The 47126-nt window shown below is 72.4% G+C and carries 42 protein-coding genes, 1 other RNA gene, 2 pseudogenes and 1 riboswitch; of the genes and pseudogenes, 18 read left to right on the top strand and 27 right to left on the bottom strand.

Annotated elements, in window-relative coordinates; all coding sequences use genetic code 11:
- Positions 1 to 114: 114 nt before the first annotated feature.
- An RNA gene (gene rnpB / locus ACFVZW_RS05150) (RNase P RNA component class A) lies at positions 115 to 519 on the bottom strand.
- A 77-nt stretch (positions 520 to 596) separates the two neighbouring features.
- On the opposite strand from rnpB, the gene ACFVZW_RS05145 reads away from it, so the two are divergent.
- Positions 597 to 1361: a MerR family transcriptional regulator gene (locus ACFVZW_RS05145; RefSeq protein ID WP_384516908.1), complete on the top strand. Its 765-nt coding sequence runs from the start codon at positions 597 to 599 to the stop codon at positions 1359 to 1361.
- The gene (locus ACFVZW_RS05140) at positions 1358 to 2221 is read left to right on the top strand and encodes a hypothetical protein (protein ID WP_384516905.1); all 864 of its coding nucleotides are present in this window, start codon (positions 1358 to 1360) and stop codon (positions 2219 to 2221) included. Before ACFVZW_RS05145 ends, ACFVZW_RS05140 begins: the two co-directional genes overlap by 4 nt.
- 1 nt (position 2222) lies before the next feature.
- On the opposite strand, the gene ACFVZW_RS05135 is transcribed toward ACFVZW_RS05140, so the two are convergent.
- Entirely contained in the window at positions 2223 to 3665 is a 1443-nt protein-coding gene (locus tag ACFVZW_RS05135; RefSeq protein WP_384516902.1) for an RNB domain-containing ribonuclease, read from the bottom strand.
- A gap of 96 nt (positions 3666 to 3761) precedes the next feature.
- On the opposite strand from ACFVZW_RS05135, the gene yaaA reads away from it, so the two are divergent.
- Both yaaA and eda read left to right on the top strand, forming a co-directional pair.
- Positions 3762 to 4526, top strand: a complete 765-nt coding sequence (gene yaaA, locus ACFVZW_RS05130; RefSeq protein ID WP_384516900.1) for a peroxide stress protein YaaA — start codon at positions 3762 to 3764, stop codon at positions 4524 to 4526.
- A gap of 115 nt (positions 4527 to 4641) precedes the next feature.
- Entirely contained in the window at positions 4642 to 5274 is a 633-nt protein-coding gene (gene eda, locus ACFVZW_RS05125) for a bifunctional 4-hydroxy-2-oxoglutarate aldolase/2-dehydro-3-deoxy-phosphogluconate aldolase (RefSeq protein ID WP_384516897.1), read from the top strand.
- Between the two features lie 25 nt (positions 5275 to 5299).
- Here the strand turns inward: eda and ACFVZW_RS05120 are convergent, their stop codons facing one another.
- The 5 genes from ACFVZW_RS05120 to ACFVZW_RS05100 form a co-directional block, all read right to left on the bottom strand.
- Positions 5300 to 6127: a GNAT family N-acetyltransferase gene (locus ACFVZW_RS05120; protein WP_384516894.1), complete on the bottom strand. Its 828-nt coding sequence runs from the start codon at positions 6125 to 6127 to the stop codon at positions 5300 to 5302.
- A gap of 75 nt (positions 6128 to 6202) precedes the next feature.
- On the bottom strand, positions 6203 to 7657 hold the full coding sequence (locus ACFVZW_RS05115; RefSeq protein ID WP_384517108.1) for a bifunctional RNase H/acid phosphatase: 1455 nt from the start codon (positions 7655 to 7657) through the stop codon (positions 6203 to 6205).
- 8 nt (positions 7658 to 7665) lie between these two features.
- Positions 7666 to 8409 carry a zinc ribbon domain-containing protein gene (locus tag ACFVZW_RS05110; protein WP_384517105.1) on the bottom strand — a complete coding sequence of 248 codons (744 nt, stop codon included), beginning with the start codon at positions 8407 to 8409 and terminating at the stop codon, positions 7666 to 7668.
- On the bottom strand, positions 8406 to 9224 hold the full coding sequence (locus ACFVZW_RS05105; protein ID WP_384516891.1) for a Nif3-like dinuclear metal center hexameric protein: 819 nt from the start codon (positions 9222 to 9224) through the stop codon (positions 8406 to 8408). The genes ACFVZW_RS05110 and ACFVZW_RS05105 overlap by 4 nt, the downstream gene beginning before the upstream one ends.
- A gap of 153 nt (positions 9225 to 9377) precedes the next feature.
- Entirely contained in the window at positions 9378 to 10415 is a 1038-nt protein-coding gene (locus ACFVZW_RS05100; protein WP_384516888.1) for an ABC transporter substrate-binding protein, read from the bottom strand.
- A gap of 259 nt (positions 10416 to 10674) precedes the next feature.
- Between ACFVZW_RS05100 and ACFVZW_RS05095 the strand changes: the two genes are divergently transcribed.
- Together ACFVZW_RS05095 and ACFVZW_RS05090 are read left to right on the top strand one after the other, a co-directional pair.
- Positions 10675 to 11790 (top strand): hypothetical protein, encoded by a 1116-nt coding sequence (locus ACFVZW_RS05095; RefSeq protein WP_384516885.1) that lies wholly within the window; start codon positions 10675 to 10677, stop codon positions 11788 to 11790.
- 47 nt (positions 11791 to 11837) lie between these two features.
- Positions 11838 to 11963, top strand: a complete 126-nt coding sequence (locus ACFVZW_RS05090) for a hypothetical protein (protein WP_384516882.1) — start codon at positions 11838 to 11840, stop codon at positions 11961 to 11963.
- Positions 11964 to 12270: 307 nt separating this feature from the next.
- On the opposite strand, the gene ACFVZW_RS05085 is transcribed toward ACFVZW_RS05090, so the two are convergent.
- From ACFVZW_RS05085 to ACFVZW_RS05075, 3 genes are read right to left on the bottom strand one after another with little or no spacing between them, the layout of a single operon-like run.
- Positions 12271 to 13212: a 3-oxoacyl-ACP reductase gene (locus tag ACFVZW_RS05085; protein WP_384516879.1), complete on the bottom strand. Its 942-nt coding sequence runs from the start codon at positions 13210 to 13212 to the stop codon at positions 12271 to 12273.
- Positions 13213 to 13226: 14 nt separating this feature from the next.
- Entirely contained in the window at positions 13227 to 14303 is a 1077-nt protein-coding gene (locus tag ACFVZW_RS05080; protein WP_384516876.1) for a Zn-dependent alcohol dehydrogenase, read from the bottom strand.
- 14 nt (positions 14304 to 14317) lie between these two features.
- Positions 14318 to 15181 carry a MaoC/PaaZ C-terminal domain-containing protein gene (locus tag ACFVZW_RS05075; protein ID WP_384516873.1) on the bottom strand — a complete coding sequence of 288 codons (864 nt, stop codon included), beginning with the start codon at positions 15179 to 15181 and terminating at the stop codon, positions 14318 to 14320.
- Between the two features lie 299 nt (positions 15182 to 15480).
- Between ACFVZW_RS05075 and ACFVZW_RS05070 the strand changes: the two are divergent.
- Both ACFVZW_RS05070 and ACFVZW_RS05065 read left to right on the top strand, forming a co-directional pair.
- A pseudogene (locus ACFVZW_RS05070) lies at positions 15481 to 15762 on the top strand (sensor histidine kinase); the annotation flags it as partial.
- On the top strand, positions 15759 to 16364 hold the full coding sequence (locus tag ACFVZW_RS05065; RefSeq protein WP_384516870.1) for a response regulator: 606 nt from the start codon (positions 15759 to 15761) through the stop codon (positions 16362 to 16364). The pseudogene ACFVZW_RS05070 and the gene ACFVZW_RS05065, both read left to right, overlap by 4 nt.
- Before the next feature lie 76 nt (positions 16365 to 16440).
- Here the strand turns inward: ACFVZW_RS05065 and ACFVZW_RS05060 are convergent, their stop codons facing one another.
- The 5 genes and pseudogenes from ACFVZW_RS05060 to ACFVZW_RS05040 form a co-directional block, all read right to left on the bottom strand.
- On the bottom strand, positions 16441 to 17865 hold the full coding sequence (locus ACFVZW_RS05060) for an MFS transporter (protein ID WP_384516867.1): 1425 nt from the start codon (positions 17863 to 17865) through the stop codon (positions 16441 to 16443).
- Positions 17866 to 17914: 49 nt separating this feature from the next.
- Positions 17915 to 19132 (bottom strand): lipid-transfer protein, encoded by a 1218-nt coding sequence (locus ACFVZW_RS05055; protein WP_384516865.1) that lies wholly within the window; start codon positions 19130 to 19132, stop codon positions 17915 to 17917.
- A gap of 13 nt (positions 19133 to 19145) precedes the next feature.
- The gene (locus ACFVZW_RS05050) at positions 19146 to 21308 is read right to left on the bottom strand and encodes an acyl-CoA dehydrogenase (RefSeq protein ID WP_384516862.1); all 2163 of its coding nucleotides are present in this window, start codon (positions 21306 to 21308) and stop codon (positions 19146 to 19148) included.
- A gap of 112 nt (positions 21309 to 21420) precedes the next feature.
- Entirely contained in the window at positions 21421 to 23811 is a 2391-nt protein-coding gene (gene pucD, locus ACFVZW_RS05045) for a xanthine dehydrogenase subunit D (RefSeq protein WP_384516860.1), read from the bottom strand.
- Positions 23812 to 23813: 2 nt separating this feature from the next.
- Positions 23814 to 24115, bottom strand: a pseudogene (locus ACFVZW_RS05040) (2Fe-2S iron-sulfur cluster-binding protein).
- Positions 24116 to 24489: 374 nt separating this feature from the next.
- On the opposite strand from ACFVZW_RS05040, the gene ACFVZW_RS05035 reads away from it, so the two are divergent.
- The 3 genes from ACFVZW_RS05035 (at position 24490) to ACFVZW_RS05025 (ending at position 27486) form a co-directional block, all read left to right on the top strand.
- Entirely contained in the window at positions 24490 to 26151 is a 1662-nt protein-coding gene (locus ACFVZW_RS05035; protein ID WP_384516857.1) for a PucR family transcriptional regulator, read from the top strand.
- Positions 26152 to 26221: 70 nt separating this feature from the next.
- Positions 26222 to 26770 (top strand): cysteine hydrolase family protein, encoded by a 549-nt coding sequence (locus ACFVZW_RS05030; protein WP_384516855.1) that lies wholly within the window; start codon positions 26222 to 26224, stop codon positions 26768 to 26770.
- Positions 26771 to 26850: 80 nt separating this feature from the next.
- On the top strand, positions 26851 to 27486 hold the full coding sequence (locus tag ACFVZW_RS05025; RefSeq protein WP_384516852.1) for a class I SAM-dependent methyltransferase: 636 nt from the start codon (positions 26851 to 26853) through the stop codon (positions 27484 to 27486).
- 41 nt (positions 27487 to 27527) lie between these two features.
- On the opposite strand, the gene ACFVZW_RS05020 is transcribed toward ACFVZW_RS05025, so the two are convergent.
- Positions 27528 to 29105 (bottom strand): hypothetical protein, encoded by a 1578-nt coding sequence (locus tag ACFVZW_RS05020; RefSeq protein WP_384516849.1) that lies wholly within the window; start codon positions 29103 to 29105, stop codon positions 27528 to 27530.
- 385 nt (positions 29106 to 29490) lie between these two features.
- Here ACFVZW_RS05020 and ACFVZW_RS05015 point away from each other — a divergent pair, with 385 nt between their 5' ends.
- The 3 genes from ACFVZW_RS05015 (at position 29491) to ACFVZW_RS05005 (ending at position 32388) form a co-directional block, all read left to right on the top strand.
- Positions 29491 to 30357 carry an N-acetylmuramoyl-L-alanine amidase gene (locus ACFVZW_RS05015; protein ID WP_384516846.1) on the top strand — a complete coding sequence of 289 codons (867 nt, stop codon included), beginning with the start codon at positions 29491 to 29493 and terminating at the stop codon, positions 30355 to 30357.
- Positions 30358 to 30447: 90 nt separating this feature from the next.
- Positions 30448 to 31278 (top strand): DUF5336 domain-containing protein, encoded by an 831-nt coding sequence (locus ACFVZW_RS05010; protein WP_384516843.1) that lies wholly within the window; start codon positions 30448 to 30450, stop codon positions 31276 to 31278.
- A 99-nt stretch (positions 31279 to 31377) separates the two neighbouring features.
- Entirely contained in the window at positions 31378 to 32388 is a 1011-nt protein-coding gene (locus tag ACFVZW_RS05005; protein WP_384516840.1) for an LLM class F420-dependent oxidoreductase, read from the top strand.
- 55 nt (positions 32389 to 32443) lie between these two features.
- Here ACFVZW_RS05005 and ACFVZW_RS05000 read toward each other — a convergent pair whose 3' ends face one another.
- The 6 genes from ACFVZW_RS05000 to ACFVZW_RS04975 all read right to left on the bottom strand — a co-directional run bounded on the left by ACFVZW_RS05000 (position 32444) and on the right by ACFVZW_RS04975 (position 38126).
- The gene (locus ACFVZW_RS05000) at positions 32444 to 32986 is read right to left on the bottom strand and encodes a hypothetical protein (RefSeq protein WP_384516837.1); all 543 of its coding nucleotides are present in this window, start codon (positions 32984 to 32986) and stop codon (positions 32444 to 32446) included.
- A gap of 196 nt (positions 32987 to 33182) precedes the next feature.
- Complete coding sequence (locus tag ACFVZW_RS04995) at positions 33183 to 34394, bottom strand: MFS transporter (protein WP_384516834.1); 1212 nt, start codon at positions 34392 to 34394, stop codon at positions 33183 to 33185.
- 93 nt (positions 34395 to 34487) lie between these two features.
- The gene (locus ACFVZW_RS04990) at positions 34488 to 34613 is read right to left on the bottom strand and encodes a hypothetical protein (protein WP_384516832.1); all 126 of its coding nucleotides are present in this window, start codon (positions 34611 to 34613) and stop codon (positions 34488 to 34490) included.
- A 238-nt stretch (positions 34614 to 34851) separates the two neighbouring features.
- Positions 34852 to 35928: a prenyltransferase gene (locus tag ACFVZW_RS04985; RefSeq protein ID WP_384516829.1), complete on the bottom strand. Its 1077-nt coding sequence runs from the start codon at positions 35926 to 35928 to the stop codon at positions 34852 to 34854.
- Entirely contained in the window at positions 35925 to 36674 is a 750-nt protein-coding gene (locus tag ACFVZW_RS04980; RefSeq protein ID WP_384516826.1) for a class I SAM-dependent methyltransferase, read from the bottom strand. The genes ACFVZW_RS04985 and ACFVZW_RS04980 overlap by 4 nt, the downstream gene beginning before the upstream one ends.
- A gap of 108 nt (positions 36675 to 36782) precedes the next feature.
- Entirely contained in the window at positions 36783 to 38126 is a 1344-nt protein-coding gene (locus tag ACFVZW_RS04975; RefSeq protein ID WP_384516823.1) for a glycosyltransferase family 4 protein, read from the bottom strand.
- Between the two features lie 207 nt (positions 38127 to 38333).
- On the opposite strand from ACFVZW_RS04975, the gene ACFVZW_RS04970 reads away from it, so the two are divergent.
- Positions 38334 to 38999, top strand: a complete 666-nt coding sequence (locus ACFVZW_RS04970) for a TetR family transcriptional regulator (protein WP_384516820.1) — start codon at positions 38334 to 38336, stop codon at positions 38997 to 38999.
- Between the two features lie 8 nt (positions 39000 to 39007).
- Here the strand turns inward: ACFVZW_RS04970 and ACFVZW_RS04965 are convergent, their stop codons facing one another.
- The 4 genes from ACFVZW_RS04965 to ACFVZW_RS04950 form a co-directional block, all read right to left on the bottom strand.
- Positions 39008 to 39544 carry a hypothetical protein gene (locus ACFVZW_RS04965; protein ID WP_384516817.1) on the bottom strand — a complete coding sequence of 179 codons (537 nt, stop codon included), beginning with the start codon at positions 39542 to 39544 and terminating at the stop codon, positions 39008 to 39010.
- A 102-nt stretch (positions 39545 to 39646) separates the two neighbouring features.
- The gene (locus ACFVZW_RS04960) at positions 39647 to 40228 is read right to left on the bottom strand and encodes a hypothetical protein (protein WP_384516815.1); all 582 of its coding nucleotides are present in this window, start codon (positions 40226 to 40228) and stop codon (positions 39647 to 39649) included.
- A gap of 63 nt (positions 40229 to 40291) precedes the next feature.
- A complete protein-coding gene (locus ACFVZW_RS04955) occupies positions 40292 to 40525 on the bottom strand; it encodes a ferredoxin (protein WP_329121100.1) in 234 nt (77 codons plus the stop codon).
- Positions 40525 to 41994, bottom strand: a complete 1470-nt coding sequence (locus ACFVZW_RS04950; protein ID WP_384516812.1) for an aldehyde dehydrogenase — start codon at positions 41992 to 41994, stop codon at positions 40525 to 40527. Before ACFVZW_RS04950 ends, ACFVZW_RS04955 begins: the two co-directional genes overlap by 1 nt.
- A 115-nt stretch (positions 41995 to 42109) precedes the next feature.
- Here ACFVZW_RS04950 and ACFVZW_RS04945 point away from each other — a divergent pair, with 115 nt between their 5' ends.
- A complete protein-coding gene (locus ACFVZW_RS04945; protein WP_384516809.1) occupies positions 42110 to 42625 on the top strand; it encodes a prolyl-tRNA synthetase associated domain-containing protein in 516 nt (171 codons plus the stop codon).
- 158 nt (positions 42626 to 42783) lie between these two features.
- The gene (locus tag ACFVZW_RS04940; protein ID WP_384516806.1) at positions 42784 to 43821 is read left to right on the top strand and encodes an MBL fold metallo-hydrolase; all 1038 of its coding nucleotides are present in this window, start codon (positions 42784 to 42786) and stop codon (positions 43819 to 43821) included.
- A 21-nt stretch (positions 43822 to 43842) separates the two neighbouring features.
- Here ACFVZW_RS04940 and ACFVZW_RS04935 read toward each other — a convergent pair whose 3' ends face one another.
- A complete protein-coding gene (locus ACFVZW_RS04935) occupies positions 43843 to 45450 on the bottom strand; it encodes a protein kinase (protein ID WP_384516803.1) in 1608 nt (535 codons plus the stop codon).
- A gap of 180 nt (positions 45451 to 45630) precedes the next feature.
- A riboswitch (cobalamin riboswitch) is annotated at positions 45631 to 45710 on the top strand.
- Positions 45711 to 45805: 95 nt separating this feature from the next.
- Between ACFVZW_RS04935 and ACFVZW_RS04930 the strand changes: the two genes are divergently transcribed.
- On the top strand, positions 45806 to 47062 hold the full coding sequence (locus ACFVZW_RS04930; protein WP_384516800.1) for a prenyltransferase/squalene oxidase repeat-containing protein: 1257 nt from the start codon (positions 45806 to 45808) through the stop codon (positions 47060 to 47062).
- Positions 47063 to 47126: the final 64 nt, after the last annotated feature.

Raw genomic sequence — 47126 nt, 5'->3', positions numbered from 1 at the left:
TTTCTTCGCCGCGGGTCGGGTTTTGCGCGGTATGTCCCGGGGGGGGGGCCCCCCCCCCTAACCATCCAAACCGGCCCCGTCCCCTGCAATATTGCAGGTCAGGGGCCTGAAGGGCAGACGAGCCGGGCTGTACGCCGGGTTCTGTACCCCGGGACCTCGCGGTCGTCGGGGTGACGGCCATCCATCTAGGACCGGCGTTGCCGCCGGTCTCGTGCGGTCTACCCGCGAACTCGGGCGGGCAGCCCTCGAGCGTTCGCGCAGGGTCGCCCGTCTCCAGGCGGCCCCTCTTGACCTTGCTCCGGGTGGGGTTTACCTAGCCGCCTGAGTCACCTCAGGCGCTGGTGGTCTCTTACACCACCGTTTCACCCTTACCGAGGACCGAGGTCCCCGGCGGTCTGTTTTCTGTGGCACTGTCCCGCGGGTCACCCCGGGTGGCCGTTAGCCACCACCCTGCCCTGTGGAGCCCGGACGTTCCTCGGGAGGATCCGAGGATCCCCACGCGGCCGTCCGCCCGGCTCGTCTGCCGTGCCGACCATGCTACCCGCCGTGTCGGGCGCGCTTGACCTTGTCGCAGCGTCAGGGTTTCTACTGGGCTCATGCGAATCGGCGAGATCGCCGCGCTCGTCGGGGTCACCCCGCGGGCCGTGCGCCACTACCACCATCTCGGGCTGCTGCCCGAGCCCGTACGACGGGCCAACGGCTACCGCGAGTACAGCATCCGGGACGCCGTCCTGCTCGCCCGGATCCGGCGGCTGACCGAGCTCGGCCTCGGACTCGACGAGGTGCGGGACGTGCTCGCCGACGACGAGGGGAGGGAACTGGTGGAGGTGCTGGAGGAGCTGGACGCCGACCTCGGACGGCAGGAGGCGGTGATCCGCGAGCGGCGGGCGCGCCTCGCCGAGCTGCTCGGCGAGGCACGGGCCGGGCGGCTGACCGCCGAGGGGCCGGTGTCGCCGGAGCTGGCCGGCCTCTTCGCGGATCTGGGCGAGGTCCCGGCGTCCCGTATGGCCGCCATGGACCGGGACGTGCTCGCCCTGATCGACGCCACGGCGCCGGAGGAGGAGCGGGCGAAGCTCATGAGCACGATGCGCACCATGGCCGAGGATCCGCGGACCGTCGCGCGCGCCCACGACGTGTACGCCCGGCTCGACGCCCTCGCGGACGCCGCGCCCGACGACCCGCGCGTGGCGGAGGCGGCCCAGGCGCTCGCCGACTGTCTGCCGGACGAGGTGGTGGCGCAGCTCGCCGGGCAGGGCCTGCCGCGGAACCAGCTCACCGAGACCTTGTTCGGTGACTTCTCCCCCGCCCAGACCGCCGCCGTCCACCAGGCCCTGATCCTGGTCCAGGAGCGGGCCCGATGACGGGCCGTCGGCCGAGCGCCGTCGAGCCGGACGCCACCCGAGGGACCGCCGGGAGCCGTGATGTCACCACCCGGCTGCTGCGCGGCGTCGCGTACGCCTCGCTCCCCGCGGAGATCGTGATCCTGATCTGTCTCGTCGCGGGTGTACGGATACCCCCGCCCGCCCTCGTCGCCTCCGAGGCCGTCGCTCTCCTCCTGCTGGTCGCCGGCCTCGTGGCGTACCGACGGCTCCGCCGCCGCGGGTTCTCCGCGCGGGAGACCCTCGGCGAGCTCGTGCCCGTGCCCGTGCTGCGGCTCATCGGCCACGAGCTGCGGCTGCTGGCGAGCCTCGCGCTGTGGGTGGCCCGGCGCCGCAGCGGCGTGCGCCCCGGCGCCCAGGTGTTCCCGCACGCCCGCGACCAGGCCGCCCTCATGTACGGCTTCGCGTTCGTCTGCCTCGTCGAGACGGTCGGGATGTCGTATCTGCTGGCCGACTGGCCCGTCACCCATGCGATCGTGCTGGTCCTGGACGTGTACTCGGGGATCCTGTTCGTCCTCGGGATGCATGCCGCCTCCGTGACCCGGCCGCACGTCCTCACCCCGGACGCGCTCCGCCTGCGGCAGGCCGCGCACGTCGACCTCCACATCCCGCTCGACCTGATCGCCGCCGTACGGCACGAGCTGCGCTTCACTCACGAGAAGACGGAGGGGGAGCTGAATCTCGCCGTCGCCTCGCAGACCTCCGTCACCATCGAGCTGACCGAGCCGGTCGACGCGCCCCGGTTCCTCGGCGGCGCCCGTTCGGTACGGATCGTGCGCTGTCACGCGGACGACGGCCGCGCGCTGTACCGCGCACTGACGAAGGCCGTCGCGGCCGGGTGACTCACTCCGGCACGTGCTCGAAGAGGACCTTGTCCCTGCCCTGCTCCGCCGGGTCCGCCTTCTTCAGCTTCACCCGTACCCGGTTCCCCTGCTTCAGCCCCTGCGTGCTCTTCACCGTGCCCACCACGGCCGGGTCCTTCAGATGCACGACGCCCTTCTTCATCGCCGCGTCCTTCACGTCGATCACGAACCCGTCGAAGACCTGGCCGATCCGGTCCTTCAGGAGCGCCGCCTCGACGACGTCCATGCTCTCCCTGTCGGCGTCCTTGCCACGGCCCCTCGCCATCTCGATCGGCACCGTCGTCAGCGCGTCCTTCACCCACGCGGGTGGTGCCTGGCCGGCGACGGCCGCCAGACACAGCTCGCCCACATAGCGGTCGACCAGGCGGCGCAGGGGCGCGGTGCAGCTGGTGTACTCGTCGGCGATGGCCGAATGGATCAGGGACTCCGGAAGACTGCCGTCCGCGAAGTGGATGTACGCGGACTTCTCGAACAGGCCGGTGGCGTCCAGCAGGAAGGCCGCGTGCCGGGGGTTCGCCGGATCGAGCGAGCGGATGAGCTCCGCGTACGAGACGTGGTGCGGCCAGGCGATCTCCAGCGCCTGTGCGGAGCGGCGCAGTTTCTCGACCCCGTCCGGCGCGGCACCCAGGGTGCGCAGGATCCCCGTACCCGCAGCGATCATCAGATCGGCCGCGGCCATGCCGGTGAGCAGGGAGATCTGCTCGTTCCAGCCGTCGACCCGGCGCGGAGCGCGATAGACGAGGGTGTACGTGGAGCCGGTCTCGACGACCTCCTGCTCGGGGAGGTCGAGGGAGACCCCGCCGCGTTCGACCTCCAGGGCCTCGCGGAGCGTGCCCACGGTCTTGAGCAGGGCGAGCGGTTCCTCCGCCGTGCCCGCGTCGATGAGCTGCTGGGCGCCGGCGTAGTCGAGCCTGAGGTGGCTGCGGACGCGCGCACGGCGTACGTCGACGGCGACCTGGCAGCCGTCGGCGTCCAGGTCGAAGCGCCAGAGCAGGGCGGGCACGGTCTGGCCGGGCAGCAGACTGGCGGCGCCCTCGGAGAGGACCGGCGGGTGCAGCGGAATCTTCTCGTCGGGGAAGTACAGGGTCTCGACGCGCTGGTGGGCCTCCTTGTCGACGGCGCCTCCGGCGGTGACGAACGCGGCGACGTCGGCGATGGCGTAGTGGACGCGGTAGCCGCCGCCCGGCCGCCGGGCGAGGTGCATGGCCTGGTCGAGGTCGCGGGAGTCCGGCGGGTCGATGGTGAAGAGAGGGATGTCGGTGGCGTCGTGATCCGGCAGCCGCGGGGACGCCGCGGCCGCCTCTGCCTCGGCGAGGACGGCCGGCGGGAAGCCCGTCGGAACCTGCATCCGGGTCCTCAGTGCGCGCAGCGCGGCCCGCAGGTCCTCGGCTGCGCCGGTCACGTGAATGTGGCGGCGTGGCATGGACCGAGCGTATGGCGGAGGACCCGGCCCGGCACTTTGTAGGCTGAACGCTCTGGGGCCGCACCCCCAGCCCCGTACGTACGAAGGAGAACCACCGTGCTCGTGCTGTTGCCGCCGTCGGAGGGTAAGGCCGCTTCGGGGCGTGGGGCGCCGCTCAAGCCGGAGTCCCTGTCGCTGCCGGGCCTGGCCGACGCGCGGGCGGCGGTCCTGGACGAGCTGGTCGAGCTGTGCGTCGCCGACGAGGAGGAGGCGCGTGAGGTGCTCGGGCTGAGCGAGGGGCTGCGCGGCGAGATCGCCAAGAACACGGAGCTGCGGACGGCGGGTGCGCGTCCGGCCGGCGAGATCTACACGGGGGTGCTGTACGACGCGCTGGGCCTGGCCACGCTGGACGCGGCGGCGCGGAAGCGGGCGCGGGCCTCGCTCCTGGTGTTCTCGGGGCTGTGGGGCGCGGTGCGCGTGGACGACCGGATTCCGTCGTACCGCTGCTCCATGGGCGTGAAGCTGCCGGGGCTCGGGGCGCTGGGTGCCCACTGGCGGGGTGCGATGGCGACCGTGCTGCCGGAGGCGGCGGGCGACGGGCTCGTGCTGGACCTGCGGTCCTCGGCGTACACCTCGGCGTGGAAGCCGAAGGGCGAGGTGGCGGCGCGGACGGCGACGGTGCGGGTGCTGCACGCGCCGACCCGGAAGGTGGTCAGCCACTTCAACAAGGCGACGAAGGGCCGGATCGTGCGGAGCCTCCTCCAGGCGGGTGCGGCGCCGAAGGATCCGGTGGAGCTGGTGGTGGCGCTGCGGGATCTGAAGTACGTGGTGGAGGAGGGGAAGGCGGGGGTCCTCGACGTCCTGGTGGAGGAGATCCACTAGGAGGGCCCGCCCCTTGGAGTGGGGTGCCCGGGGCATGTGGCGTCGCCGACCATCGAGCGTTGCGCTGTGCGCAACGCTCGTTGCGCGTGTTGTCGCAGGCGGGCAGGATGGGGCCATGACCTCCGCGCTGCCCTCGGTCCTCGACCTCGCCCCCGTCGTCCCGGTCGTCGTCATCGAGGACGCCGCCGACGCCGTCCCCCTCGCCCGCGCCCTCGTCGCGGGCGGGCTGCCCGCGATCGAGGTGACCCTGCGGACCCCGGCGGCGCTGGACGCCATCCGCGCGATCGCCGCCGAGGTCCCCGACGCGGTCGTCGGCGCCGGCACCGTCCTCTCCGCGGCCGGGGTCGCGGACGCCGTCGCGGCGGGCTCGCGCTTCCTGGTGAGCCCCGGCTGGACGGAGGGCCTGCTGGACGCCATGACGTCCTCGGGCGTGCCGTTCCTGCCAGGCGTCTCGACCACGTCGGAGGTCGTGGCGCTCCTGGAGCACGGAGTGCGCGAGATGAAGTTCTTCCCCGCCGAGGCGGCGGGCGGCGTCCCGTATCTGAAGTCGCTCTCCGGCCCGCTCCCCCAGGCCCGGTTCTGCCCGACCGGCGGCGTCTCCCTGGCCTCCGCCCCCGGCTACCTCGCGCTGCCGAACGTCGGCTGCGTCGGTGGTACTTGGATGCTGCCCGCCGACGCCCTCGCGGCCCGCGACTGGGCACGGGTCGAGTCGCTGGCGCGCGAGGCGGCGGAGCTGCGGGCGCGCTGACAGGCGCGCACTCGCCGACCGACCGTCAGGAGAGCGTCAGACCCACGTGGTCGGTCACCGGGCGGTACCCGAGCCGCTGGTACAGCGCGTTGCTGGTGGGATTGGAGAGGTCCGTGAAGAGCAGGACCTGCTCCGCGCCCGCGTCCAGGGCGGCACGACTGACCGCGCCGGTGACGGCTCCCGCGTAGCCGCGACCGCGGAGTTCGGCCGGTGTGTACACCGGTGAGACCCGGGCCTGGCCCGCGACGATCGGCGAGACGCTCGCCATCGACACCGGGCCCTCGCCGGTCTCCCAGAAGTGGAGGCGGCCTTCGGCGACTCGGGGCTCGATGTTCGGGGTGTAGTCGACGTCGGCGTCCTCCCCGATGTCCCGGGCGAAGTCACGCATCCATGACACGGCGAGCGGAATGTCGGCGTCGGCCGCCCGCCGCGGCCCTCCCGGCGGCGCGGGGTCCGGCGGGGTGAGCGTGCCGAGCCGGTAGAGCCGCATCCGGCGGGTGGTCGTCCACGTCCGGCTCTCCCCGCACAGCTCCCGGGCGAACGCCCCGGCCGTCTCCTCCTCGCCGCGCACACAGGTCACCGCGGCCGCGTCCGGCAGTGCGTGGACGAGGGCGCGGGCCGCCTCCACGGGCATCGGTCCGAGCGCCGGCTCGTGGGGCAGCGTGAACAGGAAGGCGCCGGTCACCCGGCCGTCCGGCTCGGTCCACCAGCCGTACCGCGCGGACTCGATGGGCCGCCGACGGGCACCCTCGCTGAGGGTGAGCAGCACGGTGTTCCGCGCGGGATCGGCGGCGAAGTGCTCGCGGGCGGCGGCGCGGAAGGCCGCGGCGTCCTCGGTGATGTGCCAGCTCATGGCGTCGATGGTGCTACGGAACGAGGGGAGGGGCCACGGATTTCCGTGACCCCTCCCCTCTGCTTCCGTCGCGGGTCACCTCAGGTGCGAGGTGTCGTTCAGGAGTCGTACGGAGGCGTTGCCGTCCGCGTAGTACGCCACCGCCGACAGCGAGGCCGCCGAGAGCTCCATCCGGAACAGGGACTCCGGCGGGGCGCCGAGGGCCAGCCGCACCAGGGTCTTGATGGGCGTGACGTGCGTGACGAGCAGGACCGTACGGCCGGCGTACGCGGCGGTCAGCCGGTCCCTGGTCGCGGAGACGCGCCGCGCCACGGTCGCGAAGCTCTCGCCGCCGCCGGTCGGGGCGGCCTTGGGCGAGGCGAGCCAGGCGTCGAGGTCGTCGGCGTACCGCTCCCGTACCTCGGCGAAGGTCAGCCCCTCCCAGGCGCCGAAGTCGGTCTCGCGCAGCCCCTCGTCGATGCGCACGTCGAGGCCGAGGCGCGCGGCGACGGTCTCCGCGGTCCGGCGGCAGCGCTTGAGCGGCGAGCTGACGATCTCCTGGATCGTCCCGCGCGCGGCGAGCGCGGCGGCGACGGCCTCGGCCTGCCGCATCCCGGCGGCGGACAGCTCGGGGTCGGTGCCCCCGCTCCCCGAGAAGCGCTTCTCCGGCGTGAGCGCGGTCTCCCCGTGCCGGAGGAGGACGAACGTGGCGGGAGCCCCCATGTCGGGCGCCCCCCAACCGGGCGCGGCGGCACCGCCGGTGTGCGCCGCGGTGCTGCCGGCACCGGACACGGCAGCCTTGGGCTCGTGGCCGAGGACACCCGCCTCCGCCTCGAAGTCACCGCTCTCCGCGGACTCGCGCTCGGCCGTGGCGGCCGCCGCCAGCGAGGCGCGGGCCTGGGCCGCGATGGTCTCGTCGGCGGCGAAGAGGCCGTCGTCGGTCGGGACACCCGCACCGGAGCCCGTACGCGTACCGGAGGCCGTACCCGCACCCGCTCCCGTGAGCGCCGCCCTCGCGCGGGCCGCGCCGGCCGTCGCGTCGCCGGGAGGGCCCGAGGGCGCCGTCGCCGCGCCGCGCGCGGCGTTGCGCGCCGCCGACGTGTCCAGGGCGGCCGAGGAAGCCGACGGCTCCCACTGCTTGCCGCGCTTGCCCGCGTCCATGGCCTCGTTGGCGAGGCGGTCCGCGTGCTTGTTCTTCTCCCGCGGGATCCACTCGTAGCGGACCTGGCGCGCGGGGAAGACCCGGGCCGCCTCCGCCGCCAGCGGCTTCATGTCCGGGTGCTTGATCTTCCAGCGGCCGGACATCTGCTCGACGACCAGCTTGGAGTCCATCCGGACGTGGACCTTGGCGTCCGGGAACAGCTCACGCGCCGCCTTCAGCCCGGCCACCAGGCCCTTGTACTCGGCGACGTTGTTCGTCGCGACGCCGATGTACTCGGCCCGCTCGGCGAGCGTCTCGCCGGTCACCGGGTCCAGGACGACCGCCCCGTACCCGGCCGGCCCCGGGTTGCCCCGGGAGCCTCCGTCGGCTTCGACGACGACTTCCGTGATGGCCGTCATTACAGGCCGGACTCCGACGTGCGGACCAGGATCCGACGGCAGTTCTCGCACCGCACCACCGTGTCCGCGGCGGCCGCCCGGACCTCGTTGAGCTCGGTGATGTTCAGCTCGATGTGGCAGCCCTCGCACTTGCGCTGGTACAGCCGCGCCGCGCCGACACCGCCCTGCTGCTCGCGCAGCTTCTCGTAGAGCTTCAGCAGGTCGGCCGGGACGGAGCCGGCCACCAGCTCGCGCTCCTTGCCGACGGACGACGCCTCGCCGTCCAGCTCGGCCTGCGCCGCGTCACGGCGGGCGGTCGCGTCGTCGGCCTTGGCCTGCACGGCGGAGGCCCGCTCGGTCAGCTCGGCGACCCGCTCGGTGGCGGACTCACGGCGCTCCATGACCTCGAGGACGATGTCCTCCAGGTCGCCCTGGCGCTTGGCGAGCGAGGTGATCTCGCGCTGGAGGCTCTCCAGGTCCTTCGGGGAGGAGACGGCGCCGGAGTCCAGCCGCTGCTGGTCCCGGACGGCGCGCTGGCGCACCTGGTCGACGTCCTGCTCGGCCTTGGTCTGCTCGCGGGCGCAGTCGCTCTCCTCGGTCTGCGCGGCGACGAGCAGGTCGCGCAGCTGTGTGAGGTCCTTGGTCAGCGACTCGATCTCGGCGTGCTCGGGCAGGGACTTGCGCTTGTGGGCGAGCTGCTGGAGACGGACGTCCAGTGCCTGGACGTCGAGCAGTCGGATCTGGTCGGCGGGCGCGGCGTTCAGTTGGGGGCTCCAGGGGAGTTGTGATGGGAGGACCAGGGGTCGGTGACCGTCTTCGAGACGTGGACGCGCAGGTCCCAGCCGTGGCGGTCGGAAATCTCGTCGAGCTGGGCGGCGGCCTGCTCGCACCAGGGCCATTCGGTGGCCCAGTGGGCGGCGTCGATCAGGCCGATCGGCGCGCGCTGGGTGGCTTCGGAGACCGGGTGGTGGCGCAGGTCGGCGGTGAGGAAGGCGTCCACGCCGGCGGCCCGGACGGCGTCGAAGAGGCTGTCGCCCGAGCCGCCGCTGACCGCGACCCGGCGGACCGTCATGCCCGGGTCTCCGGCGACCCGGATCCCCTGCGCGGTGGCGGGCAGCCGCTTCGCGGCGCGGGCCGCGAAGTCGGCCAGGGTCTCGGGGTGGTCCAGCTCGCAGATCCGGCCGAGGTTGGTCTCGGGGACCAGGGGGCCGGTGATCCGCAGGTCCAGGGCGCCGGCGAGGGCGTCGGACACCCCGGGGTCGGCGGTGTCGGCGTTGGTGTGCGCGACGTGCAGGGCGATGTCGTGCTTGATCAGCGTGTGCACGACACGGCCCTTGAAGTGGGAGGCCGCGACCGTCGTCGTACCGCGCAGATAGAGCGGGTGGTGGGTGACGATCAGGTCGGCGCCCAGCGCGATCGCCTCGTCGGCGATCTCCTGGACGGGGTCCACGGCGAACAGGACACGGGTCACCTCGGCGTCGGGGTCGCCGCAGACCGTGCCGACGGCGTCCCACTCCTCGGCCCGCTCGGGCGGCCAGAGAGCGTCGAGCGCGGCGATGACTTCAGACAGACGGGGCACGGAGGAAAGGCTACCTGGCCGCCTTGTGCGCCTAAACCGGCGCCGCTTTCGCGGAGGTGGCGGGCCGCCGTCGGGGTTGCTCAATCGATGGTTGCGGTGATCTCCGCAGAGCGGACCCCTGGTGCCGTCGGGGGCGCCAGGGGTCCGCACCGCCTACTTCACGAGGTCGGCGCGCAGGTCGGCGAGGACGCTGTCGGCCGCGGTCACACCGAGGCCGAGGTACCAGGTCTCGTCCGGGACGTCCTTGGCCTGGCCGGCCTTGACGGCCTTGAGGTTCTTCCACAGCGGGTTGGCCTGGGCGGTGTCGCGCTTGGTGGCCTTCGGGTCGCCGTAGACGCCGGTGAAGATCCAGTCGGCGTCGGCCTGGTCGATCTTCTCGGGGCTGATCTCGGCGGCGAGGTCGTTGATCTGCTGGTTCTTGGGCCGGGGCAGACCCGCGTCCTCGAGGATCGTGCCGATGAAGGACGCCTTGGCGTAGAGGCGGATCTTGCCCGGGAGATAGCGGACCATGGAGATGGACGGCTTGTTCGGGCCGATGTCCGTGCCCAGCTGCTTCGCCTTGGTCTCGTAGGAGGCGAGCTTCGCCTTGGCGTCGGCGGTCTTGTCCAGGGCCGCGGCGTTGAGGAGGTAGTTCTCCTTCCAGGTGAAGCCGGGGCGGATGGAGAAGACGGTGGGGGCGATCTTCGAGAGCTCGTCGTACTTGTCCGCGGCGCGCAGCTGGCTGCCGAGGATCAGGTCGGGCTCCAGATTGGCGATCGCCTCGAGGTTGAGGTTGTTGATGGTGCCGACGGACTTGGGGGCGCCGGCGTCCTTCTGCAGATACGTGGGGATGCCATCGTCTCCCTCGGCGGGGGCGTAGCCGACGGGCTGGATCCCGAGCGAGACGACGTTGTCGAGCTCGCCGACGTCGAGGACGACGACCCGCTTGGGGGCGGACTTGATCTCGGTCTTGCCGAGCGCGTGGGTGAGGGTGCGCGGGAACTGGCCGGCCTTGGCGTCCGTCCCCATGGCCGCGGTCTTGGCCGCCGCGTCGCCGAAGTCCTTGCCGCCCGTGGCGACGTCCTTCTTGGCGGCGCCTTCCTTCTTTTCCGAGGTGGCGCCCGATGCGCCGTCGCCGCTTCCGCAAGCCGCGAGGGAGAGCGCGGCGGCGAGGGCGAGGGCTGCGGCGGTGCCGCGGCGGCGGAGGGACATGAGGGGTTCTCCTGTACGGGTACGGGGACGGCGGCTCGGGATCGGTTGCGGAACGGGTCCCCTACCCGGCCTCGCACCCGGAGTCCCAGACTCCACTTAGGGTCGCCTTACCTTATGCCCCACCCTTCTCTTCAGCACAACCACCCCCCTCCCCTCAGCAGAATCGATTCATGGCCACCCTTATGTGTGAAGTGACCGGGCTCGTGTTGTTCGGCAGGAAGTGCGAAAACTAGCTTCGGTGGCCGGAGGTGACGAGACGATGACAGCCTGTGCCATCGAGACGACTGCGGGGGACGGCGGCGCGGTGTGGCCGTCGCGGTTCACGATCACGGCCAACGGGGCGTACGCGGCGCGGCTCGCCGGCACCGGGGACGCGCTGTACGCGGAGCGTTGGACCCTGGACGGGCCGGAGCCGTACGCCGTACCCCTTCCGCTCGACCAGCCCGAGGAGCGCCACACGCAGCTGCTGCCGCTGGCGGACGGACGGGTGCTGACCGGCCGCCGGGTGGACGGCGACCGCCACACGTTCTCACTGCTGTACCCGACGGGACCGGGGACGGGGGAACTGTCCCTGGGGGCCGTCGAGTCCACCGATCTCACGCTGCTGCCGCCCTCGCCGGACGGCATCTGCGCGTACGCGATGTGCGTCGGGGCGGACACCACCACGATCTGGCTGGTGGCGGGCGGGGCGTTCGGGCCCGAGCAGGTCGCCGAGGTCAAGGGCCGCTGCTCCGGCGGGGTCTGGCTGGACCGGACGGGGCGGATGCTCGCCCTCGACCGGCGGCTGGACGACGGCCCGGTCAAGGCGGTGGCGGTCGACCTGGAACGGGGCGGGGAGGTGACGCCGCTGCTCCAGATCACCGAGGAGAGCCACGACCGGCTGCTGATGGCCGACCCGGACAGCGGGCTGCTGCTGATCCGCTCGGACGCGCCGTCACCGGGGCACGAGCGGCTCGGGTGGGGTGTCCTCGGCAGTCTGCTGCCGATTCGTTTCCCCGACTGTCTGCGGCTGGACGACGCGGCGGTGACCCCGTTCGCGGTGCAGCCGGGGCAGGTGCTGCTGCCGGAGACCTGCTCCGTCGCGCTGCGGATCGACGCGGCGGCGGGGAGCTGGGTCGGGATGTGGCGCCCGACCGACCGCCGGATGCACCAACTGGCGGCCCCCGCGGGGTGGCTGGCCGGGTCGGGGCTCTGGACGGCGGAGGGCGTGCTGCGGCTCCCGTACGCGACGGAGGAGACGCCCTGCGGGCTCGCCGGCATGGAGGTCCCGCCGGACCCGGAACCGGCGCGGGTCGAGGTCACGGTGGAGCCGCGGGTCTGCCGCCCGGTCCCGCTCCAGCAGGCACCGCTCGCCGACCGCAAAGCCGCTGACTAGACTCTCGGCCGCACGACAACAGCGATCAGTACGGGGTGAGTTCCACCATGTCGGAAGCACGCAACGACGGGACGGAGCCGAACGGCTCCGGAAAGCACCGCGGCGAGGCGGCGCCGTCGGAGGAGTCCACCTCCTCCCCCCACGGCCGCCACCGCCGCGACGCGGAGCAGTAACGGCGGCACGACGCCGGCTCGGGGACGACCTCCCCACCCGGCCCGCCGTCGCCACGGCAGGACGAACGGCCCCGGGTCTCCCCGGGGCCGTTCCCGTTCCCGAATCGCACGGCGGCGCCAGGTTGCCGCCCCGCCCTTCCCGCCCCCGAAACACACGACGGCGCCAGGCCGGCCGTGCGGGCTCGCGCCGGGCACGCTCCCCGGCACGGGGCTGCCGCGCCGGGCCACGGCCCACCCGGGCCCATCGAACGGCGCGAAACTGCCGCGTCCGCGGTCGGGTGGGGAGGCCCCTCCCCACCCCACCCCGTCAGCCCTTCTTCAGGCCCAGGACCTCCGCCGCCGCGAACGTCTCGCCCGGCGGGCGGTCCGCGTAGTGCGGGGTGAGCAGTCCGTCCAGCTCCTCGTACGTGAACGCGTCCTTCGACGTGTCGAACTTGGCCGACACCCTCGGGCGGTCCACGATCGCGACCATCCCGCCGTGCACCACCAGCAGCTGGCCGTTGACCGACGCCGCCGCCGGCGAGGCCAGGTAGCCGACCAGCGGCGCCACGTGCTCCGGCGCCAGCGCGTCCAGCTCCCCCGCCGCCGGCTCCGCGAACCCCGCGAAGACGTCCTTCGTCATCCGGGTCCGCGCCCGCGGGCAGATCGCGTTCGCCGTGACGCCGTACTTCGCCAGCGCCAGCGCCGTCGACGTCGTGAGCCCCACGATCCCGCCCTTGGCCGCCGCGTAGTTCGGCTGTCCGGCGGAGCCCGCGAGGAACGCCTCCGACGAGGTGTTCACGATCCGGCCGTACACGCCGGACTCCCCCGCCTTCGCCCGCCCCCGCCAGTGCACCGCGGCGAAGTGCGTGGTGTTGAAGTGCCCCTTGAGGTGGACCCGGATCACCGAGTCCCACTCCTCCTCGCTCATCGAGAAGACCATCCGGTCCCGCAGGATGCCCGCGTTGTTGACCAGGATGTCCAGCTTGCCGAACTCGCCGACCGCCAGGTCGACGAGGCCCCGCGCGGTCTCGAAGTCGGCGACGTCGCCCAGGTGGGCCACCGCCCGGCCGCCCGCCGCGCGGATCTCCGCCGCGACCTCCTCGGCGGGCGCGGCCGACGCCTCGCCGGAGCCGTCCCGACCCGCCTGCCCGTAGTCGTTGACGACGACGGACGCGCCCAGGCGGGCGAGTTCCAGCGCCTCGGCCCGGCCGAGACCCCGGCCGGCACCCGTGACGATCGCGGACAGACCCTCAAGGGGGAGTGACATGTGTCGTGGTCCTCTCAGATCTCGATGCAGGTACGCAGCGCGACACCCGTACGCATCTGCTCGATCGCCTCGTTGATCCCGGAGAGCGGCACCCGGTGGGTGATCAGCGACTCCAGGTCGATCCGGCCCGCCCGCCAGAGCGCGATGGCCCGCTCGTACGAATGCAGCACGTCACCGCCTCCGTACATCGACGGCAGGATCTTCTTCTCGTCGAAGAACAGCTCGAACATGTTGAGCTGCAGGAAGTCGTCGAGCGCGCCCGCGCCGACCACGCAGAGCGTGCCGCCGCGCCGGGTCGTCTCGTACGCGGTGCGGGCGGTGGCGGACTTGCCGACGACCTCGAAGACGTAGTCGAAGCCCTCGCCCGCGGTGATCCGCTGCTTGGCGTCGGCGAGCGCGTCGGGCGCGACGGCCTCCGTCGCGCCGAAGCGCAGGGCCGCCTCGCGCCGGGACTCGACGGGGTCGACGGCGATGATCTGCGCGGCCCCCTGGAGCTTGGCGCCCTGGATCGCCGAGATGCCGACGCCCCCGCAGCCGATGACGGCGACCGAGGAACCGGCCTGCACCCGCGCCGTGTTGATGGCCGCGCCGAGTCCGGTGGTGACGCCGCAGCCGATCAGGGCGGCGATGTCGAAGGGCACGTCGTCGGGGATCGGCACGGCGCAGCCGGCGTCGACGACGACCTCCTCGGTGAACGTGCCGGTCCCCGCGAATCCGAAGACCTCCCCTCCGGGCCTGCGGAAGTTGGGGGTGCCGGCGTTCATGAATCCGGCCAGGCAGAGCTGTGTCTGGCCGCGCTTGCAGGCGGGACAGACCCCGCAGGCGGGCAGCCAGCAGAGCAGGACCCGCTGTCCCTCGCTCAGCCCGGTGACGCCGTCGCCGACGTCGAGGATCTCGCCCGCGCCCTCGTGGCCGGGGATGAACGGCGCGGGCTGCGGGAGCACGCCGCTCATGGCGGAGACGTCGGAGTGGCACAGTCCGGTCGCCCTGACCCGGATCTTCACCTTGCCGGGGCCGAAGCCCACCGCCTCGACGTCGTCGAGGACCTCCAGTTTGTCCTGGCCGATCTCGTGCAGTACGGCTGCGCGCATGGTGCGGGCTCCAATCACGAATACTCGACGAGGGTGTCGGCGAGCACCGGAGCGTCGTCGCGCTCGACCGCCGTGACCGACACCTGGACGCGGCCGGGCTCGGGAGAGTCCTGCCAGATCCGGATACGCAGGGTCTCGCCGGGGAAGACGATCCCGGCGAAACGGGTGCGGTAGGACCGGACGCGGGCGACGTCTCCGCCGAGCACCGTGTCCACCACCGCCTTGAGGGTCATGCCGTACGTGCAGAGTCCGTGGAGGATCGGCCGGTCGAAACCGGCGAGCTCGGCGAACTCGGGGTCGGCGTGGAGCGGGTTCCAGTCGCCGGAGAGCCGGTAGAGCAGGGCCTGGTCCGGGCGGATGGCCCGCTCGACGGTCTTGTCGGGCTCGCGGCCGGGGAGTTCGAGGCGCTCGGAGGGGCCACGGTCGCCGCCCCAGCCTCCCTCTCCCCGTACGAAGATCTGGGCGTCGCTGGTCCACAGCGGTCCGTCGTCGTCGGCGACCTCGGAGCGCAGGACGAGGACGGCGGCCTTGCCCTTGTCGTGGACGGCGGCGACGCGGGAGGTGGTGACGGCGCTGCCCTTGACGGGGATGGGCCGGTGGAGCGTGATCGTCTGGCCGCCGTGCAGCACGGCGGCGAGGTTGATGTCGATGCCGGGCGCGGAGAGCCCGCCGACGACTCCCATGCCGGCGCCGGCGACGGTGGCGAAGCTGGGCAGGACGTGCAGCCGGGATTCGAGGGTGTAGCGGAGCTCGTCGGGGTCGGTGGCGGGGATGCCGGCGCCGAGTCCGAGGTGGTAGAGCTGGATGTCCTTGTGGTCCCAGGCGATCTCGGCGCTGCGGGGCTCGGCGGCCACGGCCTTGGCGGCGTCAATGGGCATCGGGATGCTGCTCCTTGGAGATCCCGGAGGATCCGTGAAGAGGGAAGACCTCGGTGCGACCGTCCGCACCGTCGGCCGCACCGAGGCCGTGCGGGACCGTCCCGTACACGTCCGTTCTAGAACGCGTTCTAGGTCGGTAGATCCTCATGTATAGCCGAGCCGGGGTGAGTTGAGAACCCCCCTGACATCCATGTCTGACGGTACGTCAGTTGTCGTGTCCGGCGCGAGGGGCAGGACATTTGTCCCTCCGGGGTCCGTACATTCACTCCTGTCAGGCCCTCACGGAGATCCGGGAGGCCGTCGTCCGGGAGTCGGCCGGGAACACCCTCCGGCGCAGCGGGGCGACCCGCTGCGAGATCGAGGTCGGCGGCACCCCGGAACGGGTCCGGCTGACCGTCACCGACGACGGCCGCGGTGCAGACGCCGCCACCGCGGGCAGCGGTCTGAAGGGCCTGCGCGAGCGGGTCGGGGCCGAAGGCGGCACTCTTGATTCGGGACCCGCCCCGCGCGGAGGGTTCCGGGTCACCGCGGAACTCCCCGTGGAGACCCAGGCGTCGCAGGAGTGGGGGACCACGGGATGATCAGAGTTCTGCTCGCCGAGGACCAGGGCATGATGCGGGGCGCGCTGGCGCTGTTGCTCGGGATGGAGCCCGACATCGAGGTCGTCGCGCAGGTGGGGCGGGGTGACGAGATCGTCGACGCGGCGCTGACCAGTCGGCCCGAGGTGGCTCTCCTCGACATCGAACTCCCGGGCCGTTCCGGCCTCGACGTCGCCGCGGATCTGCGTGACGAGGTCCCCGACTGCCGGGTCCTGATCCTCACGACCTTCGGGCGTCCGGGCCATCTGCGCCGGGCGATGGAGGCGGGGGCGGCCGGCTTTCTGGTGAAGGACGGGCCGGTGGAGGAGCTGGCAGTGGCGATCCGCCAGGTCCTGCGGGGCGAGACGGTCATCGACCCGGCTCTCGCCGCAGCCGATCTGAGCGCGGGCCCGAACCCGTTGACCGCATGCGAACGGGACGCCCTGGGCGCGTCCGTGGACGGCGCGACGATCGCCGACATCGCCACGACGCTGCATCTGTCCGAGTCGACCGTCCGGAACCATCTCTCGTCCGCCATCGGCAAGACCGGCACCCGCAACCGCATCGAGGCGGTGCGGGCGGCCCGGCAGCAGGGATGGCTCTGAGGCGTCAGAGCCGAGCCGTGAGAGCTGAGGCGTCAGAGCTGGCCCGTCGGACGCTGCGCCGTCGGCCGCTGAGTCGTCAGCCCCTCGGCTCCGGCCTCGGCAGCCAGAGCAGCATGAGGATCGCCGCGGCGACCAGCACGCCCGTCGCCGTACGGAAGGCCAGGGCGTAGCCCTCGGTCAGCGCCTCGGGGCTCGTGGCACCGCCCGTCCGCGCGACCGCCACCGTGGAGAGGACGGCCAGGCCCAGCGCGCCGCCCATCGTGCGGGAGGTGTTGACGAGGCCGGAGACGAGGCCCGCGTCGCCGGGGGCGGCGCTCGACGTGGCGAGCGTGGCGAGGGGGGTGGTGAGCAGGCCCATGCCGAGCATCATCAGGATGCCCGGGCCCAGGATGATGGCGAGGAAGGTGCCGTCGGCGGTCATCGTCGACTGCCAGCCGAAGCCCGTCGCTGCGACGAGGGCACCGATGACCGCGAGGTTGCGGGCGCCCGCCGCCGGCATCAGACGCGGGGCCAGCTTGGAGCCGACGATGACGCTGATCGAGCTGGGCACCAGGGCGAGACCGGCCTGGAGCGGGGTGTAGCCGAGGACGTTCTGCGCGTACACCGTCATGAAGAACCACATGGCGAAGGAGGTCGAACCGCACACCAGGATCGCCACGTTGGCGGCGGAGACGGCGCGCGAGCGGAACACCTTCAGCGGCATCAGCGGGGCCGCCGTGCGCGCCTCGACGGCGACGAAGACGGCGAGGAGCGCCAGGCCGCCGAGCAGGGGGAGCAGCGTGACCGGATCGGCCCAGCCGACTTCCTCCGTCTGCACGATGCCGTACGCGACGGCTGCGAGGCCGGCGGTGACGAGGACGGCGCCCGGGAGGTCGAGCCGACGACCACCCCCGGTGCGGCTCTCGCTCAGCCACAGCATGGCGCCCACCAGGACCAGGACGCCGACGGGGACGTTGATCAGAAGCACCCAGCGCCAGGAGAGCAGGTCCACCAGCACTCCGCCGACGAACCCGCCCGCGGCGCCGCCGGCCGCTCCGACCGCCGTCCAGGTGCCGATGGCCCGGGTGCGCGCGGGCCCGACCGGGACGGCGGCGGTCACGATGGTGAGGGTCGCCGGCGCGAGCACCGCGGCGCCGAGGCCCTGGGCAGCGCGGGCCGCGATCAGCTGCCAGCCCTCCTGCGCGAGCCCGCCGGCGACGGAGGCGGCGGTGAAGAGCCCGAGACCGAGCAGGAACATGCGCTTGCGGCCGAAGAGATCGGCCGCCCGGCCGCCGAGCAGCATGAATCCGGCGAACGCGATGGAGTAGGCGCTGAGCACCCACTGCAGTCCGGTGGCCGTGAGGCCGAGGTCGGCCCGCATCGACGGCAGCGCGACGTTCACCACCGACACGTCGAGCACCACCAGGAACTGCCCCGCGCACGCGGCGAGTACCACGAGCCAGGTGCGCGGGGCGGGGCGTATGGAGGTGGACTGCTCGGTGGCTGTCTTGGTGCGGACCATGCCTGTGATGGTCGCAGACGGCCCGTGCCCCGTACATCGGGATTCGGTCCTACGACCTCCGGAGCATGGTCACGACCGCCGCGCCGCCGAGCCCGATGTTGTGCGCGAGGCCGACGCGGGCGCCCTCCACCTGGCGGGGGCCGGCCTCGCCCCGCAGCTGCCAGACCAGTTCGGCGGCCTGGGCCAGACCGGTGGCGCCCAGGGGGTGGCCCTTGGAGATCAGCCCGCCCGAGGGGTTCACCACCCAGCGCCCTCCGTAGGTCGTCGCGCCCGACTCGACGAGCTTTCCGGACGCGCCCTCCTCGCACATGCCGAGGGCCTCGTAGGTCAGGAGCTCGTTGATGGAGAAGCAGTCGTGCAGTTCGACGACGTCCACGTCCTCGATGCCGAGGCCGGAGCGCTCGTACACCTGCCGGGCCGCGGCGCGGGACATCGGCCGGCCCACCGCGTCGATGCACGATCCCGATGCGAAGGACTCCCCCGTGTCGGTGGTCATGGCCTGCGCCGCGATCTCGACGGCCTTGTCGTGCAGCCCGTGCTCGACGACGAACCGCTCCGACACCACGACCGCCGCCGCGGAGCCGTCCGAGGTCGGCGAGCACTGCAGTTTGGTCAGCGGCCGGTGGATGGTCTTCGCCGCGAGGATCTCCTCGACCGAGTACACGTCCTGGAACTGGGCGTTGGGGTTGTTCGCCGAGTGCCGGTGGTTCTTGGCGCCGACGGCGGCGAGCTGGACCTCCGTCGTCCCGTACCGCTCCATGTGTTCCCGGGCCGCGTTGCCGAAGATCTGGGCGGTCGGCGGGGACATCTCGAAGCCGTGGGCGGCGGCCATGATCCCGTAGTGCCGTGCGACCGGCGACGTCTTGCCCCCGACATCAGCGGCTCCGCCGCGGGCACCCCCGTCCGATCCCCCGCCCAGCGCCCCGCGCGCCATCTTCTCGAAGCCGAGCGCGAGGACGCAGTCGGAGATCCCGCCCTCCACGAACTGCCGGGCCATCATCAGCGCCGTGGACGCCGTCGCGCAGTTGTTGTTGACGTTGTAGACGGGCACGCCGGTCAGGCCGAGTTCGTACGCCGCGCGCTGTCCGGCCGTCGACGCCTGGAAGCAGTAGCCGACAGGGACCTGCTCGACCTGCTCGTAGGAGATCCCCGCGTCGGCGAGCGCCGCCGTCCCGGCCTCGCGCGCCATGTCCCAGTACTGCCAGTCGCGCGTCTCGGGCTTCTCGAACTTCGTCATCCCGACGCCGACGATGTACGCCTTTCCCATCTTCGGTTCCCCCTCAGTCTCTCGGCAGGCCGAGCAGGCGCTCGGCGACGACATTGAGCTGGACCTGCGTGGTGCCGCCCGCGATGGTCAGGCAGCGGGACATCAGCAGGCCGTGGACGGCCCGCTCCCCCGCGCCTTCCCGCACCACTCCCTCGGGGCCGAGCAGTTCGAGCGTGAGCTCGGCGACCTTCTGCTGGTGGACGGTCTGGACGAGCTTGCGGACGGAGGCGCCCGCGCCCGGTTCCAGGCCGGAGACCTGGAGCATCGTGGTCCGCAGCCCGATGCAGGCGAGTGCGTGCGCCTCGGCGGCGAGCGCCCCGATCCGTACCCGTACGGCGCTGTCGGCGTCGGCCGCCCGGTCGATCAGCGCCTCCAGGCCGGAGTCGAAGGCGACCTGGTCGGCCATGTGGACGCGTTCGTTGCCGAGGGTGTTGCGAGCGACCTTCCAGCCGCCGTTCACCTCGCCGACGACGGCGTCGGCCGGCAGCACGACGTCGTCGAAGTACACCTCGTTGAAGAGCGAGTCGCCGGTGATCTCCTTCAGCGGCCGGATGTCGATCCCGGGGGTGTTCTTCATGTCGACGAGGAAGTACGTGAGCCCACGGTGCTTGGGGGCGTCCAGGTCGGTCCGGGCGAGCAGGATGCCGTGGTCGGCCCACTGGGCGGCGCTCGTCCACACCTTCTGCCCGTTGATCCGCCAGCCGCCGTCCTCGGTGCGTTCCGCCCTGGTGCGCAGGGAGGCGAGATCGGATCCGGCGCCGGGCTCGGAGAACAGCTGGCACCACAGCAGCTCGCCCCGCAGGGTGGGGCCGAGGTAGCGCTCCCGCTGCTCCGGCGTCCCGTACGCGAGGAGGGAGGGGACGACCCAGGTCGCGATCCCGAGCCCGCTGAGCTTGACGCCCGCCGCGTCCAGTTCCCGCTGCACGGCGAGCTGCTGGAGCGGTCCCGCGCCGAGGCCGTAGGGCGGCGGCAGGTGCGGGGCGGCATGGCCGGTGCCGGCCAGGGCGCGGCGGGCGGCGCCCGGGTCGAGCCCTGCGGCGGGGGCGATCGCGGCGCGCGCCTCGGCGCGGAACGCGTCGGCCTCGGGCGGCAGTTCGAGCCGGAGCTCGCGCCGGGTGCCCTGGGCGGCGAGCCGGACGGCGTGCGCACGGTGGGTGTCGCCGGGGCCGAGGAGCTGGCGGGCGACGAGGGCCCGGCGGAGGGAGAGATGGGCGTCGTGCTCCCAGGTGAAGCCGATGCCGCCGAGGATCTGGATGCAGTCCTTGGCGCAGTCGTAGGCGGCGTCGAGGGCGGTGGCGGCGGCGAGCGCGGCGGTCAGGGAGCGGGGCGCGTCCCTTGTGGACCGGGCCGCGTCCCAGGTGAGGGCGCGGGCCTGCTCGACCCGTACGAGCATGTCGGCGCAGAGGTGCTTGACCGCCTGGAACCGTCCGATGGGCCGCCCGAACTGTTCGCGCACCTTGGCGTACTCCGCGGCCGTCTCCAGCGCCCGGGCGGCGTTCCCGCAGGCGTCGGCGGCGTACAGCACGGCGGCGAGATCCGTGACGAGGGCGGGGTCGACGTCCAGGATCCGGTGCGCGGGCACGAGCGCTCCTGCCGCGGTGACCTCGGCGGTGGGCCGGGTGGGGTCCGCGCTCCGGTGGGGGCGTACGGCGAGGGTGTCGGCGTCCACGGCGGCCCAGACCGTGCCGCGCGCGGTACCGGCGGCGAGGATCAGCACATCGGCCTGGGAGCCGCCGAGGACGGGCGCCGCTCCCCCGTCGAGGAGCAGCCCGCCCTCGGTCTCGACGGCGGTCAGCCCGCCGGGCGCGAGGGCGACGGCCCCGATGCGCTCCCCGGCGGCGAGGGCGGCGGTCAGCTCCCGCTGCCCGGCCCGGGCCAGGATCTCGCCGGCGAGGACGGAGGGCAGGTACGGCCCCGGAAACAGCGCCCTCGCGGCCTCCTCCAGGACGACGGCCAGATCGACGAGATCGCCGCCCCCTCCCCCATACTCCTCGGGCAGATGGATCCCGAGGAGCCCCTGCGCGGCGAGCCCGTCCCAGTGGGCGGGGCGTCCGGTGGCGCTGTCGGCCGGCGCGTCGAGGAGCCCCCGCACATCCTCGGACGGTACGGCCCGGCCGAGCCAGCCGCGCACGGACCGGGCCAACTCCCGCTGCTCTTGCGTGATTCCGATGCCCATGCGCGGCAGACTAGAACACGTTCCATTCTGACGGAAGGTCAGATACCGAAGTGATGGGCGGCGCGGCGTACCGGCACGCGCCGCCCGGGTCACGGCCGGGGATGGGGGCCGGTCAGAGCCCGGTGAGGTGCTCGGGGCGGACCGGTGTCCTGTTGAGCTCCAGGCCCGTCGCGTTCCGGATCGCCGCGAGGACGGCCGGTGTCGCGGACAGGGTCGGGGCCTCTCCGATGCCGCGCACTCCGTACGGCGCGTTCGGGTCCGCCAGCTCGAGGTAGTCCACCGGGATGGTCGGCGTGTCGAGGATCGTCGGGATCAGGTAGTCCGTGAAGGAGGGGTTGCGCACCTTCGCGGTCTTCGGGTCCACGATGATCTCTTCCATCACCGCGACGCCCAGGCCCTGGGTGGTGCCGCCCTGGATCTGGCCGACGACGGAGAGCGGGTTGAGCGCCTTGCCGACGTCCTGCGCACAGGCCAGCTCGACGACCTTGACCAGGCCGAGCTCGGTGTCCACCTCGACGACCGCGCGGTGCGCGGCGAACGAGTACTGGACGTGACCGTCGCCCTGGCCTGTGACCAGGTCGAAGGCCTCGGTGGGCCGGTGCCTCCACTCCTCCTCGATCTCCACGGCCTCGTCCTCCAGGACGTCCACGAGGGTGGAGAGGACCTCGCCTCCGTCGGTGACGACCTTGCCGCCCTCCAGGAGCAGTTCGGCGGTGGCCCACGCCGGGTGGTACGAGCCGAACTTGCGCCGGCCGATCTCCAGGACCTTCTCCCGGACGAGTTCGCAGGTGTTCTTGATGGCACCGCCGGTCATGTAGGTCTGGCGTCCCGCGGAGGTCGAACCGGCGGAGCCGACCTGGGTGTCGGCCGGGTGGATGGTCACCTGCGTGACACCCAGCTCGGTACGCACGATCTGCGCGTGGATGGTGACACCGCCCTGACCGACCTCCGCCATGGCCGTGTGAACCATGGCGACGGGCTCGCCGTTGACGACCTCGATACGCACCTTGGCGGTGGAGTAGTCGTCGAAGCCCTCGGAGAAGCCGACGTTCTTGACGCCGACCGCGTAGCCGACCCCGCGGACGATGCCCTCGCCGTGCGTCGTGTTCGAGAGACCGCCCGGCAGCGCGCGAACGTCCGCGCCCTCACCGGCGACCTCCCACTGGCGCTCCGGCGGCATCGGGCGCGCCTTGACCCGGCGCAGCAGCTCGGCGACCGGCGCAGGCGACTCCACGACCTGACCCGTCGGCATGATCGTGCCCTGCTCCATCGCGTTCTTCTGCCGGAACTCCACCGGGTCCATGCCCAGCCTGGCGGCCAGCTTGTCCATCTGCGCCTCGTACGCGAAGCAGGCCTGGACCGCGCCGAAACCGCGCATCGCGCCACAGGGCGGGTTGTTCGTGTAGAGCCCGACCGCCTCGATCTCGACGTCGTCGATGACGTACGGACCGACCGAGAGGGACGCGGCGTTGCCGACGACCGAGGCCGTGGACGACGCGTAGGCGCCGCCGTCCAGCACGATCCGGCACTTCATGTGCGTGATCTTGCCGTCCTTGGTGGCCCCGTGCTCGTACCAGAGCTTCGCCGGGTGGCGGTGCACATGGCCGAAGAACGACTCGAAGCGGTTGTAGACGATCTTGACGGGCTTGCCGGTGCGCAGCGCGAGCAGGCAGGCGTGGATCTGCATCGAGATGTCCTCGCGACCGCCGAACGCGCCGCCCACACCGGCCATCGTCATACGCACCTTCTCCTCGGGCAGACCGAGGACCGGAGCGATCTGGTACAGGTCCGAGTGCAGCCACTGGGTGGCGCAGTACAGGTCGACACCGCCGTCCTCGGCGGGCACGGCGAGGCCGGACTCCGGGCCGAGGAAGGCCTGGTCCTGCATGCCGAACGTGTACTCGCCCGAGACGATGACGTCGGCCCTCTTGGCGGCCTCGTCCGCGTCGCCGCGGATGATCGGCTGGCGGTGCACGATGTTCGGGTGCGGGACATGACCGGAGTGGTGGTCGTCGCGGCTCTCGTGCACGAGGACCGCGTCGGAAGCGAGCGCGGAGGCCTCGTCGGTGATGAGGGGCAGCTCCTTGTACTCGACCCTGATCTTCGCGGCGGCGCGGCGCGCGGTCTCCGGGTGGTCGGCTGCCACGAGGGCGACCGGCTCACCGTGGTGGCGGACCTTGCCGTGCGCCAGGACCGGGGTGTCCTTGAACTCCATGCCGTAGTTCTTCATCTCGGCCGGCAGGTCGTCGTACGTCATCACCGCATAGACGCCCGACATGGCCACGGCCTCGGAAGTGTCGATGGAGACGATCTCGGCATGCGCGACCGTGGAGCGCAGGATCTGGCCCCACAGCATGTCCTCGTGCCACATGTCGGAGGAGTACGCGAACTCACCGGTGACCTTGAGGGTGCCGTCCGGGCGGAGCGTGGACTCGCCGATGCCGCCCTTGGTCCGGGAGCCCTGCGTGACGTTGGTGGGGATACCCGTGGTGGTACCAGCCATGATCAGACCGTCTCTTTCTGACGTTCCCGGCGGGCCGCGGCCAGGCGGACCGCGTCCAGGATCTTCTCGTAACCCGTGCACCGGCAGAGGTTGCCGGAGAGCGCCTCGCGGATGTCCTGGTCGGACGGGTCCTTGTGGCGTTCGAGCAGTTCGTCGGCCGCGACCAGGAGGAGGTACTCGGGTCGCCGGTGGTCGAAATTGATCTCGACCATCACATCGGTGCCACCCGCGATCGGTACGGCGGTGGGGTGCTCGGCCTTGGCGGCGAGCGCCTCCTCCCAGCCGGCGGGCGAAGGAAGTCCATGGATGGCGCTCTCCTCTTCGTGTCGGGTCGTTCATGTCGGGTCGGGTCGTTCGTGGCGCGTGGCCGCGTGGCCGCGTGGTTCGTGGCGCGTGGCCGCGTGGTTCGTGGCGCGTGATGGCTCGTGGTTCGTCGACCGAACGGGGCGAGCGCACCGGGGCCCGAAGCCCTCGGTCGACTCGTTCGCGCGCTGTCGTCCGGACCCGTAGAAGTAGACCGAGCGATCGAGCGGACGCGGCAGTCACCGATCCCCCAGAACCGGCTTCTCCATCGCCTGTGGACCACCGTGCTTTCCCACCGCCGCACAGCTGTGACCTGCGCAGACTCACGCCATTGACAGCGGAGTGGCCTGGTGGGGGCGTGAGAAGGTGGCGACCATGCGGATACGCGAACTCCTGGACGAACTGGGGCTGTTCCTGCTCGTGGACCGGGACGCCGACGACAGTGCTCTCGATCGAGAGGTACGCGCCGTCCTGACCACCGACCTGGCCGACCCGGGTCGCTTCCTCGCCGGCGGCGAACTCGTCCTCACCGGGCTCGCCTGGTGGCGGGAGGACGGAGACGCCGAGTCGTTCGTGCGCATCCTCGGCCGAGCGGGCGTCACGGTCCTCGCCGCCGGCGAAGCCGAACACGGGCTCGTCCCGGACGACCTCGTGCACGCCTGCCGACGCCACGGCCTTCCACTCGTCGCCGTGAACCCGGACATATCGTTCAGCGCGATCACCGAACACGTCCTGCGTCGTCTGCAACCCCGGCACGTCGGCAGCCTCGCCGCCGTGGTCGAACGCCATCGACGGCTCCTCACCGGGCAGGGCGGCCCGGAAGCCGTACTGGAGCTCCTGCAGCACAGCCTCGGCCTCGACGCGCACGTCCTGTCCCCGACCGGGCGCCGGATCGCCGGGGCCCACCCTCCGCTCCGCGCCAGGACGGCGGTGGCGCTGGCCGGGAGGTACCTCGCCGCGCGCCGCTCACGCGAGGCGGCTCCCCATGGGGTCACGATCGGGGATCGGCACTACTCGCTCGTGCCGGTACGCGGCACCACGGACCCGGCGACGCCGTCGACCACACCGGGGGAGGCGGCCGAGCTGGGCGACTGGCTGCTCGTCGTGCCGGCCGACGCGGCGCACCGGCCCGCGGCGGACGGGGAACTCCTCGACCGGATCGTCGAGCTGGCCGTCGACGCGCGATCCGCACACGAGCGGACGAAGGTCGCGCTGAACGACCTGGCCCGTCAACTCCTCGACCTGCTGCACGGCAGCGTCCCACCCGCCGAGATCCCCGTCCGGCTGAGCAGCACCGCGCAGGCCGTCGTCAGCCGGAAGGACACCTGGCAGCGCTGCCAGTTCGTGGTTGCCGAAGGGGAGTGGCGCGGCACCGGCCCCATCCCCGCCTCGGCCCTACGCGTCCTGCTGGAGGAGGCCCTGGTCCAAGCGGACGGCCCCGTGCCGGTCTCGTCGCAGGACATCGCCGCCACCGTCGACGACGAGCAGGCCGTACTCTTCGTCCGGGTGCCCGAGCCCGCGGACGGACTGCCGGAACCGGCCATCGACCGCGTCGCCCTGCAGCAGAGGCTCGCCGCGGCGCTCACGCGCTGGCTCGGCCCCACGGGCAGCCTCTCCATCGGTGTCAGCGCTCCGGTGGCAGCGCCCGAGCACGCACGCCGAGCGCTCGACACGGCCCGCACCGCGCTGCGGATCGCCCATGACCACCGGGACCGAGTGGCCGTGCGCGGCCCTGACGACCTCACCTCGCACATCCTGACGCTGCTGCCGCTCATCCCGGCCGAGACCCGGCGAGCCTTCTCCTCCCGTCTGCTCGGCCCCCTGCGTGATCACGACAGCCGCCACCGGACCGACCTTTTGCCCACGCTGGAGAGGTTCCTCGAGTGCGACGCCTCCTGGACCACATGCGCCGCCCAACTCCACCTGCACGTCAACTCGTTGCGACACCGCATCGCCCGCATCGAGCAGATCACCGGCCGGGACCTGGCCCGGCTGGAGACCCGGCTGGACTTCCTCGCGGCCCTCAAGGCCGGCTGAGCGTCCGGTGCATGTCCCGCCTCCTGCCGAACCACTCCGGACAGGCCGCCCGGGCCGCTACCGTGGCCGTATGCCGAACGCCTCCGCGCTTCTCGTCATCGACATGCAGAACGCCCTGATGGCCATCGCCCACCGCCCCGCCGAGACCGTCGCCGCCATCGCGGGACTGCGGGCCCGGGCCAAGGCGGCCGGAGCGCCGATCGTGACCCTCCAGCACCAGGACGACACCGAACTGCCGGCCGGTACCGAAGGATGGCGGATCGTGGCCGACCTCGAACCCGGACCCGACGAGACCGTCGTCCCGAAGAACAGCGCCGACAGCTTCCTGGACACCGGCCTCGACGCGACCCTGCGGAAGCTGGGCGTCACCGAGGTCGTCGTCACCGGCTTCGCCACCGAGATGTGCGTCGACACGACGGCCCGGCAGGCGCTGAGCCACCGCTACGACCTGGTGCTCGTCGAGGACGGCCACACCACGTCCCTGCGCCCCGACGGCGGCGGCCCGTTCGTCCCGGCCGACCAGTCGATCGCCCACCACAACGAGATCTTCCGCCACATCCGCTTCGCGGGCCGCCGCACCCGCGTCCTGCGCGCGGCCGAGGTGGACTTCTCCGCCTGACGGGAAGCGGGTGTGGTTCGCGTGCGGGGCGTAGGGCACCATGGCTGCCCGTACGTGCGTACCGACCAGTAGGAGCATCCATGCCCGCGCCCGAGATCCTCGCCGCCTTCGAGGCCGCCAAGGGCTTCATGCCCCTCGACGAGGGGCGCGCGCTGCATGCCGCCGCCACCGAGGCCGCGAAGCTCGGGCTGCCGCTCCTCGAGGTCGGCACCTACTGCGGGCGCTCCACCATCCTGCTGGCGGACGTGGCCCGGGAGGCCGGGACGATCGCGGTGACGGTGGACCACCACCGGGGCAGCGAGGAGCAGCAGCCGGGGTGGGAGTACCACGACCCGACCGTCGTGGACCCCGAGGTCGGCCTGATGGACACCCTGCCGGCCTTCCGCCGGACGCTGCGCAAGGCAGGTCTGGAGGAGCACGTCATCGCGGTCGTCGGGCGGTCTCCCCAGGTGGCGAAGGTGTGGGCGGGCGAGCTGGGGTTCGTCTTCATCGACGGCGGTCACACGGACGAGCACGCGACGGCGGACTACGAGGGGTGGGCACCGAAGGTCGCCGAGGGCGGCCTCCTCGTCATCCACGACGTCTTCCCGAACCCGGAGGACGGCGGCCAGGCGCCGTACCGCATCTACCTCCGGGCCCTGGAGTCCGGCGACTTCGAGGAGGTCTCGGTGACCGACTCCCTCCGCGTCCTGAGGCGCGCGGCCCGCGCGGCCTGAGGCCGCGCGCTCCGCGCGCCCCCTCCCGCGCGGCCCGGCCGCTAGAAGCCGTATCCCGAGGTCACGTACAGGCAGTTCGTGTAGCTGTAGCCCGGTTCGACCTTGGCCGTGCTCGCCTTGTCCGCCGCGGACGCGGAGCCCGTCGCCCTGGACCGCTTCTGGAGGAAGTGGTAGTTGCCCGCGGGCAGCAGGAGCGTCGCCTTCGGGTACTTCGACGACGGTCCCGAGCACGCCTTGGTCTTCGGCGGATTGAGGGCGAGGCTGCCGGGATAGGCCGTGCAGGTGGCGCACGCCTTGAGGGTGACGCGGCCGGTGATCGGTCCGGTGTAGAGGAGTTCGACCTCTCCCGGGCCGTCGTTGCTGACGACCATCACCATCCGGGAGCCGCCGGGAGCCGTGGCCGGGGGCAGCTGCTTCCCGGCCGCCGGGGCCTCGTCGGCGATCTCGGCGGCGATGGCGATGCTCCGCGCGTGCCCGGCCTGCGGGCTGCTCGGGTGGTCCTTGGCGTACTGCGTCATCGTCTCGACGGCCTGTGTGTACTCCTTGTCCTTGAACTGATCGACCCCGCAGGCGAAGTCGCCCTTCCGCACCGCCTCGCCGTGCTGCTGCGAGACAGCGGCGAAGCTCACCTTGGGCAGCAGGTCGACCGTGGTGCCGTAGCGCCGCAGTTCGGCCACTCCGGCGCACGGGTCGGCGGAGCCCGAGATCGCGGCGGAGCGGGTCCTGATGCCCTCCGCGACCTTGGGCTCGACCTGCCGCGCGTACGACGACTCGGGGAAGGTCGACAGGAGCGCGTTCAGATGCTCACCGGCCGCCGTCTCGACACCCGCGACGCCGAGTCCGCCGATCCCGCACTCGTACCAGGAGTGGGCGAGCGGGTCGTCGGCCTTGCCGATCAGCCCGTCGAGCAGGCCGCGGTCCACCGTCTCCGGCAGGGCGCGCAGATGCTTGAGGGCCGGGACGGCCTCGCAGTACTTCTTCTGCTCGTACGGCGCGGACACCGCCTGGTAGTAGTCCCCGAGCCGGTCGGGGACGAGCCGGCCCGCCCGCGAGCCGGCGTGCTCGGTGCCGAGGTCCTGGTAGACGGCGAGCGCCTTGCGGTAGGTGTGCTCGGCTCCGCCGAAGCTCTGGCCCGCCACGGACTTCACCTGGGTGTCGGCCGCGGCGAGGCGGTCCAGGAGCGACTGCTCCACGGCCTCGTCGCGGGCCACGCCGTAGGCGACCGAGCCGCCCACCGGCACGGCGAGCAGGACGAGCGCCAAGGCCAGCGGGAGCGCGAGGCGCCGGGGCACGGTGCTCGATCCGGCGCCGAGGGCGAGCGGGGCGCGCAGCCCGCGCCGGGCGCCGTCGGCGGCCGCGGCCAGCAGGAACACGCCGTACCCGGCGAGGAGGCCGGTGGGGACGCCGTCCACGTCGGCGGGGAGTGCGACCAGGAGCAGGACGGCCGTGGCGGCCCAGCAGACGGCGGCGAGGACCCACTGCTTGAGCAGTGCGTACCCGAGCCCCAGGCAGGACAGATTGAGCAGCCCGACCAGGACGGCCTGCGCCGGGTTCGATTCGGGCGGCGGCCCGGGCGGTCCGGGGTCCGGCGCCGGCACCCCGTAGGAGTGCGGCGGCATTGCGGGCGGCTGCGCGGGCGGCGGCGGTAACGCCGCCCCCGACCACGGCCCCTGTCCGGCTTGCTGCCCGGCCCCGGCGGGTGTGCCCGAGGCCCCGGGCGTCCCCGGCGCCCCGTACGCCCAAGGCGTCTCCGACACCCCGGGCCATGGCGGCTCCCCCGGACGTCCCGGCTGGGTCGGCTCCGCGGGCCCTCCCGGCAGCGTCGGCTCACCCGGCCCACCCGACGGACGTGCGTCGTTCGGCTCTTCCCCCGCCACAGTGCCCCCCGTGGTCCGTGCGCGGTGCCCCTCACCACGCACTTACCTCCTCATACCCGCCACAGTCCCTTCACAGTCGCCCCGCGTCGACGGACTGTTCGGCGGCGCCTCCCATTAGAGTCGCAAGGTGCCGTACGCCCATCGGAAGATCCCCGCCCGCGCGAGCGCCCTCGCCGGCGCCCTCGCAGCCTGCGCCGTGCTCGCCGGCTGCGGCGGGGCGTCGCAGCCTCCCAAGGCCGCCAACGCGAAGGCGACGAGCTCCCCCACGCCCGCCCCCACGGCCACCCCCGAGCCCACGCGGGACAAGCCCCAGGCCGCCCGGCCGCTCTCCGGACGCACGGTGGTCATCGACCCCGGCCACAATCCGGGCAATTCCCAGCACTCTCGGGAAATCAACCAAAAGGTTGATATCGGCACAACACGCAAGGAATGCGACACCACCGGCACTTCCACGAACACCGGTTACACAGAAGCCGCATTCACCCTCGATGTTTCACACCGCGTACGCGATCTCCTCCAGTCGCAGGGGGCGCATGTCGTCCTCACACACGACGCTGACCGCCCCTACGGCCCCTGCATCGACGAGCGCGCGCGGGCCGGCAACGAGGCGCACGCCGACGCCGTCGTCTCGGTGCATGCCGACGGCTCCGGCACCGGCAACCGCGGATTCCATGTGATCCTGCCCGCACGCGTCGGCTCCGGCGCCGCAAACACCTCGAAGATCGTCGGCCCCTCCCGTACGCTCGGCGAGGCGATCGCCCGCCACTTCGCTCTCGCGACCGGCACCGCGCCCGCCAACTACCTCGGCTCCGGCGGCGGGTTGGACGTGCGCAAGGATCTCGGGGGGCTCAATCTCTCAACCGTTCCCAAGGTCTTCGTCGAATGCGGCAATATGCGTGATCCGAAGGATGCCGCACTCCTCACGGATGCGGCGTGGCGGCAGAAAGCGGCGCAAGGGATCGCGGACGGCATCGGGACCTACCTCAAGGGGTAGAACCCGCGGGCGATAGATTCGCTCCGTACGATGGGGCCGCCCCCGTGCTTCGCGCCACCCCGACGAGACGACCCGACGAAGGACTCTTACGTGAATATCCGCTCCCTCACTCGAGGCGATGGCGTGCTGATCGGTGCAGCGGTGGTGCTGTTCATCGCCTCGTTCCTCAGCACCAGCAGCTGCGAGGGCAGCTTCTGTGCGAACGTCGACTCCCCGAACTCCTGGGAGTTCTCCCCGCTCGGCTGGGGTGTCTTCCTTCTCGGCATCGCGGGCGCCGCCCTGGTCGTCCTCTCCCACGCGCTGCCGCAGCCGCGCAAGGTCGTCGGTCTCGAGCTGGGCCAGGTCGGTGTCGCGTTCACCGTGGCCACGGCCTGGAACCTGCTGATGTGGATCTTCGAGTCGGAGAACTCCGGCGCGGGCCTGATCCTCGGCCTGATCGCCTCGCTGGTCCTGGCCGGCGCCGCTGTCGCCGCGCCGCTGGTCCCGGCCCTGAAGGCCCCGTTGGCCGGCGCCCCGCGTCCGCAGACCCCGCAGCCGTACGGCGTCCAGCCGGGTCAGCCCGGTCAGCCGGGCGTTCCCGGTGGCTACGGCTACCCGGGCGCCCAGCAGCAGCCGTTCGGCGCGCAGCCCCAGCCGTACCCCGGCCAGCCGCAGCCCGACCCGCAGGCCGCCGCCCCGGCCGCCCCGCAGCCGACGCAGGCGCAGGCCCAGGCGCCCGCGGGCGACTTCGCACCGTTCTGGTTCGCGGTCCCGGTGGCCCGCCCGCTGTACGCGGAGGACGGCTCGCCGACCCCGATCGCGGAACTGGCCCCCGGCACCTGGTACCTGGCCGTCGAGCAGCGTGGTCCGGGCCTGATCGCCCAGACCCAGGACGGCCGCCGCGGCGTCCTCCAGGACACCACCGGCATCCAGCGCGGCTGAGCGTTCCACTCCAGCGGCCCCTCGCCCTTCCGGGCGGGGGGCCGCTGTCGTACAGTCCCGGGGAACTGATCTGACGGATCGTCAGGAAGGCGGCGCGCCATGCGTCTCGGACTCGCCCTCGGCTACTGGGGACGCGGCCCCTCGCCCGCGCACCTCGAACTCGCCCGGGAGGCCGAGCGGCTCGGGTACGACTCCGTGTGGACGGCCGAGGCGTGGGGGTCCGACGCGTTCACCGCGCTGACCTGGATCGCCGCGCACACCTCGCGCATCAGGCTCGGGACCGCCGTCGCGCAGATGGCCGCCCGGACGCCCACCGCCACCGCCATGCACGCGCTCACGCTCGACCATCTCTCCGGCGGCCGGATGATGCTCGGGCTCGGGCTCTCCGGGCCGCAGGTCGTCGAGGGGTGGTACGGGCGGCCGTTTCCGCGCAGTCCGCTGACCGCGACCCGCGAGTACGTGGACGTGATCCGCCAAGTGCTGCGGCGCGAGGGGCCCGTCGCGCTCGACGGGCGCTTCCACTCCCATCCGTACACCGGGGCGGACGGCACCGGACTCGGGAAGGCCCTCAAGCCGATCACCCACCCCCTCCGGGCGGATCTGCCCGTGCTGCTCGGCGCCGAAGGGCCGAAGAACATCGCCCAGACGCTCCGGATCGCCGACGGCTGGCTGCCGCTCTACTGGTCGCCGACCCGCTACGCGGAGGTCTACGCGCTCCCCGAGCGGCTGCCGGAGTCCTTCCTCGTCGCCCCCATGGTCCGCGCCCAGCTCTGCGACGACCCGGTCGAGGGGCTACTGCCCGTCAAGGCGATGCTCGGCTTCTACATCGGCGGCATGGGGCACACCGCCCGGAACTTCCACGCCGATCTGATGGCGCGCATGGGGTACGAGTCCGAGGCCCGGCACATCCAGGAGCTGTTCGCCGCCGGGCGGCGCGAGGAGGCCGTGCTCGCCGTGCCGGACGCCTTCGCGGACGAGATCTCGCTCGTCGGGCCCAGGGAACGGATCGCCGAACGGCTGGAGGCATGGCGGAAGGGGCCGGTCACGGACCTGCTGGTCACGGCCCCGGACCTCGCCACGTTGAGACTGCTCGCGGAGCTCAACCCGTAGTCCGCGGCACCCCTTCCACCCTCCGGCCCTCGGCGCCGCGGCGCCGTGGGCGGTCTCACCCGCCCAGCTGGGACGTGCTGGGCACCTTGTCGGTCACCACGGCGCCCGCGCTCTTCCCGGCATCCTTCACGTCGTTGATGACGTCCTCGAACGCCCCGACGTCCGCCTCGCTCGCCTCGCCCTTACGGAGCTTGGTACCGAGGTCCTTCAGCTTGTCGATGCCCGCCGTCAGCGGCGCGACCGCCTTCGAGAGCAGCTCGTCGCCCTTCGCGTTGTTCACCGCCGCCTTGAGCCGGTTGTACGCGAACGCTCCCGCGAGACCCGCCTTGACCAGCGCGAACTTCTGGCCGTCGGCGCCCTTCTTGAACTTGCCCTCGCGGTACGGCTTGACGATCCACTGGTACGTCGCGCCGGCCGCCAGACCCGCGTTGGCGACGAACCGGGTCTTGGCGAGCCGCTGCTGCTCGACCGTTCCGGACGGCGACGCGACTCCGCTCGCGCTCTCGTCGTCGCCGCCGCAGGCGGCGGTCGTCAGGAGCAGGGCGCAGGACAGGAAGACCGCCACGACTCCGCGGCGTATCGGAACGGGACTGGGCACGACGTGACCTCCCTCGGGGCTTCGGCCTCAGCCTCGCGTCGGCCCCACGGCTCCGCCACTCGGGCGACTCCGTCCGGGCGATGGGCCCCGTTCCGGGGCCCGGGCCGGTGGCGCGGGGTCCGGTGCCGGGTTCGGTACGGGTCTCATGCGGAGTCCGGCGCGGGGCTCGGTGCGACGGTCATCGTCGTGGCCCCCTTCACGGGCGCTTGATGAGGAGGGCGCCGGCGCGGAGCCAGACGAGCGAGGCGAGGGCGAGGATCCCACCGACCAGAAAGACCGGCCGGACGCCGATGGGCAGGGCGAGTCCGCCGATGACCGTGCCGAGACCGATGCCGAGGTAGATGCCGGAGGAGTTGAGCGACACCACGAGAGCCGCCTCCTGCGGGGCGGCGGAGATCAGGCGGTGCTGCTGCGGGGGCGTCTGGCACCAACTGCTCGCTCCCCAGGCCAGGGCGAGCACTCCGACCAGGACGGGGAGGTGCGGAGACGTTCCGGCGAGCCAGGCCAGGATGCCGAAGGTGGCGGCCATGACGGCATAGCCGACGGTGAGTACACGGACGGAGCCGACCCGGTCGGTGGCCTGTCCGGCGACGAAGTTGCCGACGACGGCGCCCACTCCGTACAGGAAGAGCATCAGCACCACGCCGGACTGCGGCACACCGACGGCCTTCAGGGCTGGCACGCTGTAGGCGTACGCGGTGTAGCAGGCGGCCATGCCGAGGACGGTCAGCGGCAGCACGCCGATCACTCCGGGCCTGCGCAGGACGGCGAGCCGCGTGGCGAGCGGGACTCGGGGGCCGCCGGGCAGATGCGGCATGACGAGCAGGACGCCGAGCGCGCAGACAAGGCCGAGTGCGGCGACGGCACCGAGCGCGACACGCCAACTCGTCCACTGCGAGGCGGCGTTGCCGAGCGGGACGCCGAGCGCCGTGGCGATGGTGAGGCCGCCGATCACGACCGCGAGGGCGCGGGCGCGCAGTTCGGGGCGGACGAGGGCTGCGCTGACGGCGCCGGCGTTGGGTGTGTACGCGGCGGCACCGGCCGCCGCGAGGACCCGGCTGACCAGCAGCGTGGGGTAGTCCTGGGCGAGCGCGGAGAGCAGGTTGGCCAGGGCGAGGACGACCAGTGCCGACACGAGCAGGGTGCGTCGCGGGATGCGCGCGGTGAGGGTGGCGAGGACGGGCGAGAGGACCGCGTAGGCCGCGGCGAAGAGGGTGACGGACTGGCCCGCCGCGGACGTGGACACGTCCAGCGACTGGGCCATGGAGGGCAGGAAGCCGGCCACGACGAAGGCGTCGGTGCCGACGGCGAAGGTGCCGAGCGCGAGGACGAAGGTGGGGCCGAGTCCTCGGCTTCCCGCCTCCTGGTCCGGCGGGTTCTTCCGTTCCTTATTCAGGATAGTTCTCATCTCGAATCTCCCGCTGGGAGGGTCAGGTCAAGGTCGGGGGCGAGTCGGGGCGAGGGCCGCCTGATGAGCCCACGCCGGAAGTGCTCGCGAGACTCAGGTGGAGATGCGGTCGTAACTCCTGCGGATCCTGCGCGGCGTGGCGGCCGGGGCGGATGCCATCAGATCGGCAAGGGTCTGGCCGGCGAGTTCACGTCGCCATGCCATCTCGGCCCGGCGCATCACGGTGGCGATGCCGCACGGTCGCAGGGACTCGGATGCGGGGATCTCCGCACCGCCCGCCCCCCCGCTGCCTCAACTTGGAGCAGCGGAAGAGTTCGTCTCGGCCCTCCAGGGCCGAGACGATGTAATCCTGGATCCTAACTATCCAGGTTCTGTCGGCGCCAGTCACCCGCGCCCCGACCGGCCCCGTGGAAAGGGCCGTCCGGCCATGTGAACCCGGCCGGCCCGAAGAGCACGACTACCCGCAGCAGTCGGGCTCCAGGCCCCTCGGCAGCCGTTCCCCGCCGAAGACCGCCACAGTCGCCTCGTCGCCGCCGAGCGCCGCCACGGCGAGCAGCAGGGAGCCGGCGGTCCAGGTCGTGAGCTCCTCGGGCCACACGGCCTTGTCGCCCTCGAAGACGTACCCCGTCCAGTACATGCCGCCCTCGGCGCGCAGGTGCTCGATGGACTGGAGGATCTCCAGGGCCCGGTCGGACTCCCCCATCGCCCAGAGGGCCAGGGCCAGTTCGCAGCTCTCGCCGCCGGTGACCCACGGGTTGGGCAGCACGCACCGCACGCCGAGCCCGGGGACCACGAACTCGTCCCAGTGCGCGTCGATACGGGCCTTCGCCGCCGCGCCCGCCACCGCACCGCCGAGGACCGGGTAGTACCAGTCCATCGAGTAGCGGGACTTGTCGAGGAAGCGCTCGGGGTGGTTGCGGATCGCGTGGCCGAGCGCGCCGGCGGCGAGCTCCCAGTCCGGCTGGGGCTCCTCGCGGGCCTCGGCGATGGCGAGCGCGCAGCGCAGCGCGTGGTGGATGGAGGAACTCCCGGTGAGGAGCGCGTCGTTCACCGGCGTGCCGTCCTCCTCGCGCTTCCAGCCGATCTGCCCGCCGGGCTGCTGGAGGCCGAGGACGAACTCGACGGCGGCGTAGACGACCGGCCACATCCGGTCGAGGAAGGCGTCGTCGCCGGTGGCGAGGTGGTGGTGCCAGACGCCGACGGCGACGTAGGCGACGAAGTTGGTCTCCCGGCCCCGGTCGGTGACGTCCGTGTGGTCGCCGTCCTGGTAGGCCGCGTACCAGGAGCCGTCGGCGTTCTGGTGGCGGGCCAGCCATTCGTAGGCGCGGGCGGCGGCGGCATGCTCGCCGGCGGTGTCCAGGGCCATGGCGGCCTCGGTGTGGTCCCACGGGTCGAGGTGGTGGCCCCGGAACCACGGGATGGCGCCGTCCTCGCGCTGGACGGCGAGTATCCCGGCGACGGTCTCGGCGGCCTGCTCGGCGGTGAGGACCCCGGGCAGGAGCAGGTGTTCCGCGATCTGCTCGGGAGAGGTCACTTGGCGTCCGCCGTGCGCGTGGCGTCCACGGGCAGGTGCGGCTTGGTCGCGTACGCCACGAAGCTCTTGCCGACGACCGGGTTGAGCAGCTGCTCGGCGACCCGGGTGAGGGCGGGCTTCTTCATGATGTCCCAGACCAGGAGCTTGTGGTACGCCCGCACCGGCAGCGCCTTGTCGTTGTCCACGCCGAAGGCGCACTTCAGCCACCAGTACGGCGAGTGCAGCGCATGCGCGTGGTGGGTGCCGTACGGCTTGAGGCCGGCCTGGCGCATCTTGGCCAGGAGCTCGTCCGCCTTGTAGATGCGGATGTGGCCGCCCTCGACCTCGTGGTACGCGTCGGAGAGCGCCCAGCAGATCTTCTCGGGGCCGTAGCGCGGGACGGTGACGGCGATCCGGCCGCCGGGCTTGAGCACCCGGACCATCTCGGCGAGGACACCCTTGTCGTCCGGGATGTGCTCCATGACCTCGGAGATGATCACGACGTCGAACGACTCGTCGGGGAACGGCAGGTTCAGCGCGTCGCCCTCCATCGCGGTGGCGGTCGCGCCGGCCGGGGCCTCGCCGGCCTCCTTCATCGCCGCGAACCACTTGGCGACCTCGCGGATCTCCTCGCCGTTCTGGTCGAGGGCCACGACCTGGGCGCCGCGCCGGTAGCACTCGAAGGCGTGCCGGCCCGCACCGCAGCCCAGGTCGAGCACGCGGTCGCCGGGGGCGAGCGGGAAGCGGGTGAAGTCGACGGTCAGCACGGGGTCTGCCCTTCCGGATGGGTGGTGGTGCGGGGGTGGAGGCGGCGAAGCGGAGAGGCGGTCACCTGAGGGCGGTCCCGTCGGGTCCCTGATGACGCCGGAAGGCGGTCACGTACGGGCTCTCTGCCGGGCGGCGCTCCCCCGCGAGGCGATGGCCTCGCGGTACAGGTCGGCGGTGCCCTGGGCGGCCCGCGCCCAGGTGAAGTTGGCGAGGACCCGGGCCCGCCCCGCGGCGCCCAGCCGGGCCCGCAGGTCCGCGTCGCCGAGCACCCGGCCGAGGGCGGCCGCCAGGGCGCCCGCGTCGCCGGGCGGCACGGCCAGGCAGGTCTCGCCGTCACGGCCGGCGACCTCGGGGATCGCGCCGCCGGTGGTGGCGACGAGGGGGGTCCCGGTGGCCATGGCCTCGGCGGCCGGCAGCGAGAACCCCTCGTACAGCGAGGGCACGCAGGAGACCTGGGCGGAGCGCACGAGGTCGACGAGCTCGGCGTCCGAGATGCCCTTGACGAACTCGACGGCGTCCTCGAGTCCGTACCGTTCGATGGCCTGCGCGACCGGCCCGTCCTCGGCGCGCCTGCCGACGACGACGAGGTGGGCGGCCGGGTTCTCGGTACGGAGCTTGGCGAGGGCCTCGACGAGATGGATGAGGCCCTTGAGCGGGACGTCGGCGCTGGAGGTGGTGACGATCCGGCCGGGGATCTCGGCCACGGACGGGTCGGGGGACCACAGCTCGGTGTCGGCGCCGATGTGGACGACGCGGATGCGGTCGTCGCGGACGCCGAGGTGCTCGACGATCTCCTGCCGGGAGGTGCCGGAGACGGTCAGTACGGACGGCATGCGGCGGGCGACCCGCTTCTGCATCCGGGTGAAGGCGTACCAGCGGCGGACGGAGGCGCGGCGCTTCCAGTCGGCGGCGGCGTCGAGTTCGAGCTGCCGGTCGACGGTGATGGGGTGGTGGATCGTGGTGACGAGCGGGGCGCCGAGCGCCTTGGGGCCGCCGAGGAGCCCGTACCCGAGGGTCTGGTTGTCGTGGACGACGTCGAAGTCCCCGCGGCGGGCGGCGAGCATCCGCCGGGCGCGCAGGGAGAAGGTGAGGGGCTCGGGGAAGCCGCCGGTCCACATGGTGGCGACCTCGAGCGCGTCGATCCAGTCGCGGTACTCGTCCCGCTTCGGGGTACGGAAGGGGTCCGGCGAGCGGTAGAGGTCGAGGCTGGCGATCTCGGTGAGGGGGACGCCCTCGTCGAGGGTGGGGTACGGCTGCGAGCCGATGACCTCGACGTGGTGCCCGAGGCGCGCGAGCTCGCGGGAGAGATGCCGGACGTAGACGCCCTGGCCGCCGCAGAACGGGTTCCCCTTGTACGTGAGGAGAGCGATCCGCAACGGACTGTCACCGTCGGTGGGGGCATCTGGGGCGGTGCCCCGGCGGGGGCCTGCCTCTATGGCCTCAGCGGTCACTCGCGGCCCCCTTCGAGCTTGCGTTTCGCGGGAGCGTAACCGCTCGCGCTAATCTAGAACAAGTTTCAGACTTGATCGTTCTTGATCGTTCAAGGAGCACAGAATCTACCGGCAGGTAGCCCCGTCGTAAGAGCCGGATCAGGTGATTCGCGCCACGGCCGGAGCCCCGCCATACTGTCGCTCCCCCACCGCACGGAACGGGACCTCATGACGTCGGAAGACAGACCCGCCTCGCCGCCCCTGACAGAGCGCCAGGAGGCGCGTCGTCGCCGCATCCTGCACGCCAGCGCGCAGCTCGCCGGGCGGGGCGGATTCGACGCCGTACAGATGCGTGAGGTCGCCGAGGCGGCCGGGGTGGCGCTCGGCACGCTGTACCGCTACTTCCCCTCCAAGATCCATCTGCTGGTCGCGACGATGCAGGACCAGCTCCAGCACATGCACACGACCCTGCGGAAGCGTCCGCCGGCGGGCGAGAGCTCGGCGGAGCGGGTCGCGGAGACGCTGATGCGGGCCTTCCGGGCGCTCCAGCGGGAGCCGCAGTTGGCGGATGCGATGGTGCGGGCGCTGACGTTCGCGGACCGGAGCGTGAGCCCCGAGGTGGACACGGTCTCGCGGCTGACGACGGCGATCATCCTGGACGCGATGGGTCTGGAGCACCCGACGCCGCAGCAGCTGTCGGCGGTGCGGGTGATCGAGCACACCTGGCACTCGGCTCTGATCACCTGGCTGTCGGGACGGGCCTCCATCGCCCAGGTGAAGATCGACATCGAGACGGTCTGCCGGCTGATCGACCTGACCGCGCCGAACGCGCCCGCGACCGCGCGACCCGTGCCCACCGCGTCCGCGGCCCCGGAGGGCCGCGGGACGGTGTGAGTGAGCCGTTACGGCTTCTTGCTCTTCTCCAGGTCGGCCTTGAACAGCGCCTCGCACGCCGCGGTGTTGTCCGTGCCGATGAACATCACGATCGAGAAGCCCGCGGCGCCGTGGTTGCTGGCCTTGAGCGACCAGGTGCCCTTGTTCAGCGTCTTGATGGTGGACCCGGCCTGCTCCGTGCCCTGGCCTTCCTTCCAGCCGCCGCCGGACAGCGTCTTCACCGTGGCGTCGTAGGACTTCTTCGGGTCGGCGACCTTCTTCGTGTCGGCCGTCCAGGAGACCATGCAGTCCTTGAGCTCCGCCGGGACGTCCTCGCCCGAGGCGTCCTGGATGAAGCCCGCCGCCGTGGCGGCGGCCTCGATCTCCTTCTCCACCGCGGCCGCGTCCGGGCTGTCGCCGCCGCCGGCCTCCGAACCCCCGGTGGTGGAACCGGAGGTGCTGGAGGACGAGCCGCCCTTGTTCTTGCCCGAGCCGCCCTCGCCACCGCAACCCGCGACCAGCAGCACCACACCGGCGGCCGCGGCCACCAACTTCGCCTTGCGCACGACTCTCCCAAACCTGGGTGCACGCGGGCCTGTTGCCCCCGTGATCAGGTGAAGATTTTTGCACGTGAGAACGGTTGGCCGAAGCACCTCCGGCCCACACCGCTACTCGTCGGCGCTCATCATCGACTTCCACTCCGCTTCGGTGAACTTGTTCATGCAGGCGTCCTCCGTCGCCTGGAAGGACACCGTCTCCAGCGCTCCCGTGCCATGGCGGCCCATCAGCGACCAGCCGGACTTCTCGAGCCAGATGGTGACCAGGGCGCCCTCCTTCCCGAGCTCGTCCGCGCGCCGGTCCGTCGTCACCCGCCAGCCACGCTCCTTCAGTTCGGCGAGGGTGGCGTCGAACTTCGCCCGGGGATCGCCGCCTTCGCCCACCTCCCGGCCGACGCCCATCCAGTGGGCCGAGCAGGCCGCGGCCCGCGCCTTGAGCCTGTCCTTCTCCGTGGCCCCGGCCGGGGTGGTGGACGGCAGCGGCTCGGGCCGTCCGGACGCCGGCAGACCGGCGGCGGAGGTGGCCGCGTCGATGTCGGCCTGCGACTCGGCCCTGCCGAACCCCTTGCCCGGAGAGGACGCCGAGGCAGAGGACCCGGGCGGCCCGACCTCCTCCGCCGCGCCGCAGCCCGTCATCGACATCGCCAGAATCGCCGCCGCCCCGCAGACGGTCGCCCGCCAGGTCCTTCGCATGTGTCCCACCCCTGTCGTCCGTGTGCCGGAGGAGTGTCACACACGCCCCGGAATGCCGGGACATCACTCCTCGGGCGGGAAGACCGGCTCCCCGCCGTCGAGGAGGGTGATCAGGATGGCCTCCACCGGGCATCCCTCGGCCGCCGCGAGCACCTTCTCGTTCGCGTCCGACTCCGGTTCGCGCGGGTGGGACTGCCGGGCCGTGTCGAGGCGGAAGCCGTCCGGGGCGTGGTTCACGCACATGCCGGAGCCGATGCACACCCCCCGGTCGACCTCGACGTGCCAGCGGTCGCCCATCAGGCGCCACCCTGCCCCTCGTAACCGGCCGGCAGGTGGATCATCTTGTGCTCCAGGTACTCGCCGAAGCCCTCCGGGCCGAACTCCCGTCCCAGGCCGGAGTTCTTGTAGCCGCCGAACGGCCCCAGCATGTCCAGGCTGAAGGTGTTCACGTTGAACGTGCCCGTCCGCACCTGCCGGGCGAAGTCGATGCCGTGCTCCACGTCCCCGGTCCAGACGCTGCCGCTGAGCCCGTAGTCGGAGTCGTCGGCGATCCGGAGCGCCTCGCTCTCGTCCCCGTACGGAAGGAGACAGATGACCGGCCCGAAGATCTCCTCGCGGGCGATCCGCATCGTGTTGTCGACGCCCCCGAAGAGGGTCGGCTCGACGTACCATCCGCGGTCGAGGCCGGCCGGACGGCCGCCGCCCGAAAGGATCTTGGCGCCTTCCGCCTGGCCGATCCCGATGTAGTCGAGCGAGCGCTGCTGCTGCCTCCTGGCCACCAGCGGACCGACCTGGGTCGCCGGGTCGAGCGGGTCGCCGACCACGAGCGCGCCCGCGGCGGCGGCGAACGCCTCGGCGATCTCGTCGTACCGGCTGCGCGGGGCGAGGATGCGGGTCTGCGCGACGCACGCCTGGCCGTTGTTCATCCAGGCGGCCGGGACGATGCCGGCGACCGCCGTCGCCACGTCGGCGTCGGGCAGGATCACGGCCGCGGACTTGCCGCCGAGTTCGAGGGTGACGCGGGTGAGGTTGCGGGAGGCGACCTCCATCACGCGCTTTCCGGCCGCGACCGATCCGGTGAAGGAGACCTTGTCGATGCCCGGGTGCCCCACCAGGTACTCGCTGACCTCCCGGTCGGCGGGCAGGATGGAAAGGACGCCCTCCGGCAGCCCGGCCTCGGTCGCGATCTCGGCGAGGATGTACGAGTCCAGCGGGGACTCGGGGGACGGCTTGAGGACCACGGTGCAGCCGGCGAGGAGCGCGGGTCCGAGCTTGGCGGCGGCGGTGAACTGCGGGACGTTCCACGGCACGACCGCCGCGACCACGCCCACCGGCTCACGCCGCACGAGGATCGGCCCGAGGACACCGGCGCGGCGGGTCTCGTACGGATAGTCGCGCGCGACGGTGATGGCCGCGTCCCACACCATCATCGCGCCGAGCGCCTGGGCGAGGACGCTCCAGGAGTACGGGGAGCCGTTCTGCGCGCTGATCGAGCGGGCGATCTCCTCGTGGCGTACGGCGATGGCGTCCTTGATGCGGGTGACGACCTCGATCCGCTCCTCGACGCTCATCCGGGGCCAGGGACCGCGGTCGAAGGCCGCGCGCGCGGCGGCGACGGCCCGGTCGACATCGGCCTCGGAGGCATGCGGCACCCGGCCGATGACCTCCTCGGTGTGGGGCGAGATCACCTCGATGACGTCGGCGCCGAGCGGATCGGTCAACTCCCCGCCGATGAACAGCTTTCCGTGCTCCACAAGCTCGGTCATGACCGACTGCCTCCCGGAACCCGCGATGTTTCTGACTGTGTATCAGAACTGATATCAGTTCTAGTTATCGTGGGCAATGCCCAGGCCCCCGCCACCCATGAAGGAAGATGGCGGGATGACGATGCGCGACCCGGACCAGGCTGAAGCCGTGCTGTCGGCGCGGTTGGACGAGCTGGGCATCGCCTGGACGAGCGAGCGGCACGCTCCCGTGTTCACCGTCGAGCAGGCGCGGAGTCTGGGGACACGGCTCGGTGGCGGCGGCACGAAGAACCTCTTCCTCCGGGACCGCCGGAAACGGCTCGTCCTGCTCGTGGCGGACGAGGACACCCCCGTCGACCTCAAGGCCCTGGCCGCCGAGTGGGGCGTGGGACGGCTGTCCTTCGCCCGCCCCGAGGCTCTCGCGGATGCCCTCGGCGTGACACCCGGGGCGGTATCCCCGTTCGCCCTGATGAACGCCGCCCCGGGAACGATCCGGGTGGTCGTGGATGCCCGGTTGGCCGAGCACAAGCTCCTGCTCTTCCATCCGCTGCGCAACGACGCGACGACCGCGGTCTCCCCGGAAGGTCCGCTCGCCTTCCTCCGGGCCTGCGGCCACGAGCCCGAGGTCCGTACCCTCGGCGCCCCCGGCTGAACGGCGGGGCCGCGCGCCACGCGGCGGGACAGCCCGATCGCAGGCCGGATGCGTGCCGAAGTCAATGCGACACAGGACACTCTGACGGATCGTCAGTTCTCGTTATAGTGGGCCCCAGGTCGAGCAAGCGCCTTGCCGTCGCTGAGAGATGAGGGCCCATGAGCCAGGTGACCGAACACGGCGGGGGCGTCTGGTCGATCCAGGTCCCCATCCCCGACAACCCGCTCGGCCACACCCTGGTCCACGTCCTCGACACCGATCGCGGCCCCGTGCTGATCGACACCGGCTGGGACGACCCCGCCTCCTGGACCGAACTGTCCGACGGTCTCGCCGCGTTGGGCACTTCCGTACGGGACGTCCACGGGGTGGTCATCACCCACCACCACCCCGATCACCACGGTCTGTCGGGGCAGGTCCGCGAGGCGTCCGGCGCGTGGATCGCGATGCACGCCGCCGACACCGCCGTCGTCCGCCGCACCCGCGAGTCCGAGCCCGCCACCTGGCTGGAGTACCTCGCCCGCAAACTGACCACCGTCGGCGCCCCCGAGGAACACATCGCCCCGCTCCTCGCCGCCCGCTCGGGCGGCCGGACCCGGACGCTGCCCGGACTCCGCTCGGCCGTCCCCGACCGCGAGATCGTCCCCGGTGAGCTCCTCGACCTCGCCGGACGGCGACTGCGCGCGATCTGGACCCCCGGCCACACCCCCGGCCATGTCTGCCTCCACCTGGAGGAGGAGCACCCCGCCCGGCTGCCCGGCCACGGCCGGCTCTTCTCCGGCGACCATCTGCTGCCCGGGATCTCCCCGCACATCGGTCTGTACGAGGACCCGGACGATGCCACCGTCACCGACCCGCTGGGCGACTACCTGGACTCCCTGGAGCGGATCGGCAGGCTCGGCGTCGCCGAGGTGCTCCCCGCCCACCAGTACGCCTTCGCGGACGCGGCCGGCCGGGTACGGGAGCTGCTCGACCACCACGAGGAGCGGCTGACCGGGCTCCTCGGCCTGCTGGCCACCCCGCTCACGCCGTGGCAGCTCGCCGAGCGCATGGAGTGGAACAGGCCCTGGGAGCAGATCCCGTACGGCTCCAGGAACATCGCGGTCAGCGAGGCCGAGGCCCATGTGCGACGCCTGGTGAAGCTGGGCCGGGCGGAGGCCGCGGAGGGCACCGACCCGGTGGCGTACGTGGCGGTCTGACGTTCATGTGCGGAGGCGGGATCAGGCCTTGGCGATCCGGATGCAGGACATCACCAGGATCAACGGAGCGGTGCCGCCGCCGAGGATGATCACGGGGACAGCGACCCACATCAGGAAGGGCTCGCCGCCGTCGTAGTCCGTGCCGTTGTACACGAACACGAACCACAGGACGTGCAGGGTCGTCACCACGCACAGCGCGATCCAGTAGACGCCGACCCCGGCCGCCCACAGCCGGACCCTGCCGGGCGGAACGGTCACCAGACGCCGCCGGTAGAGGTGGAGACCCACCATCGCCGCGAACAGGAGAAGCGTGCCGGGGACGCGCCACCAGTCGTTCATCGCCCACTGGTAGGGGCCCTGCTGCTGGTCCGAGAGCGACGGGGACCGGACCGCCCGGTCCATGAGGTCGATCCCGCCGATGAGGAAGGCGAACATCGGCAGCAGGAAGAACAGTCCGTACAGCGGTCTGCCCAGCCCCGTCGTCAGGGCTTTGACGGCACGCAGGCGGGCGAGCGGGCGTCCCGACTCGGCCCGGGCGCGCGGCACGCTCGCCGTCCCGGTCCTGCTCCTCGCGCGCCCCGGGAGGACCGCCGTGGGAGGCGGGGTGTGCGGGGGCAGGACGGTGGTGACCGCCTCCTTCCCTTCGACGACCGCCTCCTTCCCCTCCAGGGCCGACTCCGTCCCCTCCGCCGGCGCGGCCGTCGGCACCTCGGCCGCCGTGAGCAGTTCCGCCTCGGGCTCCTCCTCCGCCTCCGCGTTGAGCAGCTCCTCCGCCTTCTGCGCGATGGCGGCGACGACCGGCGCCGGCAGCCAGGCCCCCTGCGCGGCCCGATGCCCGTCGGCGACCGCGGCGAGCTCGGCGACCGTCGGACGGTCCTCGGGCCGCTTGGCCAGACACTCCCGCGCGAGCTCCCCGAAGCGGCCCCCGACCCCGTCGAGGTCCGGCTCGTGGTGCACGAGCCGGTAGAGCAGCTCGGCCACCGATCCGCCGCCGAACGGGCCGCGCCCGGTCGCCGCGAAGGCGAGGACCGCGCCGAGGGAGAAGACGTCCGCGGCCGAGCCGATGGTCCTGCCCTCCGCCTGCTCGGGCGACATGTAGCCGGGCGAGCCGACCACGAGACCCGTCCCGGTCAGCGCCGTCTCGTCGGCCGAACGCGCGATGCCGAAGTCGATGAGCAGGGGTCCGGACTGCGAGAGCAGGACATTGGACGGTTTGACGTCCCGGTGCACCAGGCCCGCGCGGTGCACGCCGTCGAGGGCGTGGGCGAGTCCGGAGAGAAGTCGCCACAAGGCGTCCTGGGGCAGCGGCCCGTGCGCGATCACGGCCTCGGAGAGCGCGGGCCCGGGGACGTATGCGGTGGCCAGCCAGGGCACCGTCGCCTCGGGGTCGGCGTCCAGGACGGGCACCGTCCCCGCTCCCCGTAACGACTGGGCGGCCCTGACCTCGCGGGCGAACCGCTTGCGGAAGCCGGCGTCACCGGCCAGCGCGCCGTGGACGACCTTGAGGGCGACCGTCCGCCCGCCCGGCGAGCGGCCCAGGTAGACGCAGCCCATGCCGCCTTCCCCCAGGCGGTACAGCAACCGGTACGCCCCGACCCGGCGCGGATCGGTCTCGGTCAACGGCCGCATTCAGCCCACCCCCGTGAGACGCCGTCCACGTCGCACACGTGAACAGCGGTCACGTGAGCAGCAGTCAGCATGGCACAGCCTCCGGGGGCCCGTGCAGGCTCCGTGTGAGGCGCCTCGCACCCACCGGTCGCAAGGTGTACGGGCCGGTAGAGTGTGCAAGTCGTCATCATGCCCGTACGGGGGGAAGCCGGTGCAATTCCGGCACTGACCCGCAACCGTGAACCGTCGCCTCAAGCCGTCGACGGTGAGTCGGAATGCCCCGTCGGGACGTGACCGCCGGCACCGTCGAGGAATACGGAGCCGAGCCTGGTGCCTTGTGCGTGCCGGTGCCCGGCCGCAGGAGAGGCCAGCACGCATGACCACCGTCCGCCGCGGCGCCGCCGCGTTCGCCACCGCCGCCGTGCTCTGCACCGCGCTGGCCCCCGCCGCGTCCGCCGCGCCCTCTCCGACCCCCACGCCCGCACCGGTGATCCCCGCCGGTCTCTACGGCACGAAGGACCCGACGTACGACGGTGTCTGGCGCCAGTCGGTCGCCTTCATCGCGCAGCGGATCAGTGGTGTGCAGCCCTCCGAGCAGGCCGTGACCTGGCTGAAGGGGCAGCAGTGCGAGAGCGGCGCGTTCTCCTCGTACCGGCCGGACCCCGCCAAGCCGTGCACCCCGGCCACGATGCTGGACACCAACGCCACGGCCGTCGCCCTCCACGCCCTCACCGCCGTGCGGGCGCAGAGCGCCGACCCGGAGGCGGTGTCCAAGGCAGTCAAGGCGGGCTCGGGCTGGCTGAAGGGCATCCAGAACAAGGACGGCGGCTGGGGCTACAACCCCGGCAGCCCCAGCGACGCCAACTCGACCTCCATCGTGGTCAGCGCGCTCGCCGCCCTGGGCGACAAGCCGGGCGAGGTGAAGTCGGTCGAGGGCCGGACGCCGTACGACGCGCTGCTCACCTTCGCGACCCCCTGTTCCACGAAGGACGGCCCGGGTGCCTTCGCGTACCAGCCGGACAAGGACGGGCGGCTGTTCGCGAACGCCGACGCCACCGCGGCCGCCACCATCGCCGGTCTCGGCAAGGGCATCACCGCCGGCGGTGTGAAGCCCGCGCAGTCCCCGACCTGCAAGGACCTGCCGAAGCCCACCGCCGAGCGGGCCGCGCTCAACGGCTCCTCCTATCTGGCCGGCGCGCTCGCGCGGACCGGTCACCTGAACACCCCGCCGATGCCCGGCGCCACCGACCCGACCGAGCTGCCCGACTTCGGCAACACCGCCGACGCCGTCGTCGCGCTCGCCGCGACCGGCGCCACCAAGGAGGCGACCGGGGCGCTGACCTGGCTGCAGCAGAACTCCGCGACCTGGGCCAGGGAGAGCGGCCCGGCCGCCTGGGCGCAGCTGGTCTTCGCCGCGAACGCGATGGGTGTCGACCCGCGTGCCTTCGGCTCGACCGACCTCGTCAAGGAGCTGAACGCCACCGGCCCCGCGCCGCAGAGCATGCCGTCCGCGAGCGCTTCGCCGAGCGAAGGGGACGGGGACTCCGGCTCCTTCGACCTGTGGTGGATCATCGGCATCGGCATGGTGGTCGGTGTCGGGATCGGCTTCCTGCTGAGCGGGCGCAAGAAGTGAGGACGCCCCGGCTCCGGACGCCCCGGCGTCTCGGCGCCGTGGCCGGAGCTTCCGGTCGCCGCGC

This window comes from Streptomyces sp. NPDC059567, from assembly GCF_042735655.1.
Taxonomy (GTDB): Bacteria; Actinomycetota; Actinomycetes; order Streptomycetales; family Streptomycetaceae; genus Streptomyces.
This window is presented reverse-complemented; position numbering and strand designations above follow the sequence as displayed.

Coding starts and splice junctions, on each gene's coding strand:
- ACFVZW_RS05145 (WP_384516908.1), top strand. CDS start 597: ATGCGAATCGGCGAGATCGCCGCGCTCGTCGGGGTCACCCCGCGGGCC.
- ACFVZW_RS05140 (WP_384516905.1), top strand. CDS start 1,358: ATGACGGGCCGTCGGCCGAGCGCCGTCGAGCCGGACGCCACCCGAGGG.
- ACFVZW_RS05135 (WP_384516902.1), bottom strand. CDS start 3,665: ATGCCACGCCGCCACATTCACGTGACCGGCGCAGCCGAGGACCTGCGG.
- eda (WP_384516897.1), top strand. CDS start 4,642: ATGACCTCCGCGCTGCCCTCGGTCCTCGACCTCGCCCCCGTCGTCCCG.
- ACFVZW_RS05120 (WP_384516894.1), bottom strand. CDS start 6,127: ATGAGCTGGCACATCACCGAGGACGCCGCGGCCTTCCGCGCCGCCGCC.
- ACFVZW_RS05100 (WP_384516888.1), bottom strand. CDS start 10,415: ATGTCCCTCCGCCGCCGCGGCACCGCCGCAGCCCTCGCCCTCGCCGCC.
- ACFVZW_RS05095 (WP_384516885.1), top strand. CDS start 10,675: ATGACAGCCTGTGCCATCGAGACGACTGCGGGGGACGGCGGCGCGGTG.
- ACFVZW_RS05090 (WP_384516882.1), top strand. CDS start 11,838: ATGTCGGAAGCACGCAACGACGGGACGGAGCCGAACGGCTCCGGAAAG.
- ACFVZW_RS05085 (WP_384516879.1), bottom strand. CDS start 13,212: ATGTCACTCCCCCTTGAGGGTCTGTCCGCGATCGTCACGGGTGCCGGC.
- ACFVZW_RS05080 (WP_384516876.1), bottom strand. CDS start 14,303: ATGCGCGCAGCCGTACTGCACGAGATCGGCCAGGACAAACTGGAGGTC.
- ACFVZW_RS05075 (WP_384516873.1), bottom strand. CDS start 15,181: ATGCCCATTGACGCCGCCAAGGCCGTGGCCGCCGAGCCCCGCAGCGCC.
- ACFVZW_RS05065 (WP_384516870.1), top strand. CDS start 15,759: ATGATCAGAGTTCTGCTCGCCGAGGACCAGGGCATGATGCGGGGCGCG.
- ACFVZW_RS05060 (WP_384516867.1), bottom strand. CDS start 17,865: ATGGTCCGCACCAAGACAGCCACCGAGCAGTCCACCTCCATACGCCCC.
- ACFVZW_RS05055 (WP_384516865.1), bottom strand. CDS start 19,132: ATGGGAAAGGCGTACATCGTCGGCGTCGGGATGACGAAGTTCGAGAAG.
- ACFVZW_RS05050 (WP_384516862.1), bottom strand. CDS start 21,308: ATGGGCATCGGAATCACGCAAGAGCAGCGGGAGTTGGCCCGGTCCGTG.
- pucD (WP_384516860.1), bottom strand. CDS start 23,811: ATGGCTGGTACCACCACGGGTATCCCCACCAACGTCACGCAGGGCTCC.
- ACFVZW_RS05035 (WP_384516857.1), top strand. CDS start 24,490: ATGCGGATACGCGAACTCCTGGACGAACTGGGGCTGTTCCTGCTCGTG.
- ACFVZW_RS05030 (WP_384516855.1), top strand. CDS start 26,222: ATGCCGAACGCCTCCGCGCTTCTCGTCATCGACATGCAGAACGCCCTG.
- ACFVZW_RS05025 (WP_384516852.1), top strand. CDS start 26,851: ATGCCCGCGCCCGAGATCCTCGCCGCCTTCGAGGCCGCCAAGGGCTTC.
- ACFVZW_RS05020 (WP_384516849.1), bottom strand. CDS start 29,105: ATGCCGCCGCACTCCTACGGGGTGCCGGCGCCGGACCCCGGACCGCCC.
- ACFVZW_RS05005 (WP_384516840.1), top strand. CDS start 31,378: ATGCGTCTCGGACTCGCCCTCGGCTACTGGGGACGCGGCCCCTCGCCC.
- ACFVZW_RS04995 (WP_384516834.1), bottom strand. CDS start 34,394: ATGAGAACTATCCTGAATAAGGAACGGAAGAACCCGCCGGACCAGGAG.
- ACFVZW_RS04990 (WP_384516832.1), bottom strand. CDS start 34,613: ATGCGCCGGGCCGAGATGGCATGGCGACGTGAACTCGCCGGCCAGACC.
- ACFVZW_RS04970 (WP_384516820.1), top strand. CDS start 38,334: ATGACGTCGGAAGACAGACCCGCCTCGCCGCCCCTGACAGAGCGCCAG.
- ACFVZW_RS04960 (WP_384516815.1), bottom strand. CDS start 40,228: ATGCGAAGGACCTGGCGGGCGACCGTCTGCGGGGCGGCGGCGATTCTG.
- ACFVZW_RS04955 (WP_329121100.1), bottom strand. CDS start 40,525: ATGGGCGACCGCTGGCACGTCGAGGTCGACCGGGGGGTGTGCATCGGC.
- ACFVZW_RS04950 (WP_384516812.1), bottom strand. CDS start 41,994: ATGACCGAGCTTGTGGAGCACGGAAAGCTGTTCATCGGCGGGGAGTTG.
- ACFVZW_RS04945 (WP_384516809.1), top strand. CDS start 42,110: ATGACGATGCGCGACCCGGACCAGGCTGAAGCCGTGCTGTCGGCGCGG.
- ACFVZW_RS04940 (WP_384516806.1), top strand. CDS start 42,784: ATGAGCCAGGTGACCGAACACGGCGGGGGCGTCTGGTCGATCCAGGTC.
- ACFVZW_RS04935 (WP_384516803.1), bottom strand. CDS start 45,450: ATGCGGCCGTTGACCGAGACCGATCCGCGCCGGGTCGGGGCGTACCGG.
- ACFVZW_RS04930 (WP_384516800.1), top strand. CDS start 45,806: ATGACCACCGTCCGCCGCGGCGCCGCCGCGTTCGCCACCGCCGCCGTG.